Below are 45,679 nucleotides of genomic sequence, written 5' to 3'. Positions count from 1 at the left end.
CGCGGTCATCATCACCCGAAGCCTGCTCCGCCGAGCCTGGACGACCCACCGCTGGGACACCCGACCCACCCGACGACCCTGACCTATCCGCGCGATCTCTTATTCCCGCGAACCCCGGAAACGCCCGTCACACCAGTCACATCCGCCCCACCGGTGGGCCGCCTCGGCGGCGCTGCCACCCCCGCGGATCAGGTCGTCGTGGGTGTGTCCGGAGCGCTGACGTCGATGGTCGCCGGCTTCTTGGTGAGCAAGATCTGAACCAGCCGTGCCTTGACCTCCGCCCGGTCTGCGCCTCCCCAGGTGACGGTGGTCGCGCCCACCCGGAAGGACATCGACTCGGTGGCGTCGATCCGCAGGTTCTGCACCTTTGCCCGCAGGGATTCGGGCAACGCAGTGAGCAAGTCGAGGGCGGCCTCGACGCCGGCGGGCGAGACCTGGCCGGAAGCGCTCGACACGACGGGGACGCCTGCTGGCGCCTTGGTCACGCGTTCGGCTACGACGCCCTGAATGTCTACAAGATCAACTTGACCTTTAGCCTTTTCCACGCCCAGGACCGGCAACCGGGCGACCACCTCGACCACGAGTGACCGGGGCAGTCCGCGTCGTACCGTGGCATCGGCCACCCGCGAATCTGCCTCGATCTGCGCCTCCAACGACCCGGTGTCCACCCGCAGAACGGGCACGCCGACAGCCGATGCGGTGACCTTCTTGGCGATCGAGCGGACCAACTCCGAGCTGCCGGTGATGCGCACGTCGTGCACAGCGAAAATCGGTGAGGCGAAGGCAATCCACAGGGCCAGCAGGGCCGTGACCAGCGCACCGGCGAGCCACGCCAGGCGGCGTCGTCCGCCTCGCCCGGCCGACCGGGCCAGGCCGCCCGGGAAAGCCGTCACGCGCCCGTCGGAGCGCGCCGTCTCGGGAGTGCCGAGCCTCATTCCCGGCCTCCGTCCAGGGCCGCGAGAATCAGCGGGGCGAGCCGGGTGACGTCACCTGCTCCGACGGTGAGCACCAGGTCCCCGGCAGCGGCCTTCGCCACCAGGCGGCGCACGGCGTCCGCGGGATCGGCGGCCAACTCGGCCTCGCCACCGAGCGCAGCCAGTTCCGCGGCGATCAGGTGGGAGTCGACACCGGGCATCGGCTGCTCCCGCGCTCCATAGACGGGAAGGAGCACGACCTGGTCCGCCCCGGCCAGGCCGGCCGCGAAGCCCGGGGCAAAGTCTCGGGTCCGGGAGTACAGGTGGGGTTGGAAGACCACGCGCACCGAGGCACCCGGCGCGACGACGGCGCGTGCTCCGGCAACGACGGCCGCGACCTTCGGCGCATTGTGGGCGTAGTCGTCCACCACGTCGACACCGGCGGCGCTCCCCCGCCGCTCGAAGCGGCGCCGGGTGCCGGGGAAGGCCGCCAGCCCCGCGGCGAGGGCGACCGGGTCCAGACCCAGACCGGCCCAGCCGACGCTCAGGGCGGCCACCGCGTTGACCAGGTTGTGCCGTCCCGGAGCAGCGACAGTCAGGTCGAGGGGCATCCCGTCATAGGTGACGATCGCCCGGCTGGTCAGGCCCGCGACGGCGACGTCGGTGATGCGCACATCCGCCTCCGGCGCCTCGCCGTAGGTGATGACGCGGCGCCCGGCGGCGCGCATCGCGGACGCCAGCCGCGCCGACCCGGCGTCGTCGGCGAAAGCGACGAGCACACCGCCGGGCTCTACCGAGCGGGCGAAAGCGGCATACGCTGCCTCGACGTGGGCGACGTCGCCGTAGAAGTCGAGGTGATCCGGCTGGACATTGGTGACCACCGCGATGTGGGGGCGGTAGCTGAGGAAGGAGCCGTCTGACTCGTCGGCCTCGGCCACGAAGACCTGCCCGCTCCCGCGCAGCGAGTTGCGGCCGAGATCGACCAGTTCCGAGCCGATCGCAAAGGACGGGTCGGCCCCGGCGGCGCGCAGCGCCGAGACGATCATCGCCGACGTGGTCGTCTTGCCATTGGCGCCCGCGACCGCCACCCGCGTGTCATCGCCCATGGCACTTGCGAGCGCCTGGGCCCGGTGGAGCACGGCGCGCCCATCGGCGCGTGCGGCGGCGAGCTCCGCGTTGCTCTCGGGAATGGCGGAGGAGACGATCACGGTGTCCACGCCCACGAGGTGCGCGGGGTCGTGGCCGATGGCGACCGCGATGCCGTCGGCGCGCAGCCGCTCGACGGCCGGGCTCTCGGCGCCGTCGCAGCCGGATACCGTGACACCGAGATCGCTGAGGAAGGCGGCGACGCCGGACATGCCGCTACCGCCGATGGCGATGAAATGGACGCGACCGAGCGCGGCGGCGGGCCGGGTCGGCTCGCCGAAGTCGAAACGTTCGTTGACGCCGTAGGGCACGACTTACCTCTTCATGCTCCGGGTTGCGTATGCCTGCGCGACCAGCCCCGCCAGCAGGCGGTCACCGCCCGCTTGCCCCACCGAGGCCGCGCCACGGGCCATGGCGCGCAGCCGGTCGCCGTCGCGCAGCAGCGGGATCACCGTCTCGGCGACCCACTCCGGATTCACACTCGCGTCCGGGACGAGCAGGCCACCGCCGGCAGCAACGACATCGGCGGCGTTGAGCTCCTGCTCGCCGTTGCCGATCGGCAAGGGCACATAGATCGCCGGCAGGCCGACGGCGGTCAGCTCGCAGACCGTGTTGGCGCCGGCGCGCGCGACCACCAGGTCGGCGACGCTGTAGGCCAGCTCCATCCGATCGGCATACGGGCGCACGACATAGGGCGCGCCGGTGCCGGTGTCACCGACCTCGAAGGCCTTGCCGGCGCCGGTCAGGTGGAGCACCTGGACGCCGCCGGCCGAGAGGTCCAGGGCGCGCGCCTCGAAGGCATCGTTGAGCCGCTTGGCGCCGAGGGAACCGCCGGTCACCAGCAGGGTCGGCCATTGGGGATCCAGCCCGAAGTGCGCCAGGGCCTCCTCGCGCATCGCGGCCCGGTCCAAGGTGCTGATCTCGGGTCGCAACGGCATGCCCACGACCTGGCTGTGGGTCAGCTTGGTCGAGGCGAAGGTGGTGCCGACGAAGGGTGTCATCCGGGCGCCGAGGCGATTGGCCAGGCCGGCCCGCGCGTTCTGCTCGTGGATCACGATCGGGATGCCCGCGCGCCGAGCGGCCAGGTAGGCCGGGGTCGAGACATAGCCGCCGAAGCCGACGACCACCTGGGCGCCGGTCTCGTCGATCGCGGCCGCGGCCGCCTGGACGGCGCCGCGCAACTTGCCCGGCACCGCGACCAGGTCGCCGGAGGGCCGGCGCGGCAAGGGCACCTTGGGGATGGTGTGCAGCGGATAGCCCCGTTCGGGCACCAACCGGGCTTCGAGCCCGGTGGCCGTGCCGAGCGCGGCGATGGCGATATCGGGCCGGATCACGCGCAGCGTGTCGGCGAGGGCCAGCAGCGGCGAGACATGCCCGGCGGATCCCCCGCCGGCCAGCAGCACCGAGTCGGGAAGCTCCAACTCGCTCATGAGGTGGTCTTTCGTCGCGCCCGGCCGAGCACTGCCATCGAACCCTTGACGGCAGACGGGCGCAGCGCCAGGGCCTCTCGGCAGCCGGGTTCGGCCCGGGCGAAGGCGAGGAGCATCCCGGCCGCGAGCATGGTGGTGATCAGCGACGAGCCACCAGAGGAGACGAAGGGCAGCGGGACGCCGATGATCGGCAGCGTCCCGATCACGGCACCGATATTGATGATGGCCTGCACGAGGATCCATACCATCACCCCGACGGCCGCAATGCGCACGAAGAAGTCGTCGGTTCGCACGACGAGGCGATACGTGGCATACGCAAAGACCGCGAAAAGGGCGAGCACGATGAGCGCGCCGATCAGGCCCAGCTCTTCACCGATGATGGCGAAGATGAAGTCGTTGTGCGGCTCCGAGAGCCACTGCCACTTCTCCTTGCTCGCGCCCAAACCGATCCCGGTCACGCCGCCGTCGGCCAGGGCGAACTGAGCGTGCAGCGGCTGGCGGCAAATGCCGTAGTACAGGTCCTCGTTCTTGGGCTTGCAGACCGAGGGGTTGAGCCAGATGTTGATCCGGCCTAGGCGGTTGGAGCTGGTCAAGGTGGCTAGTGCCAACAGGGCGACGCCACCGATGCCGGCGGCCGCGAACCAGCGCAGCCGGACGCCGGCGGCGAAGAGCATTCCCGCGACCAGCGCGGCGATGACCATGGCGGTGCCGAGGTCATGCCCGATCATCACCAGCAACAGCACGATCGCGGCCGCCGGCATCACGAAGGGGATCATTGCCTCGCGGAAGTCACCGAGAACCCGTCGCTTCTGGGCGAGCACGCGGGCCCCGAAGAGCACCAACGCGAGCTTGCCGAGCTCGGAGGGCTGCAGGGAGGTGAACTTGAGGTCCAGCCAGTTGCGGTTGCCGCCCTGGCCGGTGCCGAGCGGGGTGAAGACCACCAGCAATTGCAGGAAGACCGCCACGAGCAGGGCGAGGCCGCCGATCCGCTTCCAGAACGACATGGGCAGGCGCATGGCGATGACCAGCGCAACAAGCCCGAGGATCGCGAAGACCAGCTGGCCCTTGAAGACGGCGAAGGGGGTGTCGTCGTCCTTGAGCGAGACGATCATCGACGCCGACAGCACCATGACCAGACCGACCGAGACCAATAGCGCGGTGACCGCGAGCAGCAGGTAGTAGGTGGCCGCGGGCGAGTCGAGCAACTCGCGCGTCCTGCCGAAGGCGCGCCGGTTCGCGACGCCCGAGGCCGGCGTCGTGCTGGCACTGCTCACTGAGCTACTCCCCGCTGGACGTCAGGCGCGCGACCGCGGCCGTGAAGGCATCGCCGCGTGCGCCGTAGTTGGCGAACATGTCCATGGACGCGGCCGCCGGCGCCAGCAGCACCACATCTCCCGGCTGGGCCAGGCGTGCGGCCGCCACCACGGCACGATCCATCGCACCAGTGTCGGTGTCGGCGAGGTCGACCACGGGGAGGTCGGGCGCGTGTCGAGCGAGGGATTCGGCAATTCGCGCGCGGTCGGCACCGATGAGCACCGCCCCGCGCAGGCGCCCGGCGAATCGCTCCACCAGGTCGTCGATCTCGGCGCCCTTGAGCAGCCCGCCGGCGATCCAGACGATGTGCTCGTAGGCCGCCAGGGAGGCCGACGCGGCGTGCGGGTTGGTGGCCTTGGAGTCGTCGACGAAGCGCACGCCGGCGACCTCGCCGGCATACGCGACGCGGTGGGGTTCGGGCACGAAGTCGCGCAGCCCCGCGGCCACCGCATGCGGATGCACACCGTAGGCCCGCGCGAGCGCGGCCGCCGCCAGCGCATTCGCGACGACATGCGGCGCGGCCGGTATGCCGTTCTGCTCCAGGTCCCCCAGGCTCGCCACCGGGACGGCGCTGGTGGCGCGGTCCTCGACAAACGCGCGGTCGGCCAGGATGTCGTCGACGAGGCCGACCATGGAGCGGGCCGGGACACCGAGCGTGAATCCGATGGCCCGGCAGCCCTCGATCACCTCGGCCTGCTCGACGAGGCGCTCGGTCGCCGGGTCCTGGACGTTGTAGACGCAGGCGATCTCGGTATTGGCGTAGACCTTGCCCTTGTCCTTCTCGTAGTCGGCGAGCGAGCCGTGCCAGTCGATGTGATCGGGCGCGATGTTCAGGCAGACCGAGGCCAGCGGGCGCAGCGAAGAGGACCAGTGCAACTGGAAGCTCGACAACTCGACGGCGATCACGTCATACGGCTCGGGATGCAGGACGGCCTCGAGGATCGGTGTGCCGACATTGCCCGCGCTCGTGGCCCGGAGGCCGGCCGCCCGCAGGATGGCGGCGAGCATCTGCACCGTGGTCGTCTTGCCGTTGGTGCCGGTGATCGTCAGCCAGGGCGCCGCCCCCTCGCGCGCGCGCATCCGCCAGGCCAGTTCGACCTCACCCCAGACCGGGATCCCGGCGGCCGCCGCTGCGGCCAGCAGGGGCTGGTCCGGGCGCCAGCCGGGCGAGGTCACCACGAGGTCGAGCTCTCGGCCGCCGGGGAGGGCGGCTGCCGCCTCGGCTCCGGTGCGCACCTCGACGTCCAGGACCTCAAGGATCTGGGCGCGCCCCGCGGCGGCGGAGTCGGGCGCCGGCACCGCGGCGTCGACGAGAACCACCTGCGCACCCCGCTCGGCGAGCGCATCGGCGGCCGCGAAGCCGCTGATGCCGAGGCCGGCGACGAGCACGCGCAGGCCGGACCAGGCCGCGTCCCGGTGGGTCAGGTCCGCGACGTCACGACGGGCCGTCATGCCCCACCCACGACCCATTCGGCATAGAACAGGCCCAGGCCAAGGGCCACGAAGAGCCCGGCGATGATCCAGAAGCGGATGACGATGGTGACTTCCTGCCAGCCCAACAACTCGAAGTGATGTTGTAAGGGCGCCATCCGGAAGACCCGTTTACCGGTGGATTTGAAGGAGGCGACCTGGATGATCACCGACAAGGTGATGGTGACGAAGAGGCCACCCAAGACGATGATCAGCAGTTCGGTCCGGGACAGGATGGCCAGCCCGGCGAGCGCGCCACCGAGCGCGAGCGAGCCGGTATCACCCATGAAGATCTTGGCGGGCGCGGCATTCCACCACAGAAAGCCGAAGCACGCGCCCATCCCACCGGCCGCGACGACGGCCAGGTCGAGCGGGTCGCGCACGTCGTAGCACTTCAGGCCGGGCAGGCTCTGGCAGTTCTGGTTGCTCTGCCAGATCCCGACCAGCACATAGGCCGCGAACACCATGGTCGAGGCGCCGGTCGCCAGTCCGTCCAGGCCGTCGGTGAGGTTGACGCCATTGGAGGTGCCGGAGATCATCACATTGGCCCAGATGACGAAAAGCGCGATGCCGAGCAGCGGTGGACCGATGTCGAGATTGATCGGCGTGTCACGCACGAAAGAGATCGCGCTCGAGGCCGGAGTGAGCCCGCCGCTGTCGGGGAACCGGAGGGCGAGGACCGCGAAGATGATCGCCACGAGGGCCTGACCGGCGAGTTTCTGCTTGGAGCGCAGGCCGAGCGAGCGTTGGCGAGAGATCTTGATGTAGTCGTCGAGGAAGCCGACCAGGCCCAGGCCGGCCATCAGGAAGAGCACGAGCAGCCCGCTGGCCGACACCTGCCAGACGGTCAACGCGTGGGCAGCGAAATAGCCGATCAGGGTGGCGGCGATGATCACGGTGCCGCCCATCGTCGGCGTGCCGCGCTTGGTGTGGTGGGAGGTGGGGCCGTCGTCGCGGATGAACTGGCCATAGCCGCGCCGGACCAAGAACTTGATATAGGCGGGAGTTCCCAGCAGCCCGATGACGAGTGCCACAACGGCAGAGATGAGGACGGCCTTCACCGCGTCTCTTCCTCCTTGTCGGACGGCTGCGTGTCGCGCAGTCGGTCCCCCAGGAATCGTAGGCCCGCGCCATTGCTCGACTTGACCAGCACGATGTCGCCGGGACGGACGAGGGCAACCGCATCAGCGTATGCCGCTTCGGCATCCGCCGCATAACGAACCTCGGCCGCGCTCCCGGCGGCCTGGGCTCCGATGCCGATGGGTGCGGCGACCGGGTCGACGACCACCAGCGCGTCGACGCCGTGGGCGGCGACCAGGGCACCGACGTCGGCGTGCGCGGCATCGGACTCGACCCCGAGCTCGAGCATCGGGCCGAGGACGGCGATCCGTCGGCGCCCGGCGCCCATGGTTTCCAGCGCCGCCAGCGCGGCGGCCATCGACTCCGGATTGGCGTTGTAGGCGTCGTTGACGATAGTGACCCCGTCGGCGCGCTCGCTGACCTCCATCCGGTAGCGGCTGACCGGCCCCGCGGTCGCGAGCGCGGTCACGATGGCGGGAAGCGGCATACCGGCCTCGAGCGCGGCGGCGATGACCGCAAGGGCATTGCCGACCTGGTGGCGACCGGCGACGGCGAGCGTCACGTCGGCGGCCCCGGCCGGTGTGGTGACTCGGAAGCCGGCCCGGCCGGCGGGGTCCAGGGCGATGTCGTCCGCCCGCAGATCCGCGTCGGGCGCGGTGCCGACCAACTGGACCCGTGCGCGGGTCGCGTCGGCCATCGCGCGCACGGCGGGGTCGTCGGCATTGAGGATCGCCAGGCCGTCATCCGGCAAGGCGGCGACCAACTCCGCCTTGGCGAGGGCGATCGCCTCCCGAGAACCGAACTCACCGACGTGCGCCGAGCCCACATTGAGCACGATCCCGATGCGCGGCGGCGCGATCTGGGTCAGGTAGGCGATGTGGCCGATGCCGCGGGCCCCCATCTCGACGACGAGGAAGCGCGTGGTCGGGGTGACCCGCGCGACGGTCAACGGGACGCCGACCTCGGAGTTGAACGAGCCGACCGGGGCGATGGTCTCACCGGCGGTGGCGAGAACCTGCCCGAGCAGGTCCTTGGTCGAGGTCTTGCCCGACGACCCGGTGATGCCGGCGATGAGCAGCCCGGGCACGGCCTGCGCCAGGTGGCGGGCGAGAGCGACGAAGGCGGCCTGCTCGTCGGCGACGACCGCGCGCGGCAGGGGACCGGTGTCCTGGGTGACCAGGGCGGCCACGGCGCCGCCGGCCTGGGCGTTGGCGATGAAGCGATGGCCGTCGTTCTCGGCGCCGATGCGCGCGATATAGAGGCTGCCTGCGCGCGCCTCGCGCGAGTCGGTCACAACGGGACCGTCGACGACCAGCGTCTCGGCCGCCTCGGGAGCGATGCCGGCCACTTCGCCCCCGGTGACGGCAGCGATCTCGGCCAGGCTGAGGGGGATCACGCGCCACCTCCGCACCAAGCGTCGAGGGCGGTCTGCAACTCGACCCGGTCGTCGAAGGGATGCACCACGCCCGCGATGTCCTGGCCGCTCTCGTGGCCCTTGCCGACGACGGCCACGGCGCTTCCCGGTCCCCGTCGGATCGCCTCGGCGACCGCGGCGGAGATCGCCTCCCGGCGGTCGGGGATCTCGCTGATCTGCGCCGTCGCGTCCGCCGAGCGGGCGCCCGCAAGCACGGCGGCCCGGATCGCCGCCGGCTCCTCGGATCGGGGGTTGTCGTCGGTGACGATCACGAGCGCCGCCCCGTGGGCAGCGGCGGCCCCCATCGCCGCGCGCTTGGTGGTGTCGCGGTCGCCCCCGGCTCCGAGAACGACGACGATCGACCCGGCCGTATGCCCGCGCAGCGCCGCCAGCGCGGCGGCGACGGCCTCGGGGGTATGGGCATAGTCCACGACGGCGAGTGGAGCCGTCCCGCCGCCGGTCGGTGTGACGCGTTCCATCCGGCCCGGAACGTGCGGGTCGGTGCGCACCGCCGCCACGACGTCGTCGACATCGTGGCCCAGCTGCAACAGCACGAGGGCAGCGAGCGCGGTGTTAACCCGGTTGAAGTCCCCGGGCAGCGCCGAGCGCAGATCCAGCGTGGCGTCGGTGCCCGTCAGGGCGAAGGCAGCCGGATCATCGGGGTCCGCAATGATTCGCCAGTCGGCATCGGCTTCGGCGCCACCGGCGAGGGTGGTTACCGGGATGGGGGCGTCGGCCGCTAGCCGCCGGCCCCACTGGTCATCGACGCAGACGATGCCGTGGCGCGCCCGTTCCGGGGTGAAGAGCGACGCCTTCGCTTGGAAGTAGCGCTCCATGCTGCCGTGGTGGTCGAGATGGTCTTGCGAAAGGTTGGTGAAGACGGCCACGTCATAGACGACGCCGTCGACCCGGTGCAGGGTCAGCGCATGGCTGGACACCTCCATCACACAGGTCGCACAGCCGGCCTCGTGCATGGCGGCCAGCAGGGCATGCACCTCGGTCGATTCCGGGGTGGTCCGCTCGCTCTTGACCCGGGTGGGGCCGACGCGGGTCTCGACGGTCCCAACCAGGCCGACCTGCTGACCGAGCGCGCGCAGGGCGGAGTCGAGAAGATAGGCGGTCGTCGTCTTGCCATTGGTGCCGGTGATGCCGACCAGTGCCAGCCCAGCGGGCGGGCTGGCATACACGCGGGCGGCGAGGCCACCGAGGACCGCGCGCGGATCGGGCACCACGAGCACCGGCAGGTCGACGCCCGCGCCCGTGATCACCTCCGCCCCCGTCGGATCCGTGAGGATCGCCACCGCGCCGGCAGCGGCGGCCCCGGCCGCGAAGGACGCGCCGTGGACGTTGGCGCCGGGCAGCGCGGCATACAGATCGCCGGAGCGCACCGAACGAGAGTCGAGGGTGACGCCGGCAACGGCGACCGCGCTACCGGGCGCTGGAAGTCCTAGTTGGGTGGCGAGTTCGCCGAGGGCGACCGGTTGGGTGTGACTGGGGCGCAGGGTGACCATGCGTTGTGCCGCCTACCGGCGACCGTCCCGCAGGACTGCCGGGTCGTTCGCGTCGGGCGGGCTGGTCAGCTTCAGCGTCAGTTCCGGTGGCGTCGTGTCCCCCGGCGTCGGCGGAATGTCCAGCGAGGACAATGCATACGTCATGACGTCGTGGAAAACAGGGGCGGCCACCAGACCACCGTAGTAGGGCGAGGTCGGCTTCTGGACGATGACCGAGACCACGAGTTCCGGGTCCGCTGCCGGGGCATAGCCGATGAAGCTCGCCGTGTAGCCGCGGTAGTTGCCGACCTTGGCGTCGTAGTAGATGGCCGTGCCGGTCTTGCCGGCAACGCGGTAGCCGTCGATCACGGCGGCCGGCGCGGTGCCTTCGGAGCCGACGACGCCCTCGAGCATCTGGCTCAGCTGGGTCGCGGTGTTCTTGGAGATGACGCGGTTCTGCTCGGGGGCCGGGGCGGCGACCATGGTCCCGGACGCGTTTTGGGTGGCCTTGATCAGGCTGGGGGCGATGTGCACCCCGCCATTGGCGATGGTCTGGTAGACCCCGGCGGCCTGGATCGCCGTGATCGAGAGGCCCTGTCCGAAGGCGACGGTGTAGCGCTGCGACCCACTCCAGTCACTGGACTTGGCGAGCAGACCGGAGCTCTCTCCTGGGAAAGAGACCGCACTCTTGGCGCCGAAGCCGAACTTGCGGAAATACTCCTCCAAGACCGCCGCCTTGAGGGTCTCGCTGACGAGGATGATGCCGGTGTTGCTCGACTGCGCGAGTGCCCCGGCGAAGGTGAGGTATTCGGTCGGGTGCGCGTGGCTGTCGCTGAAAGTGCGATCGGAGCGGTGCAGTGAGTAGGGCACGACCATCGGCGTGCTCGGGCTGACCTTGCCCTCCTCGAGCGCCGCCGCGGCCGTGACCACCTTGGCGGTCGAGCCGGGCTCGAAGACCTCCGAGAAGGCCAGGTTGTTCCACGACCCGACGCCCTTCGACAGATCATTGGGGTCGAAGGTCGGGTAGGACGCGAGGGCCAAGAGTTCGCCGGTCTTGGCGCTTTGCACCACGACGGTGCCGGAGGCGGCCTTGACCTCCTTGATCTTCTGGGCCAGGGCGTTCTGGGCATACCACTGCAGGTCGTTGCGAATGGTCAGTTGGACATCGTGGCCGTTGGTCGCGGCGGACTCCTTGGTGAAGCCCATCGGGAGCCGGATGCCGTCCTGACCGATCTCATACTTAAGTTCGCCGGGCGTGCCGCGCAACGTGGGGTTGAGATAGGCCTCCAGTCCGCTGACGCCGTCCTGGCCGGCATTGGTGATGCCGATCAGGCTCGCCGCGGTCGTCGCCTGGGGATAAGTTCGCTCCGAGGTCCGCACGCTGGTGATGCCGGGGATGCCGAGCTTGGCGACCTCGTTCCAGGTCAGCGGCGAGATGTTGTCGATGACGCGGGAGTACTGCCCCTTGACCGTCAGCTTGACCTTAAGCGTCGCGGGATCCATCCCGAGCAGTGGCGCGAGGTCGGCGACCGCCCCGTCGACCCCCACGACAGTCAGCTTCTTGGCTACCGTCTTTTGATATTTCGGTATGGCCGTGGGGTCGGCGATGACATCCCGCTTCTCGATGCTGGAGGCCAGGATCGTCCCGGTGGCATCGGTGATCGTGCCCCGCAGCGCTGGCAGCGTCTCATTGACCACCCGTAGTTTCTGGCCGGCTTCGGCCGTCCCGCCCGCATCGAGGCCCTGGATCCGCACCAGTTGCGCGCCGAAAAGGCTGAGCACGAAGAGCAGGCCGATCATCAGGCCCCGCGCCCGGCCCCGGGGGTTGGCGCCGGGATTGGTGCGTCTCGGCAGCCGCGGCGGCCGCGAGGGGGGCCCGCCGGCTGCGCGCCGCGGAGGTTGACCCACCACTCGGGCCGGCGGCGTGGTGTCCGCGCGCAGTCTTCTCGTCTCGCCGCCAGCTGCCGACCCGCCCCGGGCGCCGGACGGCTGACCGGCAACGGGCCGGCGAGCCGAGCCCGGCGCAGCCGGCCGGGCCGGGTTCGCCAGGCGCCGCCGAGGCGGTTCGATGCGCTGCGTCACGGCTCTGCGCTCAGTCCTTCTTGTCCGTCGCGCCCGAGGTGGCGCCGGCCTTCGCGGTGGTCTTGGTGGCGGTCTTGGTGCCCTTTGATGCTGCTGAGGTCTTGGCCGACTTGGTGCCCTTGACCGGCCCCAGCGTGGGAGCCGTGATCACCGTAAACGCCTTGTCCGACTTGGCCGCCTGCGCCACGCCGACGACGGTCCCGGCGCTGAGGTTGATGAACGCCGGGGACTGCGCCGGCACCATGCCGAGCTTGAGCGCTTTGGTCGCCAACGCGGCGGGCGCCCGCAGCTGATCGAGTTCGTGCGTCAGCACCTCCTGGCGGTCGGCGAGGATGTTCGATTCTCCGACCAGGGCGCCGCGGACATAGGTGCCCTTGGCCAGGGCGGTGTTGACCATCAAGGCAGCCAGCAGGCCCACGATCAAGGTGACACCGAGCACGACGATGAAGCCGAACTGCCGGGCGACATACCGGCTCGGCACGACGGTCAGCGTCGGCCGGATGGGGCGCCTGGTGGGGACCGGGCTCACGTCGATGGCGTGGAGCTGGCTCATCGGGTTCCTTTCGTTTCGCGGAGGCGTTCGGCGGCGCGCAGGCGCACGGAGGCGGATCGGGAGTTGCGCGCCTGTTCGGCGGCGGAAGCCTCCTCGGCACCGCGGGTGAGCAGGCGCAGATAGGGGCGGTGTTCCGGCAGTTCGACCGGCAGCCCGACGGGCGCGCTGCTGCGCGCGCCGGAGGCGAGCACCGTCTTGGTGATCCGGTCCTCGAGGGAGTGGTAGGAGAGCACGGCGATCCGTCCGCCGACGGCGAGGGCGTCGATGGCGGCGGGGAGGGCACGCTCCCATACGCGCAGTTCGTCGTTGACCGCGATACGCAGCGCCTGGAAGGTCCGCTTGCCCGGGTGCCCGCCGGTGCGCTGCGAAGCGGCGGGGATGGTGGCGGTGAGCAGCTGGACGAGCTCGGCCGATGTGGTGATGGGGCGGACGGCTCGCTGGGCGAGGATCGCGCGGGCGATCCGCGCGGCGAATCGCTCCTCGCCGTAGTCACGCAGGATCCGCGTCAACTCCGCGGCATCCGCAGTGGCCAGCAGATCGGCCGCGCTCTGTCCGCTGCTTTGATCCATCCGCATGTCGAGCGGCCCGTCGAAGCGGTAGGCGAAGCCGCGCCCGCCGTCGTCGAGCTGCAGCGACGAGACCCCGAGGTCGAAGAGGACCGCCTGCGCGCGCGCAACGCCGAGATCGGCGAGCACGGCCGGCACCTCGTCGTAGACCGCGTGCACACCGCACACCCGGTCCCCGTATGCCGCGAGCCGCTCCCCCGCGCGAGCCAGCGCCTCCCGGTCGCGGTCCAGCCCGATCAGCCGGGCGTTCGGGCAGGCGGCCAGCAGCGCTTCCGCGTGCCCACCCAAGCCCAAGGTGGCGTCGAGCACGACGCTGCCGGGCTCGGCGAGCGATGGCGCGAGCAGGTCCACGATCCGGTCGAGCAGGACGGGCACGTGCCGGAAGTCGGCAGGTGCTCCGCTGGTCATGGATGGCCTCTCGGGGGCTTAGAGCTGGGGCTGGATGACGGTGGAGGGAGGTGGTGCCTGGGAAGCGATGGCTCGTGGTCCCCAGCCGCCCCGGCACGGGGGAAGTCGGGTCGGGAGGACGGCTGGAGGCCGCGGGCCACCGCATCGGGTCAGAACACGAACTCCTCCCCATCGGCGTTGAGGTCGTCGAGTTCGAGGTTGCTGGAGGCTTCGATCTCCGCGTAGGCCGCGGTGTCCCACACCTCGACGTAGTCGCCCTGCCCGACCACGGTGCAGTCGCGATCCAATCCGGCATAGGCACGCAGCGGGGCGGGGATGGTCACCCGGCCCTGGCGATCCGGCGCCTCGTCCGCGGCCTGTCCGAGCAGCGCGCGTCGCAGATTGCGCACGCTGCGGCTGGAGGTGGTGGCGCTCGCGAGCCGGGCGGCGATGCGGGCGTGGAAGACCGCCTCGGGGTAGATGGTCACGCAGCGGTCGGGGCCCTTGGTCAGCACGACCTTCTCACCGAGGCCGTCGCGGTACTTGGCGGGGAGGAAGAGCCGGCCCTTCTCGTCGAGGCGCGGGGTGTAGGAGCCGAGAAAGGCCGCAGTCATCGAGCCCATCACCCACCTTCCACCCAGGCTCCACCGATTTCCCCCACCTTACCCCACCAATGTCGCTATCAAGTCGAAATTGTTCGCGTTTCCCGTACGTACAGAGCTGAAATTGCAGGTCATTCGTGGGTGGGGGAAAGTGGGGCACTTTTCGCTTTGTCTCGGCCAACTTGCGGCGTTCGGTCGCGAGATGGTGACGAAGCGGGCTCACCGGGCTACCGCCGGGGGGTTCGTGGGGGAAGATGACGGCGTGCTGCACGTCGGGGGCAGCGAAGGAGGCGGCACTGTGGCTGATCAGCGAGGCGGACCCACCGAGGTCACGCGGGCGCGGGCGCTCGAAGAGGTGCTCGAGGTCACGACAAGCCTGGCGGGCGCGATGCGGACCGTCATCGAAGGCAAGCCCGAGGTGGTCCAGACAGCGATCACGGCCTTGCTGGCCGAGGGCCACCTGCTGCTCGAGGACGTGCCGGGTGTCGGCAAGACGATGCTGGCCAAGACCTTGGCCAAGTCCATCGACTGCACCGTGCGACGCATCCAGTTCACACCGGACCTGCTCCCCAGCGATATCACCGGCGTGAGCATGTTCAACCAGGACGTGCGCTCCTTCGAGTTCCGGCCGGGCGCGATCTTCGCCAATGTCGTCGTCGGCGACGAGATCAACCGCGCCTCGCCGAAGACCCAGTCGGCCCTGCTCGAATGCATGGAGGAGGGCAATGTCACGGTGGACGGGCGGACCTATACCCTCCCGCATCCCTTCATCGTCATGGCGACGCAGAACCCCATCGAGATGGAGGGCACCTATCCCCTCCCCGAGGCCCAGCGCGACCGCTTCATGGCGCGGGTCTCGCTCGGGTATCCGAACCCGCGCAGTGAGATCGACATGCTCAGCCGGCACGGCTCCGGATCACCCCTGGAGCGTCTGCAGCCGGTCACCGACGCCGCGACCGTCAGCCGGCTGATCCATGCCGTGCGGCTGGTCCATTCCTCCGACTCCATCCGCCAGTACATCGTCGACCTGGCGACGGCTACCCGCGAGAGTTCGGCCCTGCGCTTGGGCGTATCCCCGCGCGCCACGCTGCACCTGTTGCGCGCCTGCCGCGCCCACGCGGCTCTCGCCGGGCGCGACTATGTGCTGCCCGACGACGTCCAGGCGCTGGTCGTCCCGGTGTGGGGCCACCGGATCCTGCTGACCGGCGAGACCCTGCATGCCCGGCGTTCCCCGGCCGATGTCCTGCGCTCGGTCACCGACCGGGTGCGCGTTCCGGCACCGGGATTCTGATGCCCCGGCGGCGCACGACCGACGCCCTGACCCTGCGTGGCCGGGCCTTCGTCGCGGTCGGTGTGGCGCTGGTCGTCTGCGGCATCCTGCTCGGCTTCCGCGATATCACGCGCGCCGGCGTCCTGGTCGCCGGCCTTCCGGTTCTCGTGCTCGTGCTGAGCCGCACGCAGCACGTCGCCATGACCACCCGGCGCGATGTGGCCCCGGCCGTGGTCCCCGTCGATGAGCCCGGGGATGTGCAGTTGTTCATCACCAACCCCGGGACACGCACGACCCCGATCATGATGGCCGAGGAGCAGCTCGACTACGCCCTCGGTGACCGGCCGCGTTTCGTGATCCCTCGCATGGGCGCGGGTGTCAGCCACCAACTCCATTACCGTGTCCGCTGCTCGGTCCGCGGCCGCCACCAACTCGGACCACTGGGCCTGCGGATCAAGGATCCCTTCGAGTTGACGATCCGGCATGCCATCGTCCCCGGGGTGGGCGAACTGATCGTGTTGCCGAAGGTGGTTCCCCTGCTGGCGACCCGGATCATCGGCGGCCTCGGCAGCGAGGGTTCGGTGCCGCACATGATCGCGCTGCACGGCGAAGACGATGTCTCGGTGCGCGAGTATCGCGACGGCGACGACCTCCGGCGCATCCACTGGCCTGCCACCGCGCGCACCGGCGACCTGATGGTGAGACAGGAAGAGCGGCCCGCAACTCGGCGGGCGGTGCTCCTGTTGGACAATCGAGCCCAATGCGAGGGCGAGCCCCGTCCTGCCGCTTCCTTCGAGTGGGCAGTCACGGCCGCCGCCTCCATCCTGGCCCTCGTCATCCCCAGTGGCGTCGCCGCCCGGCTGGCGCTGGACGGTCGGGTGCTCGGCGACGCCACACGCGATGCCCTGCGCCTCGACGATGCCTTGATCGAGCTGGCCGTGGCGGACACATCGGATTCGCCGACCCTGGTCCCGAGCATCGAGGCGGCCGCGGAGGCCGCCGCCGGCGGTGCGCTGTGCGTGGCCGTCGTCTGCCCGCTCCCCGACCACGAGGCCGACCTGCTCAGCCGCGTCCGGCCGCCCGGATCGGCAGGCATCGCGCTCGTTCAGGAGCTCCCCGGATTGTCGGCCGAGGCCGCCGGAGCGACGGCTGCCCGCTTGCGCGACCGCGGCTGGGGGACGGTCGTCGTTCCGGTCGGCATGGGAGTGGCCGAGGCGTGGTCCTCGGTCGAGACCGCAGCGGCGGGTGTCCGATGAGGCCGGCCGCCGCCCGGCTGCCGGACGCGCTGCTCGCCGCCGCGGCCTCGTGGGCCGCGCTCGCGCCCCTGAGCACCCTCTTCGACAGCTACTCCTGGACCGGCCCGGCTGTCCTGGTCTCGCTCGTCGTGGTCGTGACCGGGCTGCTGGCTCGCTTGGTGATCCGTCGCGGGCTGCTGGTCCTCCTGGTGCAACTGCTCGCCGGCCTGGAGGCCGCAGTCCTGCTGCACGGGCGCGGGCATACGTGGTTCGGATTGCCCACCTGGGAGACAGTGCGCGCCTTCAACAACGTCCTCTTCGAGGGCCGGATGACCCTCGTTCGGTATGCCGCGCCGGCCCCGACCAACCGGGGCATCATCGTCGGCCTGACGCTGCTGACGCTGCTCTTTGTGGCGCTGATCGACTTTTGCGCGGTCACCCGACGCAGCCCCGCCGTGGCCGGTATCGCGCTCGTGGCCGCCTACCTCGTCACCGCAACCAACAGCGGGGCCCCGCTGGCTTGGTACTACTTCGCGGCCCCGGCGGTGCTCTGGCTGGTGATGCTGGCGCGCACCGGCACCGGCTCGCTGCGACGGTGGGCGACCTTGGTGGCCCGGCCGGTCGAGGGCGATCGGCCGCGGGACCCGGTGGACAGTTTCGCCGACGTCGCGCGCAATATCGGGATCGCCGTGCTGGCGGCCGCGATCGCGGTGCCCTTGATCGTGCCGCACTTCCCCACGCGTTTCCTGGTCGACGGCTTGGGGCGCAGTTCCAACGGGACGTCGGACGCGGGATTCGCGTTGAGCACGACCTTGGATCTCAAGCGCAATCTGCAAAGCCCGTCGGACAAGCCGGTGTTGACCTATCGGACCAGCGATCCGTCGCCGAGCCCGCTGCGCGTGGCGATCCTGGATGAGTATGTCGGCAATGGCAACTTCCGGACCGATTCGACGATCGCTGATCGCGCGGTTTCGCGGGGTACCCCACTGACAGCGTTGGTCCCGGACGCGCTGCCGCCGGGCCTGACGTCCATCCTGGATGCGGTGCCGTCCGACAACATTGAACGCGCCGAATGGCAGTTCCGTGACGGGGAGTTGCTGCACCCGCGTATCGCCTTGCCGTATGGCGCGGCGAGCCTGGACGTCGACGGCCAGGAGTCGGTGCGCGAATACGCGAACGGGCAGGTCGAAGTCGAGGACACGGCGAAGAGGTACACGGTCACCAGCGTCGAGGTCGTGCCGACCACGGCCATGCTGCAGGAGTCGCGCGTCTCGGACGGCGTGTTCCGGGGATGGAACCAGGAGACCGTCACCCCGCAAGACCTGGCGATCGACCCCCTGGCCACCGGCGCGTTGAGCCAGGTGCTGGCGGATGTGGTGCCACCGGGGGCCACCGACATCGAGGCGGCCATCGCCATCCAGGACTATCTGCGTTCCCCAGCATTCACCTACAGCCTTGACCTGGTTCCCGTAGCCGAGGGCGAGGACCGAGTGGCGGCCAATCCCATCGTGCACTTCCTGGCCACCAAGCAAGGCTTCTGTCAACAGTTCGCCGGCACCATGGTGATGCTCGCCCGCCAGTTCGGGATCCCGGCACGGATCGTGGTGGGCTTCCTGCCGGGCCGGCTGGACAAGGGCGAGCGGACGGTGCTCGCGAGCGACGCGCACGCCTGGCCGGAGTTGTACTTCGAGCCCCTCGGCTGGTTGCGCTTCGAACCGACGCCGGCCAGCCGCAGTGGCGCGGTGCCGGCATACGCGCGGGAAGGCAATGGCACCTCGAGCGCCACCGCGAGTTCGAGCACCACGGCGTCGGCGTCGTCGACGACGCGGCGCGCCCAGCCGGGGGTCGACGTGCCCACGCCGCAGGGGCAGACCTCGCTGGACCGGCCGATCTGGCAACGGGTCGGAGACATCCCGAGAGCCGCCTGGGTCGTCTTGGCGCTCGTTCTGGGCATCATCGGCTCGCTGGTCCTGCCCGTCACCGCGCTGCTGATCCGGCGGCGGCGATTCGCCGCTGCGGCGGACGATGCCGCGATGGTCGAGTTGAGATGGCAGGAGATGATCCGGCGCATCGGCGACCTGGGCGTACGCACGCCCGACGCCCTGACTCCGCGGCAGATCCAGGGTCATCTGACCGAGCGCGCGCTGCTCTCTCGGGAACCAGCCGCTGCCCTCGGTCGCGTCGTCACCGCCGTCGAGCTGGCGCGGTATGCCGGCCCGGGCACGTCCTTCGCCGACCCGGCGAAGGACGTCGATGCCGTCCTGGAGGCCGTCGACTCCAGCCGGTCGCTGGTCCCGAGGCTACGCGCCCGGCTGCTGCCGTCATCCGCGACGGCCGCCCTCGGCCGCTCGGGCCGACGGATCGCCGACTTGCCGCGCGCGGCCTGGGAGCCGGTGCGCGATTCGGTCGCGGATCTAGTGCGCCGCCGCCGCTGACGCCCGAGCGGGATGTCGCCTGCCGGCGCGCGGAGCAGGGTGACCTGCACCGATGCCGACCGGCGACGGTGGCGCTCAGTCCAGGTAGTCGCGCAGAACCTGGCTGCGGCTGGGGTGGCGCAGCTTGCTCATGGTCTTGGACTCGATCTGGCGGATCCGCTCGCGGGTGACCCCGTAGACCTTGCCGATCTCGTCCAGCGTCTTGGGCTGGCCGTCGGTCAGGCCGAAGCGCATCGCGACGACACCGGCCTCCCGCTCGGAGAGGGTGTCGAGCACCGAGTGCAGCTGCTCCTGCAGCAGGGTGAAGCTGACCGCGTCGGAGGGCACGACGGCCTCGGAGTCCTCGATCAAGTCACCGAATTCGGAGTCGCCGTCCTCGCCCAGCGGGGTGTGCAGCGAGATCGGCTCGCGGCCGTACTTCTGCACCTCGACGACCTTCTCGGGGGTCATGTCGAGTTCGCGGGCCAGCTCCTCCGGGGTGGGCTCGCGACCCAGGTCCTGGAGCATCTGGCGCTGGACGCGGGCGAGCTTGTTGATGACCTCGACCATGTGCACCGGGATGCGGATGGTGCGCGCCTGGTCGGCCATGGCCCGCGTGATCGCCTGCCGGATCCACCAGGTGGCATAGGTCGAGAACTTGTAGCCCTTGGTGTAGTCGAACTTCTCGACTGCGCGGATCAGACCGAGGTTGCCTTCCTGGATCAGGTCGAGGAAGAGCATGCCGCGGCCGGTGTAGCGCTTGGCGAGCGAGACCACGAGCCGCAAGTTGGCCTCGAGAAGATGGTTCTTGGCCTTCTTGCCATCCTGGGCGATCCACCACAACTCGCGCTTGAGCTTCTGGTCGATCTTGTCCAAGGTGGCCAGGCGCTCCTCGGCGAACAGGCCGGCCTCGATCCGCTTGGCGAGTTCGACCTCCTGCTCGGCGTTGAGGAGGGCGACCTTGCCGATTTGCTTGAGGTAGTCCTTGACCGGGTCGGCCGTGGCGCCCGCGGTCACGACCTGCTGGGCCGGAGCGTCGTCCTCGTCGTCGTCACGGATGACGAAGCCGGCCGACTCATCGTTCTCGTCGCCGGTGCTCGCCTTGGGCTTGGCGTCCTCGCCCTCCTCGTCCTCGGCGTCTGCGTCGGCCGCCTCGGCTTCGGCTTCGGCTTCGGTCGTGTCGATCACCTCGGCCACGACCTCCACGTCGCCGCCGTCCTCGGCGAGGTCGGCGGTGTCGATGTCCTCGACGTCCTCGGTCACGTGGTCGTCGACGTCCGAGACGTCCGGCGCCGTCGATGAGGCGGCCTTGGTGGCCGTGGCCTTCTTCGCTGTGGGCTTCTTCGCGGTGGCTGCCTTCTTGGCCGGGGCCTTTGCGGTCGCTCCAGCCACCGCCTCCTCATCGCGCTGCGCCGCCGTCTTGGCCGGCGCAGCCTTGGCTGCCGCAGTCTTGCCCGGCGCGGCCTTGGCTGCCGCGGTCTTGGCGGACGCGGCCTTGGTGGTCCGGGTGGCCGCAGCCTTGGTGGGGGCCGTCTCGGGCGTGGCTTCCGACGCCTTCGCGGTCGCCGACTTGGCAGCGGTCTTGACCGCGCTGCGGCGCGCCGACTTGGCCGGGGCCGCCACGACGACCTCGATCCCCTGCTCCTCCACGGCCCGGACGACGGCCTTGAGTCGTTGCTGGGTCACGCCGGCATCGGCCATGGCGTTCTTGAGGTCCTCGCCGGTCACCGAGCCGGCGGTGCGGCCCTTGCGAACCAGGTCTTGGAGGGCGGCATGGGTGAATTCGCGGGGCAGCTCGGAAGCGGGTGCGGACGTTCGTGGCACTTGCGGCACGACACCTTTCGCAGGGAGAAATCGTGGTCGTCGCAGACACGGTGAAGGCACCCGCGACGGGTGAAGCTTGCTGTGGTTGGGTTCCCAGGTGATCCGCGCACCGAGGGGAGGAAGATGGTGAGCCTGGCACGCGCGGACCGCTGTCGACATTATAAAACGGCGCACCGGGGTTCGCGTATTCCGGTGGGCAATCTGCCCACTGCTGCGCCATGATCCGGGTCGCTGCTCGCCCACGCGACCGCGCTGAAGCCGCGCGAGACCCGCTCGATGCGCCCTCGCGTCGCCTGTTCCGTCGCTGCGTCAGTCGGCTTTGACGGCCAGCACCGCGCAGGGGGCGTCGAGCAGGATGCGCTGCGCATTCGAGCCGAGGATGAGTTTGCCGACCGGGGTGCGGCGGCGCAGGCCGATGACAATGAAGTCGGCCTTGAGCTCCTCGGCGACGGCGATGAGGTCCTCGGCGGGCTCCATCCCGCGTACGAGTGCGCGCATCGACACATCGATGCCGTCGGCCTTGAGTTGCTCGACGAGTTGGGCGAGCTCGACCTCGGCGGGCGAGTCCGCGCCATACGCGGTGGTGTCCCGGCCGCCGCGGGCGGAATTGACGATGACCATGGGAACGCGGCGGAGCCGGCACTCCTCCGCGGCACGGGCAATAGCCGCCCGCCCCTCCTTGGTTGGCACGAAGCCGACGACGATCGACACCATTTCCTCCTTCATCGCAGGGCGGTGCCCCTTGCTCGGCCCAACCTACCCGACGCCATGGCCGTATGGCGCATGAGGTGACACTTCCCCCGGCCCGCCCGGTCGGGCCGCTCCGGGGCGGTAACCGGGCAGGATCCCGATGCTGATCAACTGCCGGATGAGTCCGGCAAGCACGTGCACGGGGTCCGCCAGCAGCGCCGCCTCGACAGCCGCCTGAGCCGTCATTCCGTCACCCAGCCGGCCCGCGAGAACGCTCGCCACGACATACGGACCTGCGGACAATGGTTCCGGCGAGCGGGTCGCCAACAGCAGACACCTTGCCAGCACCAGGTGCTGGGCCTGTGGGTCAGCGACCGGAGAGTGATCGCCGACCGCTCCCGCGCCGACGGCCCGCGCGCGCAGCACCGCACCGAAAGGCAACTCGCCCAACGGCAGGATGCCCGGGGCCAGATGGGCGAGCAGCGCATCGCGGAAGTCCCGGTCGAGCAGACTGCGCGCGAGGCCGATCACCGCCTCCGGCGATGGGTTGTAGGCATCCGGCCCGTCGAGCGGCTGCGCTAGGTCGAAGAAGGCCTGCCACCAGCTCGTCGCCAGCACCGGCGTCCTTCGCTGCCGGCGACTGAGCGCCGGCAGCCGCGCTTGGAAGGCTCGGTCGGGTTCGAGACGGGCGATCGCGCTGGCGCGATCCGGCAGCACGCCGCGGCCCATCCCGACCAACTCGGCCACGGGTCCGCAATCGGCGGCAGCCACTACCGCGCGCCAACTCGATGCCCATTCCTGCTCGTCACAGCCCACGTGCGCCCAGCGGTCACCGTCAACCAGGGCCGCGAACAAGACCTCCAGGCCGGCGCGCGTCGTCAGGGCAAGGGCAGAGTCCATGGCCAGCCACCCGGCCGGCCGGGCGTCGTAGGCCACCAACACCACGGCGTCGGCGCCCGCCCCAGCCGCGCGATCGAGTGCCTGGCCGAAGCCGCGATCGGCGAGGCTCGTGCGCGAGATCTCCGCGGGAATGTCGAGCCGGGCCACGAGGATCACGCCCCGCTCCCTGGTGAAGATCGCCACCAGCGAGCGCTCGGGTGATGTTGACCGGACTAACGACCGTGGGCGCTGGTAGGACTGGGGACCGTTACTGGGTCTGCTGAGGAGTCCGTTGTGAGTCGTGATCTTGACCGTCTCGTTGTTGGTCGTTGGGGCTCTGTTCGGCCGGGAGGCTCGGGCGTGGCGTGGGTTGTGCAGGACGCCGAAGGTCTGATCGTGGGGCCGGTTGCCGAGTTCCTGCGCGACTTCGCCGCTCGAGGAAACAGCGCGGGCAGTGTTCGCTCTTACGCGTACGTTCTGCTGCGCTGGTGGCGCTGGCTGGCCGCCGTCGGCGTCGATTGGGATCGTGCGACCGCCGCGGAGGTGCGTGACCTGGTGTTGTGGCTTCAACTGCATCCGAAACCTCGCCGGTCGGCCAGGACGCTGTCGGCTGATCTCGTGGGGACTGTCAACCCGAAGACGGGTAAGCAGTATCTGGATGACCACTACGCGGCGCGCACTATCCGGCACAACAATGCAGCTCTGGCCTCGTTCTACGAGTATTGGGCTGAGCAGGGCCGGGGGCCGGTGATGAATCCGGTGCTTCGGGCCGGGGGTGGGCGCCGCCCGAATGCGCATCACAACCCGATGATGCCGTTCCGTCCCGAGGGCAAGCTGCGGTACAACCCCAAGGTTCCGCGTCGGCGGCCGCGGGCCTTGACCGATGAGGCCTGGGACGAGCTCTTCGACACCCTGACATGTCATCGAGACCGGGCGCTGCTGGCGTTGACGGTCAGCAACGGTGCTCGCGCCAGCGAGGTCCTGGGGATTCGAGGGGCCGACGTCGACTGGGGCAACCAGCTGGTCCGGGTAATCCGCAAGGGGTCCCGGGCGCAGCAGTGGCTGCCGGTGAGCGAGCCGGCGATGGTGTGGCTGCGGCTCTACCTGGCCGAGGTCGGCAAGATCGGCCCGGGTGATCCTGTGTGGGTGACGGTGCGCCGCCGTCAACGCCAGGGCACGCTGACACGGGTCCCGATGACGTACGAGGCGCTGCGCGCGGTGCTCCGACGGGCCAACGCTCGTCTGGGGACGAACTGGACGATGCACGATCTACGGCATACCTGCGCGCTGCGGATGGCCGCCGACGAGAACGTCTCTTTGCGCGATGTGCAAACCATCCTCGGGCATGCCCACATGGAGACCACGGCGGAGATCTACCTGGTCGAGGACGAACGCCACACCGTTGAGAAGGTCGCCGCCCACCTGGCCCGCCTCCAAGAACCCAAGCCCGACCCGGCCCCGGTGGCCACCGCCTACAGGTCGGCTGATTTGGCGGTCCTCTTCGGCGACGGGTTGCTGCCGTGATCAGCGCGCTGCGCCACGAGCAGATGGCCAAGGTCGGCAGCCGGCTGCGGCTGCATCCGGAGCTGGTCGGGGTCACCTTCCCCGGCCCTCACGATCAGGCGGACCGCGCCGAGGTGCTGAGGATCGCCATGAAGCTGCCGGACTGGCCGACCGTCGTGCACGACCACAACGAGCTCGTCGAGGGCATCGGCTGGGTCCTGGACTGGCTGGAGACCTTCCCCGGGGACGGCTGGCACGACCGGTGGATCGCGGCCGGCGCGAACACCGACCCGGACTCGTGGATCCTGAGGCGTCACGGTCAGGACCCTCGGATCGCACCCAGCGTTCGCGCGATCGCCGTCTCCGGCATCAGGACCCTGATCGTGGCCCGGGTGATCCTGCCGGACTACCCGTACTTCTCCGCCCTCAAGACCGCGATCGGGTACCGACAGATCCTCGCCCAACAGGACCCCGACCTGCGGCAACGCCTCCAAGACGGCATGGACCGGCGGCACATGAGCGCCAAGACCCAGCACGACTGCTGGACCGTCCTGGCCCGCGTCATGCTCCACACCGGCCACGACCTGCCCGCCATCACCAAGAACGACCTGTTCGCGTTCCGCTCCGCCCAGCTCCTCCAACTCGGAGTGCGCGCGGCCGGGTGTCACCAGGTGTGGGAGCTGCTCACCGACGTCGGGATCCTCGAGGCCAACCACGGCCTGTACGAAGAGCTGCGGCTGGGGCAGCGGAGCGTGGCCCACCTGGTCGACCGCTACGACATCACCCCCGGACCGATCCGCGACCTCTTCGTGCGCTACCTGCAAGAGCGCAAGACCTCGGTGGACTACACCACGCTGTCCGGGTTGGCCGCTGACATCGTCGGCAACTTCTGGGCCGACATCGAAAAGCACCACCCCGGCATCGACACCCTCGCCCTCCCTGCCGACGTGATCACCGCCTGGAAAGAACGCCTAGCCACGGTGGTCGGCGTCAACGGCGAAACCCGGCCACGCGCCAGCAGCGGCTACATCCTGCTCAACGTCCGCTCGTTCTACCTCGACCTGCGCGACTGGGCCCACGAAGACCCCTCCATCGTCCCCTACGCGGTGCCCTCCCCGGTCACCCGCGCCGACGCGACCGGACTCAACCGACGCAAACTGCACGTGCGGGCCAAGATCCACCAACGAATCCGAGAACGCGTCCCCCTCCTGCCCGAGATCGTCGCCCATCTCGAACGCGAACTCGCCCAGGCCCGCGCCCTGCGCGAGGCCGCCGCCAAGGCCCCGCTCGATGACCTGTTGACCGTGGATGGCCGCAGCTACGTCCGCGAGGACGGGTACGTCAAAGCCGCCCGGGGTCTGCCGCCGGGCACCTCATATGTCGTTCGTGACCTTGAGACCGGGGAGCGGTTCAGCACCACCCGACGCGAACACGACGCGTTCTGGCTCTGGGCCATCGTGGAAACCCTGCGCCACACGGGCCTTCGGATCGAGGAACTCCTCGAACTCACCCACCTCGCGCTGGTCTCCCACCGACTGTCCACCACCGGTGAGACCGTGCCGCTGCTGCAGGTCATCCCGTCCAAGACCAACCAGGAACGCCTCCTGCTGGTCACGCCCGAACTGGCCAGCGTCCTGGCCCTGGTGATCAGCCGGCTGCGCAACCAGAACCACGGCACGATCCCGCTGGTAGCCCGCTACGACCACTACGAACGCACCGTCGGGCCCCGGCTGCCGCACCTGTTCCAACGCGACTACGGCAGCGGGCCCACCGTCATCGGCACCACAAGCCTGCGGCAATGGCTCAAAGCCTTGTTCGTCCGCATGGAGTTACGCGACCGGGCCGGTGAACCAATCCACCTGACCCCGCACGACTTTCGTCGGATCTTCTCCACCACAGCCGTCCAGGACGGGCTCCCGCTGCACATCGCCTCCAAGATCCTGGGCCATCGGCACCTGACCAGCACCGAACCCTACGTCGCGGTCTTCCAAGACGACCTGATCCGCACCTACCGCACCTTCGTCGACAACCGGCGCACCGGCCGTCCCCCGCAGGAGTACCGCGAACCCACCGACGCCGAATGGGAAGAGTTCGAAGAACACTTCACCCTGCGCCGGGTCGAACTGGGCAGCTGCGCCCGCCCCTACGGCTCCCGCTGCGAACACGAACACGCCTGCCTGCGCTGCCCCGTACTCCGAGTCGACCCCGCCCAACTCGACCGGCTGGCCGCGATCATCACCAACCTCGAAGAACGCATCGTCGAAGCCGAGGAGCGTGGCTGGCCCGGGGAGGTCGCCCAGCTGACCGTCACCGTGAAGGCTGCCCGCGACAAACTCGCACGCCACACCCCCACCGGGCCGTCCACGGCCCACGGGCTGACTCTGCTGCCCCACCCGACCACGCGGGCACTGCAGGACGCGAAAGGGGGGTAACCCTGGGCACCCGCCGCTGCTCAGTGGGAAAGGAATCGTTCGGCGTCGAGGGCGCCCGCGCACCCGGAGCCGGCGGCGGTGATGGCCTGACGGTAGGTGTGGTCGACCAAGTCCCCGCAGGCAAAGACCCCGTCCATGGTGGTGCGGGTCGAGCGGCCCTTGCGGGGCCCCACCCGAAGTAATATCGTCTTGTGGCGATGACAAAGCAAATGCGCGATGAGTCCCTAATTGGAGAGCAGGAAGCCTTGGCGGCCGCAGCATGCCTGTTCCACGGGTTCAGCGACACCTCCCGGTTGACGATCGTGCAGCATCTGAGCCTGGGTGAACACCGCGTGGTCGACCTGGTCGCCCACCTCGGTCTGGCGCAGTCGACGGTGAGCAGACACTTGGCGTGTCTGCTCGATTGTGGGCTGGTAACGATGCGGCCCGAGGGGCGGGCCTCGATCTACGCGCTGGCCCACCCCGAGGCGACGATGGATCTGTTGCGCGGCGCTGAACGCCTGCTGGGTTTGACCGGGGACGCGGTCACGCTGTGCCCGCGCCACGGGGCTGGGGTGGCCCAGTGAACTCCGCCCGCTCTCACTCATTGACCATTGCCGCGATCTCTGAGGACCGTCGACAGCAACTGGGACGCCGAGCCCAACTGCTTGCCGGCGCCTCAGTGGCGTACAACGTTGTGGAGTCCGTTGTCGCCGTGGCTGCCGGGTCGGCCGCGTCATCGATCGCGCTGATCGGCTTCGGTCTGGACTCGTTGGTCGAAGTCGGCAGCGGACTTGTCATCCTCTGGCAGTTCCGGCACAAACTCCCCGAAACCAGGGAACGCCAAGCCCTGCGCTGCATCGGCATCTCGTTCTTCGCATTGGCCGCCTACGTGTCGGTGGAGTCGATGCGAGCACTGCTGGTAGCCAGCGAGGCCGAACACTCGACCCTAGGCATCTGGATCGCGGCCCTCTCCTTGGCGGTCATGCCCTTCCTGTCCTGGGCGCAACGGCGAACCGGCCGGGAACTGGGCTCCGGGTCGGTCGTGGCCGACTCCAAACAAACCCTGCTCTGCACGTATCTGTCCGCGGTGCTCTTGGCCGGCCTGCTCGTTAACAGCCTCTTCGGGTGGTGGTGGGCCGACCCGATCGCCGGGCTGGTCATCGCCGGCGTCGCCACCCGCGAAGGACTCCAAGCGTGGCGCGGCGAGACCTGCGGATGCGGCCCCACCATCGCCTCCTCCTCCAACGCCACGTGCTGCACCGATGCCCATTGCAGCAGCGTCAAAGCGGCATCATGAGCGACCACGGCCACAGCCACGGGGCAGCCCTGGCCGACCACCGCGGCAAACTCGCCGCCGTGCTGGGCATCACGCTGACCGTCCTCGTCGTCGAGGTGGTCGGGGCCGTCCTGTCCGGCAGCCTGGCCCTGCTCGCCGACGCCGCGCACATGCTCACCGATGTCGCCGGCCTCACCCTCGGGCTGATCGCTGCCGTCCTGGCGCGCCGACCCGCCACCCCCGCCCGGACCTGGGGCTACCACCGTGCCGAAGTCCTCGGTGCCGCTGCCCAGGCCGCTCTCTTGCTGGCCGTCGGCGCCTTCGTCCTGATCGAGGGGGTCAAACGTCTCTTCGAACCCCCCGAGGTGGCCTCGGGCCTGATGATCGTCTTCGGCATCGTCGGCTTGATCGGCAACCTCATCGGCCTGCTCATCCTGGCCAGCGGCCGCAGCGCTAACCTCAACATGCGCGCGGCATTCCTCGAGGTCGTCAACGACGCACTCGGCTCGGTCGCTGTTTTGGCCGCCGCCGCCGTCATCACCACCACCGGCTGGTACCGCGCCGACGCGATCGCCTCGATCCTCATCGGCGTCCTCATCATCCCGCGCACCATCCGACTTCTCCGCGAAACCATCGACGTCCTGCTCGAGTCCACCCCATAGGGCCTCGACCTCGAACTGGTGCGCCAGCACCTGCACGCGCTACCCCACGTGCACGACGTCCACGACCTGCACGCCAGCCAAGTCGCCACCGGCATCCCCATCCTCACCGCCCACCTAGTCGTCGACGACACCTGCTTCCACGACGGCCACCTCGGCGAACTCCTCGACCAAGTCCAGGCGTGCATCCACACCGACTTCGGCATCGAGCACTCGACCATCCAGTTCGAGTCCGTTGACCACGCTGCCCATGAACACGCCACCCACGAATGACCCGCTCAGCGACTACTGGCAGGTGCCCGAGGCAGCCACCATCGAACGGGCCCGCGGCCAAGTACACCGACGCAGCACGGGCGATTCATCGCGCTGGTCATCCCCGTCTCCCAAACCGCGGCCGCTGGCCTGGCGAAATGGGCAACCGTCAGACGACTCGTAACCCGCCCTCTCGCCCGACAGGGCACGCCCAAGGCCGCATTGTTACCCCATCGTTAGTCCGGAGAAGCACAAACCCCAGCTGGTAGGGGATGGTGGCGAGGATGTCGTCTGGCGTGCGAAGTCGGATGCTCATGGCAGCAACGCTGCCGCGCGCGGCCGAGCGACACCAGAGGGTCTATTTTTCCTGTGGATCGTGCCTATTTGGCCGTCGGCCTGTGGATCACGCTCAGCGCGGACCGTAGCTCGCAGGCGCGAAAGCGACAGCTCCGGGGACGGGGGTTGCCTGCTTCTCCCACGCCAGGAAGGACTCGGTCTCGGTGAGCACGGTGGCGGCCAGCCAGCTGAGCACCATCGCATCGTCGGCCAGGCCGAACACGGCGAGGAAGCCCTCCGGCATCAGGTCCACCGGCGAGACGATGTAGGCGGCAGCCGCGGCCATCATCGCCAGCCGGCCGGTCGTCATCCCGCCGTACTGGCCGGAGCGAACCGCGCGCAGCAGGCGCGGCAGGGCGCTGAACCGCTCCCCCATCGACGGAGCGCCCGGACGGGTGGCCGAGCGCAGGGCCGCGGCGAACGAGCGGGCGAGCAGGAGGCGAGAACGAGCAGCCACCAGGACATCCTTGTTGTGAGCGACCGCGCGGATGCGATCGGACCATCTCTTTCAACGAGCGTGACCCGCGAGCGATTCCCGCCGCGGTGACGGCTTCAGCGGTCGCCGACCAGCGGGAACTCCCGGCGGGCCGCGTCGGCGATGCGGCGGATCAAGTAGGTGTCCAGGCCCGCACCGACGAAGCCGCCGACGACCGGCACGCCCTTGCCGAAGCGGGAGAGGGTGTTCTTCCCGACCGTCGAGAGCAGGCGGAAGGCGACACCCTTGTTGACCACCATGAGGATCGGCCCGGGCAGCCGCTGGGCCGCAAGGTTGGAGAGCCGGCCGGTGGCAACGACGCCGGCCTTCTGCAGCAGGTCGTCGGCGTCGGCGCCGACCAGGGTCAGCAGGATCGCTGAACGAATTTCGGGCTGCGTGATGTCGTAGCCGCGCACCTTCGCGATGCTCGCGACCATGCGCGTCGCAAGGAGGTAGAACTCGATGAGGTTGACGGGCAGCGAGACCGGCAAGGTGATGAATCCGCCCATGCTCGTCAGGAAGCCACCGCTGGCCGCCAGCAGGGTGTGGTCCTTGACGATGTGGTCGATCGCTGCGCCCGGGTTGCGGGCCTTCTTCAGGGCCGCGGCGGCGATCTCGTCGGCCGAGTCGAAGGTGCCCTTGCCATCGATTCCCGTGTCGAGCAGCCGCTCCATGAATCGCGTCGCCGTGCCGGCGAAGCCGCCGTCGTCGCGTCCCGCGCGGGCCTGCTCCAGAGCCGAGCTCGCGCGCGTGGTCGAGGCCGAGGCCTTGTCGGAGCCGAAGAGTCCCATGGTCACCTCTCGTCGAAATCGATCGACGCCGATCTTGTCACGACCGTATGCCGTTCGGGCTCCTACCTCCACATCTGGCCCGACGCGGCCTGTCGGTGCCTGGTCCTATCGTTCGTTCCATGACCGGCACACCGCGCCTGACCGCCCTCGTGGCGGACGGTCGCGGGCTGCTCGCGGTGCATGACGGGCACTCGGGCCGCGTCGGCCGCCTGGCCGATGCGGGCAGCCTGCTTCGGGGCGAGCAGGAGCGGGTGGTGGTGTGGTCGGCACGTCGCGACCTCCACGGTTTGGTCGCTGCCCACGCCCCTCCCCCGCGGGTGCTCGACCTGGCCGAGGGCCACCGGCTGCTCTGCGGGGGGTGGGCAGCCGGTCCGGACGAGGTGTGGGCCGCCCGGCACGATCTGCCGCGCGAGGGCATCCCGCCCGATACCCCGGACGATCTCTTCGCCGCCCTCGTCGGGCCGACGGCGGAGGAGGAGTTGGTGACCGCGGGAGGCTATCTGCGGCCAGACGCCGTGGCCGGGCGTTGGCAGAGCACGCCCGAGCGGCTGATCCGGTGGGCTGGAGCGGCCTATGAGTGTGGCGTCCGCACCCGCACCGCACTCGAGCGTCTGGGGTCACGAGCGGTGTCGGCCGCCGTATCGGAGTCCAGTGCGGCCGTCCTGTGCCTGGAGTTGGAACGCGACGGATTGCCCATCGATCGGCCGGCCGTAGAGGAATTGATCGCCGCATCGGCGGGACGGCGGCCGCGCGACGAGCGGGAGGCGCAGGAAATCCGCGCGGCGCGCGACGCCGAGGCGCTGCGGCATGCCCCTGGTCACGAGGGGGTCGATCTGCGCAATCCGGCCGCCGTGAAGGAGCTGTTGCTCGCGATCGGGCTAGACGTGCCGTCGACGCGCAAGTGGGTGCTGGAGCCCTATCGCGAGGCCCACCCCCTGGTGGGCGCATTGCTGGCGTGGCGCGCCGACGAGCGGATCGCGACGACCTACGGCTTCGGCTGGCTGGAGCGGCATGTCGGTGCCGACGACCGGCTGCGCGGGGCCTGGACGGCGTGCGATGGTGCCGCCGGCCGGATGACGGCGCAGAACGGCCTGCACAATCTGCCTACGTCGCTCCGTCCCGGGGTGGCCGCCGCTCCAGGATGTGTCTTCGTCCGGGCCGACCTCGGGCAGATCGAGCCGCGGGTGCTGGCCTGCGTCGCGCAGGACCACGCCTTTGCCGCGGCGACGCAGTCCGACGACCTCTACGCCCCGGTGGCCGCCCGGCTTGGCATCGACCGGTCGCGGGCCAAGGTCGCGGTGCTGGCGGCGATGTACGGCCAGCGCTCAGGGGCAGCTGGCGAGGCCCTCGCCGGTCTGCAGCGGGCCTACCCCATCGCCATGGCCTTCCTCGACCGGGCCTACGAGTCCGGGGTGGCGGGCGCGGACCTGCGCACCTTCGGCGGGCGCTTGATCCGCACGGCGGGCCCGCACGACGCCGGCTCTCGTGGCCGGTATGCCCGCAATGCCCTGATCCAGGGCGCCGCGGCGGAGCTCTTCAAGGCCTGGGCGGCGACCGTGCGGGTGACCACTGCCGATCTCGGCGCGCAGGTGGTGCTGTGCCTGCATGACGAGTTGCTCGTGCATACGCCCGAGGCCGCGGCCGAGGAGTGCGCGGCTCGCGTTGGTCAGGCGCTGACCGACGCCGCCCGCCGGTGGAGCGGCGCTGCCCCCGTCCGCTTCGTCACCGACACCCGCATCATCCGCCGCTGGTCCGAGGCGAAGTAGTCCAAGCTTTCTCGCCCGATGCCATAAACCCCTTGTCCGCCAGGGAATTCTTCCCATGCGAGCGAGGGTGTTCCGCCATCGGGCGGGAAAGCTGTGCCAGGCGGATGAGGTCAGGCGCGGGGATCGTCGTCGGAGACCGAGCGCAGGAATTGCTCGACATCGGCCGCCAGCTCGTCGGCCGATGGCAGCGGAGTTGCTTGCGGGGCAAGAAGATTCGGCTTGTCCTGGCCTTCGAGGAAGGTGTCGTACTGACGCTCGAGCGCCGAGACGGCTTCACCGATCTCGCCATTACCGGCGACTTCGGCATCGATCTGCGCGCGGCCCGCGGCCGCAGCGGCAACGAGCGCGTCATTGGGCAGGTTGAGCCCGGTGGCGTCGACGATCCCGTTGAGGGCGGTCAGGGCGCCGTCATGGAAGTCCGCCTGCGCCAGATAGTGCGGCGTATGCACGGCGAAGCCCATGGCCGGGGCACCCTGCTCACCGAGGCGGTATTCCAGCAGCGCGGCAAAACTCGCGGGGACCTGCACTCGCCCGAAGACCGGATTGCGCTCGCCGATCAATCCCTGGTCAGTGGCGTGGGCCGTCAGCCCGACCGGACGGGTATGCGGCACGGCCATCGGGATGCCGTGTGCGGTGACCACGAGCGTCACGCCGATATGGGCCATCAATGCTCGGATTGCCTCGACCATCCGCTCCCACTGGTAGTCCGGCTCGGGGCCGGTCAGCAGGTAGTAGACCTGACCGTCGCGGTCGGTGAGGCGGTAGAGCAGCAGGCTGGGGTCGTCATACGCCACCCACTGTGTCTCCTCGAAGACCATCAGCGGCCGGCGGCCGCGGTAGTCGAGCACCTGATCGACATCAAAGGAGGCCACGACCTGCGCCTGGGACTGGGCCAGCAGATGGGTAATCAGGAGGCCGTTGATATTGCCGGCATCGATGAAGCCGCCGAGGCCGAGCAATAGCACTCCGGGTTCGAGGCCAGCCGGGTCGGCGTCGGCTTCGAAGCGGTAGAGCTCGTGTGGGTTTTGCACGGGGACCTTCCACGTCAGGGGTGTCTGATTCTCCTCTTCGCAACGCCCGCGTCGCCAGCATGATTCCGGGCCGGTCCCCTTCAGCGCAGGTCGGCGATGGCCTTCAGCACCCGCTTGACGCTGACCGGATGCGTAGTCCCCAAGCCCTGGGCGAACAGGCCCACCCGCAACTCCTCGATCTGCCAGGCGGCCGCGACAACCGGCGCCGAGCCACGGACGGCAGGCGACAGCTCACTGAGCAGATCGGCATAGGCCGCCTCGACAGGGTCGAGTTGGTCGAGCAAGCGCCGGTCCCGAGCCGGATCGGCCAGTGCCTTGGTCAGGCGCTCGTCGACGGCGCGTAGGTAGCGCGGCAGATGCGGCAGGTGCCCCACGCCGACCCGTGCGACGAACCCCGGTCCGACCAACCCGTCGAGTTGGGCGCGGATGTCCGCCACCGTGACCGCGAGGCGCGGATCGTCAATCGCCGCGAGCCGGCCACGCAGCGCGTGGGCGCGCTCGAGGACCGGAACCAGACCGGTGGCGATGGCCAGGACCCGCGCGGCCGCGTGCGTGCGNGCCTGCCCGTAGGCCGTCGCGTCCCGCACGGGTCCGATCACGTGATCCTCGACGATCGCGTCGACGGCAGCCGCGAGCGCGTCGTCGAGGAGCCCCGGCACCGACCCGTGCGGGGCGAATTGAAGCGCCAGCTTGTCGGCATTGCTGAGCCCCGCGAGCACGCGCTTCCACGGCGGGTTAGTTCCGAGCAGGAGCAGGCGGCGCAGGCCGACCCGGTGAGCGGCGAGTGCCGACTCGCGATCGGGCAGGACGCGCAGGGCGACGCTCGTGCCCTCGTCGACGAGGGCGGGGTATCCGACGATGTCCTGGCCGTCGGCGCGCGTGGTGAAGGTCTCCGGGATGTCGTCGTCGGGGAATGTGGTCAGGCCGGTCCGCTCGATCGCCGCTCCGGCGCGTGACATCCGTCGCTGCACCGCCCCGGCGAAGCGCTCCCGCAGGGCGTCGAGATCCTTGCCGGAACCCAGCACCTCCCCCTTCGGTCCGATGACCTTGAACGTCATGCGCAGGTGCGCGGGCACCTTGGCCCAGTCCCAATCTCCCGGATCGACGGCAATTCCGGTGTGCGACTTCAGGATTGCCGCGATCGCTTCGGTTATTGGCCGCCCGTCCGGGTCGGGCAACTCGCGCAGGACGTATGCTGCATGGTTGGGTGCCGGGACGAAGTTCGTCCGCGTCGCCTTGGGTAGCGAACGGATCAACGCGGCCACCAGATCCTCGCGCAGGCCGGGCACAGACCAGTCGAAGCCGGCGCCGTCGACGCGGTTGAGCACGCCGATGGGGATCCGGACGCTGACCCCGTCGTCCGGGGAGCCGGGGTCGAACTGGTAGGCGAGGTCAAGGCGCAGATCGCCTGCGGCCCACGTGCCGGGATAGTCGCGCGAGCTAACCGCTTCGCCGGCGTCTCGGCGCAAGACCTCCTCGGTGAGGGTGAGCAGGTCGGGGTGGTGCTTGCGCTCGCCACGCCACCACCGGTCAAAGTGTGCTCCGGAGACGATCCCCGGCGGAATGCGTGCATCGAAGAAGGCCGCGACGGACGCGTCGTCGGCGACCAGATCACGGCGGCGCGCCATGTCCTCCAGCGCCTCGATCCGCTCCCGCACCTGGCGATTGACACGCATGAACGTATGCGGCGCGTCCCAATCTCCTACCACGAGAGCGTTTTTGATGAACAGATCTCGTGACAACTCCGGGTCGATCCGGCCGAACTGCACGGTCCGGTCCACCACGAGCGGCACCCCGTAGAGGGTGACGCGCTCGGTGGCGACGACGCTCGCCTGACGGCGCGACCAACGCGGCTGCGAGTAGTTGCGCACGACGAGGTGACCGCCGGCCTCCTCGGCCCACAGCGGGTCGATGGTGGCGTTGACCCGCGCCCACAGGCGCGTGGTCTCCACCAGTTCCGCCGCCATGACGTATGCCGGTTGCTTGCGGAAGAGCACCGACCCCGGGGAGAGCGCGAACCGCGCCCCTCGGGCGCCGAGGTAGTCGCGGGTGGCCTCGTCGCGCAACCCGACGTGCGAGAGCAGGCCCGTGACGATGGCCTGATGGATGCGTGCCAGATCGGGATCGGCGTCGCGGGCCGCCGTTGCCAGGTCGGGATCGATCCCCTGACTCTTGAGAGCAGAGCGCAGCTGCTGGTGCAGGTCCTGCCATTCGCGCACGCGGAGGTAGTGCAGGAACTCCCGCTGGCACATCCGACGAAAGGCACTGCCCGACAGTGCCTTTTGCTGATCCTTGAGATAGCGCCAGAGGGCGAGATAGCCGCCGAAGTCGCTGCCCTCGACCTTGAAGCGAGCGTGGTGCTGGTCGGCTTGGGTCTGCTTGTCGGCGGGCCGTTCGCGGGGATCCTGGATCGAGAGAGCGGCCACGATCACCAGCAGTTCACGGGTGCAGCCGAGCCGTTCCGCGGCGATGAGCATCCGTCCGAATCGGGGATCCACGGGCAACCGGGCCAGCTTCCGCCCGATCGGCGTCAATCGCTCGCCCTCGCTCGGCATCCGGCCTCGCCCCCGGCTTCGACCGGTGCCGGGTGCCCGCCCGGAGGAGGCCGCACCCGATTGCCCACCAGCGATATTCGGTTCTGCGAGAGCGCCCAGCTCACGCAGCAGCCGCACTCCGTCCGCGACGTTGCGAGCGTCCGGCGGGTCGACGAAGGGGAAGCGCGCGACCTCGCCGAGCCGCAGCGCGGTCATCTGCAGAATCACCGCGGCGAGCGAGGTGCGCAGGATCTCCGGTTCGGTGAACTCAGGGCGGGCGTCGTGGTCCTCCTCGCTGTAGAGGCGGATGCAGATGCCGTCGGCCAAGCGGCCGCATCGGCCGGCGCGCTGTTTGGCGCTGGCCTGGGAGATCGCCTCGATCGGCAGGCGCTGCACCTTGAGGCGTTGGGAGTAGCGCGAGATGCGCGCGGTGCCGGTGTCGACGACATACCGGATCCCGGGCACGGTCAGTGAGGTCTCGGCGATATTGGTCGCGAGCACGATGCGCCGGCCCGGGTGGCGGGCGAAGACGCGATGCTGCTCGCTCGCCGAGAGGCGGGAATACAAGGGGACGATCTCGGTGGCGGGGAGCTTCATACCGGCCAAGGCGTCTGCGGCATCGCGGATTTCGCGTTCACCGGAGAGGAAGACGAGAACGTCGTGATCTCCCGCCTCGTAGTTGCGGGCCTCGGTCCACAACTCCTCGATGGCCTCGCAGATGCCGGTGATCTGATCGCCGTCGCCGTCGTCACCGCCGAGCGGCCGGTAGCGCAGTTCGACCGGATAGGTGCGGCCGGAGACTTCGATGACGGGCGCCAGACGGCCCCCGATCGCGAAGTGGTCGGCGAAACGCTGTGGGTCGATGGTTGCCGAGGTGATGACGACCTTCAGGTCCGGCCGCCGCGGAAGCAGACGCCCCAGGTAGCCGAGCAGGAAGTCGATATTGAGGCTGCGCTCGTGCGCCTCGTCGATGATGATCGCGTCGTAGCGGCGCAGGTCGCGGTCCCTCTGCAGTTCATTGAGAAGGATGCCGTCGGTCATCACCTTGATCGCCGTGTCGGCGCTGGAGGTGTCGGTGAACCGCACCTGATAGCCGACCAGCCCGCCGAGGGGCACGCCGAGTTCCTCGCTGATCCGCTCGGCGACCGAGCGCGCGGCGATGCGGCGGGGCTGGGTCAGGCCGATCTGACCGGCTTGGCCCAGGCCGAGTTGCAGGCAGATCTTGGGGATCTGGGTGGTCTTGCCCGACCCGGTCTCGCCGGCGATGACGACGACCTGGTGCTCACGGATGGCCGCCGCGATCTCGTCCAGTTGCTCGACGACAGGCAGCTGCGGTGGATAGTGCAGCTCCGGGATCACCCGACGCGCGGGTGCAGGCTGGTCCTCGGGCACGCCCGCCACAATACGTCCGAGTATGCCGATCCTGCGCCGTCGAGAGTGCATCACGGGCTCGTCGAGAGTGCACTCTCGACGAGCCTGAGATGGACTCTCGACGGGGTGTGGGGGGGTCAGCCGGCGGCGGCGAAGCCGTGACGGAGGTCGGCCAGGATGTCGTCAATGTGCTCCAGGCCGACGGCCAGTCGCACCAGACCTGGGGTAACGCCCGCGGCCAGCCGGTCCTCGTCGCCGCCTTGGCTGTGCGTGGTCGTGGCCGGGTGGATCGCCAGCGAACGGACGTCGCCGATATTGGCGACATGGCTATGCAAGGTCAGCGCCTCGACGAAGCGCTGACCGGCCGACTTGCCGCCAACAATCTCGAAGCCGATCACCGCGCCGGCGCCCTTGGGTGCGTACTTGTCGGCGCGCCCCTTGCTGTCGTCGCCCTCGGCCGAGGCCCAGCGCACCGACTCGACCTGATCGTGGGCGCTGAGGAAGGCCACGACCTCGCGAGCATTGGCCAGGTGCCGGTCCATCCGCAGGCTGAGCGTCTCGACGCCCTGTGAGAGCAGGAAGGCGTTGAAGGGTGAAATCGCCGCACCGATGTCGCGCAGGAGTTGGACGCGGGCCTTGAGGATGTAGGCCAGATTCGCGCCGAAGGCCGAGCCGACGCCGAGGTCGGGGCCGAAGCGCAGCCCGTGGTAGCTCTCATCGGGCTGGTTGTAGTTGGGGAACTTCGCCGGGTCGGCAGCGAAGTCGAAGCTGCCGCCGTCGACGATGACGCCCGCGATCGACGTGCCGTGGCCGCCGAGGTATTTGGTGGCCGAGTGCAGGACGACGTCGGCGCCCCACTCCAACGGCCGGATGACATACGGCGTGGCGATCGTGTTGTCCACGACCAGCGGGACGCCGTGCTCATGCGCGACCGTGGCGACCGCTTCGATGTCGAGGACATCGGCGCGCGGGTTGGCGATGCTCTCCCCGAAGAGAACCTTGGTGTTCTCCCGGATCGCCGAACGCCAGGCGCCGGGGTCGGCCGTGTCCTCGACGAAGGTCACGTCGATCCCGAACTTGGCGAAGGTGTAGCGCAGCAGGTTGAAGGTGCCGCCGTAGAGTGCCGCGCTGGCCACGATGTGATCGCCGGTCTCGGCGATATTGAGCAGGCCGAGCGTCGTCGCCGACTGGCCGGAGCTGACCAGGAGTGCGCCGACGCCGCCCTCGAGCGAGGCCAGCCGCTGCTCGACGGCGTCCTGGGTCGGGTTCATGATCCGGGTGTAGATGTTGCCGAACTCCTTGAGTGCAAACAGATTCGCCGCGTGCTCGGAGTCCTTGAAGACGTAGGAGGTGGTCTGGTAGATCGGCAGTGCCCGTGCCCCCGTCGTCGGGTCGGGCTGCTGGCCGGCGTGGATCTGACGGGTCTCGAAGGCCCAGTCGGGGTTCTCGGTCATACGGCAGTCTCCTATTGAGTCGGTAGGATACAGACGCTACGTCGCTGCAGCCGCGACGGCAGTGTCGTCTCTCCTGGCGGACCAGGATCCCAGGCCGCCGCGCGAGTTCCCCTGGCGGCGGGGCCGCGCTTCGTGTCAGGGTCGGAGTGCGAGAGCCGGCCAGGCTCTCGACCGACATCACAGGCAGGGGCATCAGCATGCGCACCAATCGTTTCGCCGCGCTCGTCGCCACCGCGCCACGGCCGTGGCCGGCCTCGTAGCGCTGCCGGCCGCCCACGCGGCCTCACCACCCGTCGAGGCTCCAGCGGTATCTGGGCCGGACCCTGCCATCCCGGCCAAGTACCTCAACCAGCGGCCGTCTGGCCCGCGTGTGGCTTGCCCTTCGGCACCACCTGCGCCCGCATCAAGGCGCCCCGGTGTCGACCTACGACTTCCGCGACCGCAGTGCCGCGGGACGAGGGCGAGCAGCAAACGTCTCAAAAGCCGCACAGTCCTTCTGCCGCAAGGGTTCCGGGAGCTACCTGGACTGTGTCAACACCTTCCAGACCGTCAGTGACATGAACCTGATTCGTGCCGTTCTCGGCTATCGGACCACGGACTTTGTCGGCTATTCCGGCGGGGCGTGGATGGGCGCCTACTTCCAGAAGTACTTCCCCAAGGCCAGCGGACGCTTCGTCTTGGACTCCAACACCGACCTCACCGCACCCCTGTCGGCGACCTTCCTCGCCCAACCACAGGCCTTCCCACGGCGATTCGAAGCCGACTTCCAGACCTGGGCGGCGCGTTACAACGCGACCTTGCACCTGGGCCGGACTCCGGCGGCCGTCGAGGCTTTCTACGAGAAGCTGCGTGCGGATCTGGTCCGCCGCCCCCTGGTCGTGGAGGGCCAGGATGATCCCATCACAGTCGATGGCAACTACCTCGACTCGGGGATCACCTCCAGCCTCTCACGAAGGACTACTTCGCCGGACTGGCCGATGCCCTTGGCCAAATCCGTGAGTTGTGGAATGCCGGCACACGGGTCGACGCCTCCTCCGCGGCGCTGCGCGGCTTCATCGACCGGGCGCGCTCGATGCCGATGGCCGAGGACCCTGCCGTCGCGGCGAACGCGACCTTCCTGGCTATCACCTGCAACGACACCCCGTGGCCGCGGGGGCAGGCGTTCGCCGACGCCTTCTCGGCGCGCCAGGGCAAGCTCTATCCGCTGCTGGGATGGAGCGAGAACCAGAACCCTTGCTATTACTGGAACCGCCCGGCGCTGAGCATGACGGCCCCGGATGGCGCGCGCGTCGGCACCACCCTGATGGTGCAGTCGGTGCACGACCCCGCGACCAACGCTCGACTCGCCTACGCCGCGCACGCGAAGTAGGCCGGCTCGATCCTGATCAAGGTCGTCAAGGAGGGCGATCACGGCATCTACGGCAGTGGCAATCCGTGTGTCGATGACCGCGTGAATATGATCCTCGCCACCGGGAGCACCGTCACCACCGACGTCACCTGCGAGGGCTTGCCGATCCCCGCGGCTGGGGCCAAGGCGCCGACCGGCCGATGGGTCCAAGAGCAGTGGGCCGCGCTGGCCGCGGGCTTACGCTTCTGATTCCGCCTTTCGAAGGAGACTCGTATGAGCTATCGACCCAGTCCGAGCGGATGGGTGCGTGACCAGGTCGCCGCGATCGAAGCCGCCGGCGACACGCGCGCGGCATCGATCATGGACCGCGCGGTCGTGCTACTCACCATGACCGGCCGCAAGTCCGGCGACACCCTCAAGGTCCCGCTCATGCGCGTCGAACACGACGGCACGTATGCCGCGGTCGCTTCCAAGGGGGGCGCGCCGGACAACCCGCAGTGGTACTACAACCTGCTCGCGAACCCGGACATCACCGTGCAGGACGGCACCGACGTGCACGCCGTGCACGCCCGAGTGATCGAGGGCGAGGAGCGAGCGCACTGGTGGGAGCTTTGCGTCGCCGCCTTCCCGCCGTATGCCGAGTACCAAGCAGGCACCGACCGCACCATCCCGGTGTTCGTTCTCGAACGGCGCTGACTCGTCGGCCCGGCCCGGGCGTCATCGCCGGGTCGGGTCGTCCGTCTGTGGTCGTCGGCTCTGACCCCCGCTCGGTCAGGCGGGGTGGGTGAGGCTGGAACGGCGCAGCCACCAGAGGCCGACGACCGGCAGGACCAGTGGCACATAGCCGTAGCCGGAGCCGAAGTGACTCCACACGGTCTTGTCGGGGAAGGCGCTGGTGCGGGCGAAGGATGCGGCGCCGACGAGCAGCACGCCCACGAGTTCGATGGAGCAGGCGGCCGTGGCCAGCCGGCGGCGGTCGGTCGCCAGCGCGTAGGTCGCGACGATGTAGACGACCGCGGCGAGCGCCGAGAGCAGGTAGGCGACCGGGGCTCGGCCCAAGTACTCGCTGATCTGCAGAATCGAGCGGCCGGTCGCCGCAAGCGCGAGCACGCCATAGACGGCCACGATGAGCCGGCCCGGCCCGGTGCCGGTCGAGCCGGGTTCGGGTGTGCCGGGAACGGACGCTCGTGCGGAGGCGTGGCGGGGGTCAGCGGGCATAGAGGTTCCAGATCTGTGCGATACGCGAGGTCATCACCGCGACGGTGAAGGCGGCGACGACGGTGACGCCCATCGCCCAGCGCGTCTTCTCACGGATCGCCAGCAGCGTGGCCATGATCGGGACGACAGGGAGGGAGAGGGCATACGCCAAGAATGTGGCACCCTCGGAGCTGGGGTCGATGGTCCGAAAGCCGCGCGCGGCGAGGACGGCGAGGACGAGCAGGCCGATCTCGACGAGCGCGGCGACACCGAGGAGGAGGTCGTTGATCAGCCGGCCCCGCCAGGCGAACAGGACGGCCAGCACGAACCAGACCACCGACACCACGATGACGCCGATCGAGACGGGCAGGATCACGCGCAGAGGCTACTTTGCCGGAGTGCTGCCGGAACAACCGGGTCAGACGAACAGGACGAGTCCCGCTGCAGCGATCATCAGCAGCCAGAGGGCCGACCCGGTGGCGAGCGCCCCGATCACGGCGGCGACAACGACGATGGCCATGAAACGCTCGGCGAACTGATCGAGCATCACCGGCCGGCTCTGCCAGCGCGGCTTGGGTGACGAGGTGGCGCCGCGGTCACGCAGGGCCAGGTCCCAGGGGTCGAGAGGTGGGCGGTGGGGGGCCGGGGCGCCGCGGTGAGTGGTCGCACTCATGGACGTGATCCTTCCGCTGCCGGGGGTCGGTAGACCCAACCTTCACAGCAGTGTCTGGCTAGAGCCTGGATGCTGGCCACGAAAGCACTGTGTCGCGCCGTCCGCCCGTGCGCCCACGCGCATCACGGCGCGTCAGCCGGCTCCCGCGCCACCCGGGAAGCAAACGAGATAGCCCTGGGCAATCATCACCATCACGACAACCGCCCACGTCCGGGGTGGATGGTGCACGCCGTACTTCAACTCGTCGAGCAGCAGCACGCCCACCTGCAACAAGACGATCCACCCGAGGGTGACAACCGCCATCTCGGCATACTGGAGAGCCGAGGCAAAGACCCAGAAGAGCGTCAGGGCGGTGACGAGCCCGACCGTCAGGGCCGAACCGGACCGCGTGGTGACCCACTGCTTGGCGGCGAACGCGCACGCCAGGTCGATCAGGGCCAGCGCAAGCATCGCGACCGTCGCCGTCACGACGGTTGGCCAGCTGCTGGGCAGTTTGATCAGGGGCAAGACGGGCAGCCCGTCCATGCGGTCCTCCTTCTCGGTGCGCGCTCGTTGAAGAGGTAGAGCAATCAGTGCGTGAGCTGATACATGCCGGCCGCGGTCATGGGGACGTGCGCCCGACCGGGCGTCTCTCGTGGCGCGAGACGCGCGCGACCGGGGCTACCCACGGGGGTCCCGGAACGGCATACGGTGATAGCTGCCGTCGTCTCCAGCATCCCTGAGGATTCACCAGTGACCGATCCCTATCAGCCGGCCCCCGGCGTCGAACTCACGCACCCAGAATGGTCGCGAAGCGCCACCATCTATCAGATCAACACGCGCCAGTTCACCGCGGAAGGCACGCTCGCTGCGGCCGCCCGCGAACTGCCGCGACTGCGCGATCTGGGCGTGACGATCGTGTGGCTGATGCCAATCAATCCGATCGGCGAGGTCAACCGCAAGGGCACCCTCGGCAGCCCGTATGCCGTTCGCGACTACCTCGCCGTCAACCCCGAACTCGGCACCCTGGAGGATCTGAAATCCTTTGTCGCCCAGGCGCATTCGCTCGGCCTGTTCGTGATTCTCGACTGGGTTGCCAACCACACGGCCTGGGACAACCATCTGGTCACCGACCACCCCGAGTGGTATGCCCGCGATTGGAAGGGGGAGTTCACGCCGACACCGTGGTGGGACTGGGACGACATCATCGACCTCGACTACGAGCGCCCCGAGGTGCGCCGGTATATGACCGAGGCGATGGCCTACTGGGTCCGAGAAGCGGACGTCGACGGTTACCGTTGTGATGTCGCGGGGATGGTGCCGACCGACTTCTGGGAGAACGTCCGTCGCGAGCTCGACGCGATCAAGCCGGTCTTCATGCTCGCCGAGTGGGAGGCGCGCGACCTGCACGTGCGCGCCTTCGACATGACGTATGCCTGGTCGTGGAACGACACGATGCACCACATCGCGCAGGGCAAGGCCGATGTCGAGTCGCTCTATGTCTATTACGCGTGGAACGCGAAGGCCTATCCGCGCGACATCATGCGGATGATGTTCGTCTCCAACCACGACAAGAATGCCTGGGACGGAACGGAATACGAGATGTTCGGCGACGCCGTGCACGCGGCGATCGTGTTGTCGGTGATCGGCGAAGGAATGCCGCTGCTCTACAACGGGCAGGAGGCTGGCAACGACAAGCGCCTGGAGTTCTTCGAGAAGGATCCGATCGTCTGGCGCGAGCACCCGATGGCTGAGTTCTATCGCTCGCTGTTCGCGCTCAAGCACGCGACCTCTTGTCTGTGGAACGCCGCGTGGGGCGCCCGGATGGTCAACGTGCGCAACTCGGCGAGCAAGCAGGTGCTCAGTTTCGTCCGGGCCGACGCGGCGAGCCGGGTTTTCTGCGTGCTGAATCTCTCCCCCGCCGAGCAGAAGGTGACCTTCGGCCCCGGCCCGCACCTGGGTCGGTGGCGCGAGCACTTCACCGGCGCCGCGCTGACCGTCGACGACGAGACCGCGCTGACCGTCGAGGCGTGGGGCTACCGCGTGTTCGTCGGCTGAGTCGCGGCGGCGACCCGGCGCTGCCTGGAGGCCGCGCGGGCCGCGGGCCGCGGCGCCGAACTCGCCGTCGCCGTCCCGACGACCGAGGGCGAGGCGATTGTTCACTACGTCCGCACGCAGCCTGACGGCGGCCTCGAGGTGTATGTCGACCCGACGGGCGACCGGTTCGCCGGCGGGAACCCGGCGTGGAGTTGCTCGACCTGCCCGGCGGGGACGAGCCTGACGGCGTGCGTGCCTCTGAACTTCGCCGGCTGACGCGCCTGCAACGGGCCGGCGCCCTCCGGTGTATCAAGGGGTGTGCACGACAAGATGGGGTTCGAGCGATTCGTGCGGGAGAGCACGCCGACCATTTGGCGGCAGGCTTGAGCGCTGACGGGCTCCCAGCCCGACGCGGGCCGACCTGCTCCAGGAGACCTACGTCAAGGTCGGGGCCGCATAGCGGCGCGTGGACGCGAGCGGGAATCCGGTCGGATATGCGCGGAGGACGATGACGAGGTTGCACATCAACGGCTGGCGGGCGCAGGCGCGCCGCCCCGAATCCGTCGTCGCCCAACCACCCGAGCGGGCGCAACGGAGCGGGACCGAACGGATCGACGACCGCGACCGTGCATCGCCGTATGGTGCACCGCGCACGCGTGCGTCTCGCCGGCTCGCTCGTGGGATTCGGCGCACTGGTGGGGTCGGCGGCCGGCATACCGCTGATCCTGGGGAACGGCGCTTCTCACACCGCGCCGTCGGCCGGGACCACGTGCGCGATCCCGGTCACGCTGGCGACGCCGCCCTCGGGGTCGCCGACTGACCAGGCGTACGCGCGGGACCCGGCCGCCGTGGCGGTCGCCACGCGCCAACCCGTCGCCTATCTGCCCACGTGGTGCACCGAGGGAGTTGCTGCAGCCTTCGACTATCTCGACCCGCAGTGGCGCGGCGACCCGCCCGAGGTGGTCGGCTATCCGCGGCGGACATCCGGGGCCGTGGAGATTTTTGCCATGACCCCGACCGCGGAGGGCCATGCAGGGTTCGTCACCCTGACCCTGCACCTCTCCGGTGACCCGTTGGCGTGGAATGACGGCGTCAACTCGCGGTTCGTCATGCTGCGGAAGGTAGCGGGCGTGCCGGGCGATTACGCGATCACCCTCAACACCGGCCCGTGAGGCGGCCGGGTGGCCATTCGTACGACCCGCCCGCTGGAGTGGCTAGACCCCTGGCCGAGTGTGGTCCGCGGCGGTCCAGGGCCACGGCGTGACTCAAGCGAGCCAGCGACTCGGCGCCGGCACCCGGTCGAGCCGAGGACGGCGCGGGCGGCATGCGCTTTTGCGGTCTATCGTGGCCGGATGGACGCGCGGTCGGAATACGAAGCCGCGATGGCGGTCCGGACCCAGGGCGAGGTCATCACGGCCCACCGACGCGCGCTGTTGGGCCTGACATCCGCGCAGCGCGCTGTGCTTCTCGACGCGGTCCGGACGCACCTGTTGACGGGGACACGGCATACGTCGGACGACGTGGATGCCTTGGCGCGCTTCGTCGCGTGTGCCGAGATGCGCCGGCCTGGGAGCCTGCTCGGGCGGGTCACGCCCGATCTTGCTCATCGTCTGCGCGGATTTGTTGTGACCGCGTTGCCCGTGCTTCCGTCGAGAATCCGCGAGCGGCACGATGTCGGAGAGCCGGAAACGCCGGCCCGGCGCAAGGGCAGCGGATGGGACTGTCAAGGGCCAGTAGGAACTGCCCAGTGGCGGTCATGAGACCTGCCCGCTGACGGTCATGAGAACTGCCCGGTGGTGGCCATGGGATCTGCCCATGGGGGC

The 45,679-nt window shown here is 69.5% G+C and carries 38 protein-coding genes and 2 pseudogenes; 15 read left to right on the top strand and 25 right to left on the bottom strand.

Annotation, left to right across the window (positions count from 1 at the left end):
• Positions 1 to 188: 188 nt before the first annotated feature.
• From ABD209_RS12305 to mraZ, 12 genes are all read right to left on the bottom strand, one after another.
• Positions 189 to 935: a cell division protein FtsQ/DivIB gene (locus ABD209_RS12305; protein ID WP_344066729.1), complete on the bottom strand. Its 747-nt coding sequence runs from the start codon at positions 933 to 935 to the stop codon at positions 189 to 191.
• On the bottom strand, positions 932 to 2,371 hold the full coding sequence (gene murC / locus ABD209_RS12300) for a UDP-N-acetylmuramate--L-alanine ligase (RefSeq protein WP_344066726.1): 1,440 nt from the start codon (positions 2,369 to 2,371) through the stop codon (positions 932 to 934). Before murC ends, ABD209_RS12305 begins: the two co-directional genes overlap by 4 nt.
• Positions 2,372 to 2,374: 3 nt before the next feature.
• Complete coding sequence (gene murG / locus ABD209_RS12295) at positions 2,375 to 3,490, bottom strand: undecaprenyldiphospho-muramoylpentapeptide beta-N-acetylglucosaminyltransferase (RefSeq protein ID WP_344066723.1); 1,116 nt, start codon at positions 3,488 to 3,490, stop codon at positions 2,375 to 2,377.
• Positions 3,487 to 4,764, bottom strand: coding sequence for a putative lipid II flippase FtsW (gene ftsW, locus ABD209_RS12290; protein WP_344066720.1), 1,278 nt, complete (start codon positions 4,762 to 4,764; stop codon positions 3,487 to 3,489). The genes murG and ftsW overlap by 4 nt, the downstream gene beginning before the upstream one ends.
• A 4-nt stretch (positions 4,765 to 4,768) precedes the next feature.
• A complete protein-coding gene (gene murD / locus ABD209_RS12285; RefSeq protein ID WP_344066717.1) occupies positions 4,769 to 6,256 on the bottom strand; it encodes a UDP-N-acetylmuramoyl-L-alanine--D-glutamate ligase in 1,488 nt (495 codons plus the stop codon).
• Positions 6,253 to 7,335 (bottom strand): phospho-N-acetylmuramoyl-pentapeptide-transferase, encoded by a 1,083-nt coding sequence (mraY, locus tag ABD209_RS12280; protein WP_324387868.1) that lies wholly within the window; start codon positions 7,333 to 7,335, stop codon positions 6,253 to 6,255. Before mraY ends, murD begins: the two co-directional genes overlap by 4 nt.
• A complete protein-coding gene (locus ABD209_RS12275) occupies positions 7,332 to 8,750 on the bottom strand; it encodes a UDP-N-acetylmuramoyl-tripeptide--D-alanyl-D-alanine ligase (protein ID WP_344066713.1) in 1,419 nt (472 codons plus the stop codon). Before ABD209_RS12275 ends, mraY begins: the two co-directional genes overlap by 4 nt.
• The gene (locus ABD209_RS12270; RefSeq protein WP_344066710.1) at positions 8,747 to 10,279 is read right to left on the bottom strand and encodes a UDP-N-acetylmuramoyl-L-alanyl-D-glutamate--2,6-diaminopimelate ligase; all 1,533 of its coding nucleotides are present in this window, start codon (positions 10,277 to 10,279) and stop codon (positions 8,747 to 8,749) included. Before ABD209_RS12270 ends, ABD209_RS12275 begins: the two co-directional genes overlap by 4 nt.
• A gap of 12 nt (positions 10,280 to 10,291) precedes the next feature.
• Positions 10,292 to 12,340: a peptidoglycan D,D-transpeptidase FtsI family protein gene (locus ABD209_RS12265; protein ID WP_344066707.1), complete on the bottom strand. Its 2,049-nt coding sequence runs from the start codon at positions 12,338 to 12,340 to the stop codon at positions 10,292 to 10,294.
• 10 nt (positions 12,341 to 12,350) lie between these two features.
• On the bottom strand, positions 12,351 to 12,893 hold the full coding sequence (ftsL, locus tag ABD209_RS12260) for a cell division protein FtsL (protein WP_344066704.1): 543 nt from the start codon (positions 12,891 to 12,893) through the stop codon (positions 12,351 to 12,353).
• Positions 12,890 to 13,867, bottom strand: a complete 978-nt coding sequence (rsmH, locus tag ABD209_RS12255; protein WP_344066701.1) for a 16S rRNA (cytosine(1402)-N(4))-methyltransferase RsmH — start codon at positions 13,865 to 13,867, stop codon at positions 12,890 to 12,892. Before rsmH ends, ftsL begins: the two co-directional genes overlap by 4 nt.
• A gap of 149 nt (positions 13,868 to 14,016) precedes the next feature.
• Complete coding sequence (mraZ, locus tag ABD209_RS12250; protein ID WP_344066697.1) at positions 14,017 to 14,460, bottom strand: division/cell wall cluster transcriptional repressor MraZ; 444 nt, start codon at positions 14,458 to 14,460, stop codon at positions 14,017 to 14,019.
• Between the two features lie 286 nt (positions 14,461 to 14,746).
• Here mraZ and ABD209_RS12245 point away from each other — a divergent pair, with 286 nt between their 5' ends.
• The 3 genes from ABD209_RS12245 to ABD209_RS12235 are packed head-to-tail and all read left to right on the top strand — an operon-like array spanning position 14,747 to position 19,388.
• Positions 14,747 to 15,739, top strand: coding sequence for an AAA family ATPase (locus ABD209_RS12245; protein ID WP_324387680.1), 993 nt, complete (start codon positions 14,747 to 14,749; stop codon positions 15,737 to 15,739).
• Entirely contained in the window at positions 15,739 to 16,974 is a 1,236-nt protein-coding gene (locus ABD209_RS12240) for a DUF58 domain-containing protein (protein ID WP_344066694.1), read from the top strand. The genes ABD209_RS12245 and ABD209_RS12240 overlap by 1 nt, the downstream gene beginning before the upstream one ends.
• A complete protein-coding gene (locus ABD209_RS12235) occupies positions 16,971 to 19,388 on the top strand; it encodes a transglutaminase TgpA family protein (RefSeq protein ID WP_344066691.1) in 2,418 nt (805 codons plus the stop codon). Before ABD209_RS12240 ends, ABD209_RS12235 begins: the two co-directional genes overlap by 4 nt.
• A gap of 75 nt (positions 19,389 to 19,463) precedes the next feature.
• Here the strand turns inward: ABD209_RS12235 and ABD209_RS12230 are convergent, their stop codons facing one another.
• The 3 genes from ABD209_RS12230 to ABD209_RS12220 form a co-directional block, all read right to left on the bottom strand.
• A complete protein-coding gene (locus ABD209_RS12230) occupies positions 19,464 to 21,191 on the bottom strand; it encodes an RNA polymerase sigma factor (RefSeq protein ID WP_344066688.1) in 1,728 nt (575 codons plus the stop codon).
• A gap of 309 nt (positions 21,192 to 21,500) precedes the next feature.
• On the bottom strand, positions 21,501 to 21,902 hold the full coding sequence (locus ABD209_RS12225) for a universal stress protein (RefSeq protein WP_344066685.1): 402 nt from the start codon (positions 21,900 to 21,902) through the stop codon (positions 21,501 to 21,503).
• Between the two features lie 45 nt (positions 21,903 to 21,947).
• Positions 21,948 to 22,967 (bottom strand): DUF4192 family protein, encoded by a 1,020-nt coding sequence (locus tag ABD209_RS12220; protein WP_344066740.1) that lies wholly within the window; start codon positions 22,965 to 22,967, stop codon positions 21,948 to 21,950.
• 153 nt (positions 22,968 to 23,120) lie between these two features.
• On the opposite strand from ABD209_RS12220, the gene ABD209_RS12215 reads away from it, so the two are divergent.
• Both ABD209_RS12215 and ABD209_RS12210 read left to right on the top strand, forming a co-directional pair.
• Positions 23,121 to 24,284, top strand: a complete 1,164-nt coding sequence (locus tag ABD209_RS12215) for a tyrosine-type recombinase/integrase (protein WP_201329247.1) — start codon at positions 23,121 to 23,123, stop codon at positions 24,282 to 24,284.
• Positions 24,281 to 26,695, top strand: a complete 2,415-nt coding sequence (locus tag ABD209_RS12210) for a tyrosine-type recombinase/integrase (RefSeq protein WP_048696524.1) — start codon at positions 24,281 to 24,283, stop codon at positions 26,693 to 26,695. Before ABD209_RS12215 ends, ABD209_RS12210 begins: the two co-directional genes overlap by 4 nt.
• A 20-nt stretch (positions 26,696 to 26,715) precedes the next feature.
• Here the strand turns inward: ABD209_RS12210 and ABD209_RS12205 are convergent.
• Positions 26,716 to 26,856: pseudogene (locus tag ABD209_RS12205) on the bottom strand (thioredoxin-disulfide reductase); the annotation flags it as partial.
• A gap of 36 nt (positions 26,857 to 26,892) precedes the next feature.
• Here ABD209_RS12205 and ABD209_RS12200 point away from each other — a divergent pair.
• The 3 genes and pseudogenes from ABD209_RS12200 (at position 26,893) to ABD209_RS12190 (ending at position 28,885) form a co-directional block, all read left to right on the top strand.
• Positions 26,893 to 27,261, top strand: coding sequence for an ArsR/SmtB family transcription factor (locus ABD209_RS12200; protein WP_048696522.1), 369 nt, complete (start codon positions 26,893 to 26,895; stop codon positions 27,259 to 27,261).
• A gap of 20 nt (positions 27,262 to 27,281) precedes the next feature.
• Positions 27,282 to 27,974 carry a cation diffusion facilitator family transporter gene (locus tag ABD209_RS12195; RefSeq protein WP_287963811.1) on the top strand — a complete coding sequence of 231 codons (693 nt, stop codon included), beginning with the start codon at positions 27,282 to 27,284 and terminating at the stop codon, positions 27,972 to 27,974.
• Positions 27,971 to 28,885 (top strand): annotated as a pseudogene (locus tag ABD209_RS12190) (cation diffusion facilitator family transporter). The gene ABD209_RS12195 and the pseudogene ABD209_RS12190 overlap by 4 nt, the downstream one beginning before the upstream one ends.
• Positions 28,886 to 29,273: 388 nt before the next feature.
• On the opposite strand, the gene ABD209_RS12185 reads toward ABD209_RS12190, so the two are convergent.
• Both ABD209_RS12185 and ABD209_RS12180 read right to left on the bottom strand, forming a co-directional pair.
• Positions 29,274 to 29,657 (bottom strand): YkvA family protein, encoded by a 384-nt coding sequence (locus ABD209_RS12185; protein ID WP_344066671.1) that lies wholly within the window; start codon positions 29,655 to 29,657, stop codon positions 29,274 to 29,276.
• A gap of 95 nt (positions 29,658 to 29,752) precedes the next feature.
• Positions 29,753 to 30,466, bottom strand: a complete 714-nt coding sequence (locus ABD209_RS12180; RefSeq protein WP_344066735.1) for an EcsC family protein — start codon at positions 30,464 to 30,466, stop codon at positions 29,753 to 29,755.
• Positions 30,467 to 30,585: 119 nt separating this feature from the next.
• Here ABD209_RS12180 and ABD209_RS12175 point away from each other — a divergent pair, with 119 nt between their 5' ends.
• On the top strand, positions 30,586 to 32,232 hold the full coding sequence (locus ABD209_RS12175) for a DNA polymerase (RefSeq protein ID WP_344066668.1): 1,647 nt from the start codon (positions 30,586 to 30,588) through the stop codon (positions 32,230 to 32,232).
• Positions 32,233 to 32,342: 110 nt separating this feature from the next.
• Here ABD209_RS12175 and ABD209_RS12170 read toward each other — a convergent pair whose 3' ends face one another.
• From ABD209_RS12170 to ABD209_RS12160, 3 genes are all read right to left on the bottom strand, one after another.
• Positions 32,343 to 33,263, bottom strand: coding sequence for a PAC2 family protein (locus tag ABD209_RS12170; protein ID WP_344066665.1), 921 nt, complete (start codon positions 33,261 to 33,263; stop codon positions 32,343 to 32,345).
• Positions 33,264 to 33,343: 80 nt separating this feature from the next.
• Positions 33,344 to 37,240 carry an ATP-dependent RNA helicase HrpA gene (hrpA, locus tag ABD209_RS12165; RefSeq protein WP_425564666.1) on the bottom strand — a complete coding sequence of 1,299 codons (3,897 nt, stop codon included), beginning with the start codon at positions 37,238 to 37,240 and terminating at the stop codon, positions 33,344 to 33,346.
• 65 nt (positions 37,241 to 37,305) lie between these two features.
• Positions 37,306 to 38,622 (bottom strand): bifunctional o-acetylhomoserine/o-acetylserine sulfhydrylase, encoded by a 1,317-nt coding sequence (locus ABD209_RS12160; RefSeq protein WP_344066659.1) that lies wholly within the window; start codon positions 38,620 to 38,622, stop codon positions 37,306 to 37,308.
• A 1,000-nt stretch (positions 38,623 to 39,622) separates the two neighbouring features.
• Here ABD209_RS12160 and ABD209_RS12155 point away from each other — a divergent pair.
• The 3 genes from ABD209_RS12155 to ABD209_RS12145 are packed head-to-tail and all read left to right on the top strand — an operon-like array spanning position 39,623 to position 40,666.
• Complete coding sequence (locus tag ABD209_RS12155; protein WP_344066656.1) at positions 39,623 to 39,991, top strand: hypothetical protein; 369 nt, start codon at positions 39,623 to 39,625, stop codon at positions 39,989 to 39,991.
• Positions 39,992 to 40,000: 9 nt separating this feature from the next.
• Entirely contained in the window at positions 40,001 to 40,219 is a 219-nt protein-coding gene (locus ABD209_RS12150) for an alpha/beta hydrolase (RefSeq protein ID WP_344066732.1), read from the top strand.
• A 24-nt stretch (positions 40,220 to 40,243) separates the two neighbouring features.
• Positions 40,244 to 40,666, top strand: a complete 423-nt coding sequence (locus ABD209_RS12145; RefSeq protein ID WP_324388089.1) for a nitroreductase family deazaflavin-dependent oxidoreductase — start codon at positions 40,244 to 40,246, stop codon at positions 40,664 to 40,666.
• Positions 40,667 to 40,741: 75 nt separating this feature from the next.
• Here ABD209_RS12145 and ABD209_RS12140 read toward each other — a convergent pair whose 3' ends face one another.
• From ABD209_RS12140 to ABD209_RS12125, 4 genes are all read right to left on the bottom strand, one after another.
• The gene (locus ABD209_RS12140; RefSeq protein WP_344066653.1) at positions 40,742 to 41,188 is read right to left on the bottom strand and encodes a hypothetical protein; all 447 of its coding nucleotides are present in this window, start codon (positions 41,186 to 41,188) and stop codon (positions 40,742 to 40,744) included.
• Entirely contained in the window at positions 41,178 to 41,543 is a 366-nt protein-coding gene (locus ABD209_RS12135; protein WP_324388091.1) for a hypothetical protein, read from the bottom strand. Before ABD209_RS12135 ends, ABD209_RS12140 begins: the two co-directional genes overlap by 11 nt.
• Before the next feature lie 42 nt (positions 41,544 to 41,585).
• On the bottom strand, positions 41,586 to 41,840 hold the full coding sequence (locus tag ABD209_RS12130) for a hypothetical protein (protein WP_344066650.1): 255 nt from the start codon (positions 41,838 to 41,840) through the stop codon (positions 41,586 to 41,588).
• Between the two features lie 132 nt (positions 41,841 to 41,972).
• The gene (locus ABD209_RS12125; protein WP_344066647.1) at positions 41,973 to 42,365 is read right to left on the bottom strand and encodes a hypothetical protein; all 393 of its coding nucleotides are present in this window, start codon (positions 42,363 to 42,365) and stop codon (positions 41,973 to 41,975) included.
• 207 nt (positions 42,366 to 42,572) lie between these two features.
• Here ABD209_RS12125 and ABD209_RS12120 point away from each other — a divergent pair, with 207 nt between their 5' ends.
• The 3 genes from ABD209_RS12120 (at position 42,573) to ABD209_RS12110 (ending at position 45,616) form a co-directional block, all read left to right on the top strand.
• Complete coding sequence (locus ABD209_RS12120) at positions 42,573 to 43,877, top strand: alpha-amylase family glycosyl hydrolase (RefSeq protein ID WP_344066644.1); 1,305 nt, start codon at positions 42,573 to 42,575, stop codon at positions 43,875 to 43,877.
• A gap of 617 nt (positions 43,878 to 44,494) precedes the next feature.
• Positions 44,495 to 45,028, top strand: coding sequence for a hypothetical protein (locus ABD209_RS12115; RefSeq protein WP_344066642.1), 534 nt, complete (start codon positions 44,495 to 44,497; stop codon positions 45,026 to 45,028).
• Positions 45,029 to 45,208: 180 nt separating this feature from the next.
• Positions 45,209 to 45,616 (top strand): hypothetical protein, encoded by a 408-nt coding sequence (locus tag ABD209_RS12110; RefSeq protein ID WP_344066640.1) that lies wholly within the window; start codon positions 45,209 to 45,211, stop codon positions 45,614 to 45,616.
• The last annotated feature ends 63 nt before the right edge of the window (positions 45,617 to 45,679 follow it).

Origin of the sequence: Nostocoides vanveenii (assembly GCF_039531165.1) — a bacterium.
Lineage (GTDB): Bacteria > Actinomycetota > Actinomycetes > Actinomycetales > Dermatophilaceae > Nostocoides_A > Nostocoides_A vanveenii.
This window is presented reverse-complemented; position numbering and strand designations above follow the sequence as displayed.

Excerpts from the sequence above, each read along its gene's own strand:
- ABD209_RS12305 (WP_344066729.1), bottom strand. The coding sequence starts at position 935 with ATGAGGCTCGGCACTCCCGAGACGGCGCGCTCCGACGGGCGCGTGACG.
- murG (WP_344066723.1), bottom strand. The coding sequence starts at position 3,490 with ATGAGCGAGTTGGAGCTTCCCGACTCGGTGCTGCTGGCCGGCGGGGGA.
- murD (WP_344066717.1), bottom strand. The coding sequence starts at position 6,256 with ATGACGGCCCGTCGTGACGTCGCGGACCTGACCCACCGGGACGCGGCC.
- ABD209_RS12270 (WP_344066710.1), bottom strand. The coding sequence starts at position 10,279 with ATGGTCACCCTGCGCCCCAGTCACACCCAACCGGTCGCCCTCGGCGAA.
- ftsL (WP_344066704.1), bottom strand. The coding sequence starts at position 12,893 with ATGAGCCAGCTCCACGCCATCGACGTGAGCCCGGTCCCCACCAGGCGC.
- rsmH (WP_344066701.1), bottom strand. The coding sequence starts at position 13,867 with ATGACCAGCGGAGCACCTGCCGACTTCCGGCACGTGCCCGTCCTGCTC.
- mraZ (WP_344066697.1), bottom strand. The coding sequence starts at position 14,460 with ATGACTGCGGCCTTTCTCGGCTCCTACACCCCGCGCCTCGACGAGAAG.
- ABD209_RS12240 (WP_344066694.1), top strand. The coding sequence starts at position 15,739 with ATGCCCCGGCGGCGCACGACCGACGCCCTGACCCTGCGTGGCCGGGCC.
- ABD209_RS12235 (WP_344066691.1), top strand. The coding sequence starts at position 16,971 with ATGAGGCCGGCCGCCGCCCGGCTGCCGGACGCGCTGCTCGCCGCCGCG.
- ABD209_RS12200 (WP_048696522.1), top strand. The coding sequence starts at position 26,893 with ATGACAAAGCAAATGCGCGATGAGTCCCTAATTGGAGAGCAGGAAGCC.
- ABD209_RS12180 (WP_344066735.1), bottom strand. The coding sequence starts at position 30,466 with ATGGGACTCTTCGGCTCCGACAAGGCCTCGGCCTCGACCACGCGCGCG.
- ABD209_RS12175 (WP_344066668.1), top strand. The coding sequence starts at position 30,586 with ATGACCGGCACACCGCGCCTGACCGCCCTCGTGGCGGACGGTCGCGGG.
- ABD209_RS12160 (WP_344066659.1), bottom strand. The coding sequence starts at position 38,622 with ATGACCGAGAACCCCGACTGGGCCTTCGAGACCCGTCAGATCCACGCC.
- ABD209_RS12145 (WP_324388089.1), top strand. The coding sequence starts at position 40,244 with ATGAGCTATCGACCCAGTCCGAGCGGATGGGTGCGTGACCAGGTCGCC.
- ABD209_RS12140 (WP_344066653.1), bottom strand. The coding sequence starts at position 41,188 with ATGCCCGCTGACCCCCGCCACGCCTCCGCACGAGCGTCCGTTCCCGGC.
- ABD209_RS12130 (WP_344066650.1), bottom strand. The coding sequence starts at position 41,840 with ATGAGTGCGACCACTCACCGCGGCGCCCCGGCCCCCCACCGCCCACCT.
- ABD209_RS12125 (WP_344066647.1), bottom strand. The coding sequence starts at position 42,365 with ATGGACGGGCTGCCCGTCTTGCCCCTGATCAAACTGCCCAGCAGCTGG.
- ABD209_RS12115 (WP_344066642.1), top strand. The coding sequence starts at position 44,495 with ATGGTGCACCGCGCACGCGTGCGTCTCGCCGGCTCGCTCGTGGGATTC.
- ABD209_RS12110 (WP_344066640.1), top strand. The coding sequence starts at position 45,209 with ATGGACGCGCGGTCGGAATACGAAGCCGCGATGGCGGTCCGGACCCAG.